This window comes from Bradyrhizobium betae, from assembly GCF_050632175.1.
In the GTDB taxonomy this organism is placed as follows: Bacteria; Pseudomonadota; Alphaproteobacteria; order Rhizobiales; family Xanthobacteraceae; genus Bradyrhizobium; species Bradyrhizobium betae_B.
The window spans coordinates 6,197,819-6,255,489 of the sequence record NZ_CP192576.1 but is presented as its reverse complement, the minus strand read 5'-3'; the positions used below and the strand labels follow the sequence as shown (position 1 = coordinate 6,255,489).

The following is a 57,671-nucleotide window of genomic DNA, read 5'->3' as shown; positions in this document are numbered from 1 at the left end:
AGGCCGCCACCGCCGCGCACCTCGTCGTCTCGACGATGGGCTCTGCCGAAGACAACGCAGAAACCGAAGCGCTCGGGTTCGCTGAGAATTCGCGCCTCACGACGGCCTTTGTCGGCGCCGTGCTTGAAGTACTGCCCGGCTGTCTCGGCGTCGTCTGGGGCGGACAGGTCGCACGCTCGCCCGAAGAGTGGTTGAAGCAATCGCCACGCGCGTTCGATCCCTTTCCAGATCATCCATACGGTTTATGGATGGAAATCGTGCATTACGTGAGCGGCAAGACGATTGGGGCGTACACGTCCGGACTATCCGCATTCGTCGGACGAGAGATCGAATTCGAGGTGGACGGGCTTGACCAACGCGGCGTCACCGTTCGCGTCGCCAACGCTTCGTCCTATTTGATTGCAAATGGCCTCGACCAAAACTTCAAGAGCTGGAAGGCTTACAAGGACGACAATGAGAACGTCGGTGCCTTTCTAATACTCCACCGCAACTCGCGATTTGGAATAGGGCCAGTGGTTTCGTTCTCCTCTCTTCACGATCGAGCTGGAAGGCTCAAGACCTACCCGATCATTCCGGCCTCTATCGCGCGACATCACCCGCTTCTGATCATGTTGAGCCAGGTCGGGCTCTTCGATCCGACCAAGGCTGAAAATCAAATCGAACTACGACCAGATCACTACGTTTCTGAAGTTCGTCTCGATAGCCTGGATGATGGGCTCTCCGGCGAGCTGTCGAAAATTCTTGCAACCGACGGCTATGCCGAGGCAGACACGAACGCGCGACGCGCCCTCGCCCGCGGAGACATCGCATCCGCGAGGTCTTTTCTTCTGCCCTGGGCCGCGGACGTTGGACGGCTCCAACAGGCGGTCCAGCTCGCACTATTCCTGTGCGATGCCTTCATGTTCATGCCGGCGCCGCCTCGCAGCCCCTAGCAACGTGGGATGATGGGATCACCACTCAGGGGCCATCCGCGCGGACGTCCGGCTGCGTCAGCCGCACGACCGCATGCGGAAAGATAGAAGCGTCAGTCCAGATGAAACTTCGCGAGCTCGCGGTGCTCGGCCTTGATGTAGCGCACGGTGCCGGTGACGGAGCGCATCACCACCGTCTCGGTCTCGATCACGCCGTCCTTGCGGAACTTGACGCCCGACAGCAGCGAGCCCGTGGTGACGCCGGTGGCGGCGAACAGACAATCGCCGCGCGCCATGTCCTCGATGCCGTAGATCATCTTGGGATCGTTGACGCCCATCTTGGCGGCGCGCTCGATCTTCTCGCCGGAATCGAGGATCAGGCGGCACTGCATCTGGCCGCCGATGCAGCGCAGCGCCACCGCCGCAAGCACGCCTTCCGGCGCACCGCCGGTGCCGAGATACATGTCGACGCCGGTGTTGTCGGGGTCGGCGCAGTGGATCACGCCGGCGACGTCGCCGTCGGTGATGAGGCGCACGGCCGCGCCGGTCGAGCGCACGCTCTCGATGATGCTGGCATGGCGCGGACGGTCGAGCACGAGCACGGTGATGCCGTCAGGCTGGACACCCTTGGCCTTGGCGAGGCGGCGGACGTTTTCGGCCGGCGTCGCGTCGAGCTCGACGACGCCCTTGGCGTAGCCGGGGCCGATGGCGAGCTTCTGCATGTAGACGTCGGGCGCGTGCAACAGCGTGCCGCCGTCGGCCATCGCCATCGTGGCGATCGAGCCCGGCATGTTCTTGGCGCACAGCGTGGTGCCTTCGAGCGGGTCGACCGCGATGTCGACCTGCGGGCCGGCGTTCATGCCGACCTTCTCGCCGATGAAGAGCATCGGCGCCTCGTCGCGCTCGCCCTCGCCGATCACGATGGTGCCCTCGATCGGCAGCTTGTTGAGCTCGCGCCGCATCGCGTCCACCGCGGCCTGGTCGGCCGCCTTCTCATTGCCATGCCCGCGCAAGCGCGCCGATGACACCGCCGCCCGCTCCGTCACGCGCACGATCTCCAGCGTGAGGATGCGCTCGAGCAACGCTTGCGGCGGGACTGAAATATGGGTCGACATCGGCTAACTCCTTCGAAACGGTTTTGGACGGAAATCTCCGTCCGCATCAACTCGCGACACCTGCGGTTCGTTCGAACCGCAGCCTGCGCTTCACGCTCAGTTCTTCTCGATCCGGATCACCTGCGGCCGCCCGCTGATCACCTTGTCCTTCTGCACGGCAGCGAGCGCACGGCGCACGGCGTCCTCATGCGTGGCATAGGTGATCAGGATGACCGGCACCGGCACCGCCTTGCCGTCGGCGGGCGCAGCGCCGCCATTGGGATGACGCTGCACGATCGACTCGATCGAAATCTTCTGTTCTGCAAGCCGGGTGGCGATCGCGGCCGCCGTGCCCGGGAAATCGCGCGCCAAGAGGCGGATGTAGTAGCCGCCCTCGTGGCGCTCCATCGGCGCCTTTTTCGTGTCGCGAAGTTGCGCGATCGGCCGGCCGAACGGATTGGCACGGATGCCGCGCGCGACGTCGGCGATGTCGGCGACGACGGCCGATGCGGTCGCAGCGCCGCCGGCACCGGGGCCGACCAGCGTGATCGGCGGAATGCCTTCGCCATCGATCGTGACAGCATTGGTGACACCCATCACCTGCGCGATCGAGGAGGATTTGGGAACCATGGTCGGATGCACGCGCTGCTCGATGCCCTTGGCGGTGCGAACGGCAACGCCGAGCAGCTTGAGCCGGTAACCGAGTTCGTCGGCCGCGCGCAGGTCCTCCGGCGCGATGGATGAGATACCTTCGACATACACCGCGCTTTGAGCAACTTTCGTGCCGAAAGCGAGGCTGGCGAGGATCGCGAGCTTCTGCGCGGTATCGTGGCCGTCGACGTCGAAAGACGGGTTGGCCTCGGCATAGCCGAGCCGCTGCGCATCCTTGAGACATTCGGCGAAGGACAGGCCCTCCTGCTCCATCCGGGTCAGGATGTAATTGCAGGTGCCGTTGAGGATGCCATAGACGCGGTTGATGCCGGTTCCCGCGAGACCCTCGCGCAACGTCTTGATGACGGGGATCGCCGCGCCGACGGCTGCCTCGTAATTCAGCGCACCGCCGTGCTTTTCGGCGGCTTTCGCCAGCTTCAGGCCGTGCTTGGCGAGCAGCGCCTTGTTGGCGGTGACGACGGACTTGCCGGCGTTGAGCGCAGCTTCCACCGCGGACAGCGCGGGATCGCCGGCGCCGCCCATCAGCTCGACGAAGCAGTCGATGCCGGGATGCGTGGCCAGCGCCATCGGGTCTTTCGCCCATTCGACACCGCGCAGGTCGATGCTGCGCTTCTTCGCCTTGGAGCGCGCGGTGACGGCGACGACGCGAATGCCGCGGCCGCTGCGGCCCGCGAGCACGCGCGCCTGCGTTTCAATCAAACGGACAACTTCGGCGCCCACGGTGCCGAGCCCCGCTATGCCCACTTTCAGGGGTGCAACCATGATGCCTTGGAAAACCTGTCGAAGAGAACTCAACGCCGATTGGCGAGCGGAACCACGTTGTGCAACGTTTCGATGCCGCTTTCAAGGAAGCGGCGCACGCCGCGGGCGGCCTGCCTGATCCGTTGCTCGTTTTCCACCATGGCGATGCGGACATATCCTTCACCATGCTCGCCGAAGCCGACGCCGGGCGAGACCGCGACCCCGGATTTCTCCACCAGCAGGGTAGCGAACTGCATGCCGCCGACGCTGCGGAAGGCCTCCGGCAACGGCACCCAGGCAAACATCGAAGCCTCCGGCGGCGGAATCTCCCAGCCGGCGCGGCCGAACGATTCGACCAGCGCGTCTCGGCGCTTGCGATAGGTGTCGCGCATCTCCCTGATGCAATCGTCGGGGCCGTTCAGCGCGGCGGTCGCGGCAACCTGCACCGGCGTGAAGGCGCCGTAGTCGAGATAGGATTTGACGCGGGCAAGAGCTGCGATCACGCGCTCATTGCCGACCGCAAAGCCCATGCGCCAGCCGGCCATCGAATAGGTCTTCGACATCGAGGTGAACTCGACGGCGACGTCGATCGCGCCGGGCACCTGGAGCACCGAGGGCGGCGGGTTGCTCTCGTCGAAATAGACCTCGGCGTAAGCGAGGTCGGACAGGATCAGGATCTCGTGCTTCTTCGCGAAGGCGACGAGATCCTTGTAGAAGTCGAGGCTCGCGACATAGGCGGTCGGGTTCGAGGGATAGCAGACGACCAGCGCCAGCGGCTTCGGAATTGAATGGATGATGGCCCGCTCGGCCGCCTCGAAGAACTGCGGCGTCGGCTCCGACGGCACCGAGCGGATCACGCCGCCCGCCATCAGGAAGCCGAACGCATGGATCGGGTAGCTCGGGTTCGGGCAGAGGATCACGTCGCCGGGCGCGGTAATCGCCTGCGCCACGTTGGCAAACCCCTCCTTCGAGCCGAGGGTCGCCACCACCTGGGTGTCGGGATTGAGCTTCACGCCAAAACGACGGTCGTAGTATCCGGCTTGCGCCTTGCGCAGGCCGTTGATGCCGCGGGAGGCCGAGTAGCGGTCGGTGCGCGGCTTGCCGAGCGTCTCCTTGAGCTTCTCCAGCACATGTGGCGGAGCCGGCAGATCCGGATTGCCCATGCCGAGGTCGATGATATCGGCGCCTGCATTCCGCGCGGCCGCCTTGGCCCGGTTGACCTGCTCGAACACATAAGGCGGAAGGCGGCGAATGCGGTAAAATTCTTCCATGGCTCTCTGGGCTCCGGGCAACCGGTCAGGACAGAATCGACAGGCAATGATTTCGATCGGAAAGGCGACTTCCCCCTGCGCAAAAACCACTCAAGATCAAATACTTGGAGCGACTTTCGGCGACAAGGGCTGAACACCTTCGCCCTGACTCTCGGCTGAGTTGACGTCTTTTTAGCACGGAGTGGCGGGGGCGCCAGCGATTACCTTGCGCCGCCTCATTTGGCGTCTTTGGCAGCAACCGCCTGGCGGTCGCGTGCCGCTGCAAGCTCGGCCTCGATTTTGGCGCGCTGATCCGGCGGGATGACCGCCTGATCACGATCCGGCGGCAGATCGTGCACCGGCAGGTAGCTGCCGGGCTCCCGGGCATGGCCTTGCGCATCGGCGGGTGTCATGTCCGCGAGCTGGCTCGAGCAGCCGCCCAGGGCGAACGCCATCATCAGCAACGCGCCGCCAAACGGCAGCTTCCTTTGCAGGTCCCTCAACGCCAACACCTGGGAAATCCCCACTTCGTCCAATGCATGGCTGTCCGGAGCTTAACCCGACAACCTGCCCAAGCTCAAACCATTGCTGCCCACAAATGGTACGAGCGAGAAACTACCCAAGGCCCACTGGTCCAAGACGTGCATCCTGATTGTGACGAAACCAAGAAGCTTTGTCGCAGTGCAGCACATCTTGGAGCGTGTTTAACGCCAAAGATGCCAGCTTCGCGGTGACGAATACGGAATGAATCGTTACTGTTCTGCTCATGAGTACCGCCACGACCGACACACCCAAATCCGAGACGAAGTTCGATGCGGAAGCCTTCGCGATGAATGTCGCGCGGGCGATGGAAAGCGGCGGCAAGGCGCTTGCCGCATACCTGAAGCCGCGCGAGAGCGGCGAGGTGCAGGATCGTCCGCCGGCTGAGCTCACCGAGGTCGTGAAGACCTTCACGTCCGTCGCCGAATACTGGCTGTCGGATACCTCACGCTCGTCCGATCTGCAGACCAAGCTCGCCAAGGACTATCTCGACCTCTGGGGCTCGGCGGCGCGCCGCATGGCCGGTCAGGACGCGCCACCCGCGATCACCCCTCGCCGCGCGACAAGCGCTTTGCCGATCCGGAATGGAAATCGAACCAGTTCTTCGATTTCGTGATGCAGCTCTATCTGCTCACGACCAAATGGGCGCAGGAGCTGGTGCACAACGCCGACGGGCTCGATCCGCAAACCCGCCGCAAGGCGGAGTTCTACATGCAGCAGCTCACCAACGCGCTGTCGCCCTCCAACTTCGTGCTGACCAATCCGGAGGTGCTGCGCGAGACGATGGCGAGCAGCGGCGAGAATCTGGCGCGCGGCCTGACGATGCTGGCCGAGGATATCGCCGCCGGCCACGGCATGCTGAAGATCCGCCAGTCCGATCCGGACAATCTCGTCGTCGGCGTCAACATGGCGACGACGCCGGGCAAGGTGATCTACCAGAACGAGATGATGCAGCTGATCCAGTATGCTCCGACCACGGAGACCGTGCTGCGCACCCCGCTGCTGATCATCCCGCCCTGGATCAACAAGTTCTACATCCTCGATCTCAAGCCGGAGAAATCCTACATCAAGTGGTGCGTCGACCAGGGCATCACCGTGTTCGTGATCTCATGGGTCAATCCCGACAAGCGGCTCGGCAACAAGAGCTGGGAAGACTACATGAAGGAGGGCCCGCTCACGGCGATGGACGTGATCGAAAAGGTCACGGGCGAGATGAAGGTGCACACCGCCGGTTATTGCGTCGGCGGCACCATGCTCGCGACCACGCTGGCCTGGCTCGCCGAGAAGCGCCGCCAGCGCGTGGCGTCCGCGACGTTCTTTGCAGCCCAGGTCGACTTCACCCATGCCGGCGACCTCCTCGTGTTCGTCGACGAGGAGCAGATCTCGTCCCTCGAGCAGGACATGAAGGCATCAGGCGTGCTCGAAGGCTCCAAGATGGCGATGGCCTTCAACATGCTGCGCTCCAACGATCTGATCTGGTCCTACGTCGTCAGCAACTATCTGAAGGGCAAGCAGCCGAGCGCATTCGACCTGCTGCACTGGAATTCCGATGCGACGCGCATGACCGCGTCGAACCATTCCTACTACCTGCGCAACTGCTATCTGGAGAACCGGCTGTCGACCGGGACGATGGTGCTCGACAACACCTTGCTCGACCTCTCCAAGGTCAAGGTCCCCGTCTACAACCTCGCCACCCGCGAGGACCACATCGCGCCGGCGGAGTCGGTGCTGTACGGCTCGCAGTTCTTCGGCGGTCCCGTGAAATACGTGCTGTCCGGCTCGGGCCACATCGCCGGCGTGGTCAACCCGCCGGCGTCGAACAAGTACCAGTACTGGACCAACGACAACATCAGGGACGTCACCGTCGCCGACTGGCTGAAGGGCGCGGTCGAGCACAAGGGCTCGTGGTGGCCGGACTGGCGCGAATGGCTGGGCACGCTCGATCCGGAAGAAGTCCCGGCACGCAGCGTCGGCAGCGATGCCCTGCCCCCGATCGAGGACGCGCCCGGCAGCTATGTCAGGGTTCGCGCATAGCGCAATGGCGCGCGCTTTCGTATAAGCTCACGGCATCGATTTGGAGGACACCGGGTTATGACGCGTGAATTGTTCTGGCTGACACTGACGGTGATCCTGACCGGCATTCTCTGGATTCCCTACACCATCAACCGCTGCCAGATTCTGGGGCTCGGTGGCGCGATGGCCAATCCCTCGCGCGGCGACAAGCCGCAGTCGGAGTGGGCCAACCGCCTGATGTTCGCGCATGACAACGCGGTCGAGAACCTCGTGCTGTTCGCGCCGCTCGTGCTGATCCTGAACGCAATCGACTATTCCACGAAATGGACCGTGCTCGCCTGCGCCGTCTATTTCTGGTCGCGCGTGGCGCACCTGATCGTCTATGCGCTCGGGATCCCGGTGTTCCGCACCTTGGCCTTCACCGTCGGCTTCCTGGCACAGGCCGTGCTGGCGCTGGCGATCTTCAAGATCTTCTAGAGATCAGGCCTTGCGAACGACGAGATTGAGCATATTGGCCGGCGTCTCGTCGAAGCTCTGGATCACGCTGGTTTCGGATGACAGCGTGATCCACGGACCCGCGCTGGCGTAGGTCGCATCGAGCCACTCGGGGGATACATAGCTGTAATAGCGCCCAAGGCTGTCGCGGCCGTCGCTCTCGCCCATCTTGTAGCTCGCATAGAACACGCCTGACGGTTTCAGCGCGCGATGAATTCGCGCGAGGATGCCGGCGAGTTCGTCGCGCGGCACGTGCAGCAGACAGGCGCTTGCCCAGACGCCGTCATAGGCATCGTGCGCCTCGAGCTCGTCAAACCGCATCGCCTCGACGGGATGACCGAGCCGCTGCGACGCGATCTCGGCCATTTCGGGCGAACCGTCGGTGGCCCGCACCGAAAACCCTTCGGCCAGCATCACCGCCGAATGATTGCCGGCGCCGCAGCCGAGTTCGAGGATCGCACCGCCTGGCGGCAGCAGGGCCAGAAAGCCACGCAGCCGCGTCGAGGGCGCTTTCGCCCAGTCCGCGTAGGACTGGGCGTTGCTCCGATAGAATTGCAGGGTCGCATCGTCCACCGCAGCACCTCGTGTCATGGAAACAGCGCGATCTGCTCCAGCCCCGTCGTCTCGGGCAGCCCGAACATCAGGTTCATGTTCTGGATCGCCTGCCCGGCCGAACCCTTCACCAGGTTGTCAAGCGTGGAAATCACGATCGCCCGGTTCTTGATGCGGTCGGCGACGACGCCGATCTGCACGTAGTTGGAGCCGCGGACATTCTGCGTCTGCGGCAGCACGCCCTTCGGCGTGACATGCACGAAGGGCTCGTTGGCATAGGCCTGCTCCAGCGCGGTTCGCAGATCGTCCGGCGTCGCGCCGTTGAGCTTGACGTAGGACGTGCACAGTTCGCCGCGCGCCATCGGAATGAGATGCGGCGTGAAGTTGACCGTCACCGCGGACCCGGCGGCGACGCCGATCTCCTGCTCGATCTCGGGCGCGTGCCGGTGGGTGCCGACCGAATAGGGCGACAGCCCCTCGCCCGCCTCGCTGAACAACGTGTTCTGCTTCAGCCCGCGGCCGGCGCCGGTGAGTCCCGACTTCGCGTCGATGATGATGTCGTCGACGTCGATCAGTTTGGCTTTCGCAAGCGGCACCAGCGCGAGCAGCGCCGCCGTGGGATAACAGCCGGGACAGGCGACCAGCCGTGCCGAAATGATCTTCTCGCGATAGAACTCGGTCAGGCCATAGACCGCTTCGCCCTGCAATTCGAGCGCCCGGTGCTCATGGCCGTACCATTGCGCATAGGTGTTCTTGTCCCGCAGCCTGAAATCGGCGGACATGTCCAGGACCTTGATCTCAGGGTTTGCCTTGAGGACGGCGGCGATGATCTCCTGCGTTGTACCGTGCGGGAGTCCGCAGAACACCGCATCGAGCTTGCTCCAGTCGACCTTTTCCCATTCCACGAGTTTCGGCAGGTCCAGCATGAAGAAATGCGGAAACACTGCGCTCATCGACTTGCCGGCATGGGTGTTGGCTGTCAGCGCGACGATCTCGGCGTGCGGATGCCGCGCCAACAGGCGCACCGCATCGGCCCCGGTGTAACCGGAGGCGCCGAGAATGCCGATCTTCTTCGAGCTCATCACGCGTACCTTTCAGGCGTCATTTGATGGTCTTGCCGGGTCGAAAGTCGCAGCATCGCCTCGTCCAAAGGGGTTGACCTCGCGAGCATCAGCTATTCCTCAGCCAGCCCAAGCATCAGCCGCATGTTCTGCACGGCCGCACCCGAGGCGCCCTTGCCGAGATTGTCCAGCCGGGCGACCAGCACGGCCTGGTGATATTTGTCGCTGGCGAAGACGTAGAGCTCGAGCATGTTGGTCTCATTGAGTGCCTCCGGCTCGATCCGCCCGCCCTTCGACGCTTCGTTCTGCAGCGGCATCACCGAGACGTATTTCGAGCCGGCGTAGCGCTTTGCCAGCGCGGCCTGGAGATCCGCACCGCTGGGTTTGCCCGGCAGCGTGTCGAGTTGCAGCGGGATCGAGACCAGCATGCCCTGCCGGTAGTTGCCGACGGAGGGGACGAAGATCGGCCGCCGCGTCAGGTTCGAATAGAGCTGCATCTCCGGCAGATGCTTGTGCTCGAAGCCGAGGCCGTAGAGTTCGAAGGACGGCGCGCTGCCGTCTTCAAAGCTTGCGATCATGGACTTGCCACCACCTGAATAGCCGCTCACCGCGTTGACGGTGACGGGATAGTCGGGGGGCAGCAGGCCGGCATCGACGATCGGCCGCAGCAATGCGATCGCGCCGGTCGGATAGCAGCCGGGATTGGAAACCTTTTTCGCGGCCTTGATTTTGCTGGCCTGGTCCGGCGTCAGCTCGGGAAAGCCGTAGGCCCAGTCGGGCGCGACCCGGTAGGCGGTCGAGGCGTCTAGCACCTTCGGGCTCGATGAGCCCATGCTGTCGATCAGCGCGACCGTTTCCCTGGCGGCGTCGTCCGGCAGGCAGAGGATGACGAGATCCACCTCCTCCATCAGCGCCTTCTTGGCTGCGGGGTCCTTGCGCTTGTCGTCGGGAAGCGCCTTCACCACGACGTCACCCTGCAGCTTCAGCCGCTCGTTGATGCCGAGGCCGGTGGTGCCGGAGCCGCCATCGACGAAGACGGAGGCGGGCTTTTTCGCCGCGCCGGAGGTCGGGGCTTTCGTGGTCTCGGCAACGCTCATGGCACGCTCCTTTCGAGCTTGTTGGTTTCGTTCGCGAAGGCTTCGGGCCTCACATCCTGCATCAATTGTGCGATGTCCCTGGCGTCGGCATGGGCTTGCGCGCCGAGCGCATTGGCGATCGCCGTGTAGTCGGCGTCGGATTTGTGCTGGTTGAGCTTGAAGCTGCCTTCGACCTCTTCGACCGTCATGACCAGACCCACGATCCCCTTCTTCAGCGCCTCTAGCCGGCCCGCCGTCATCTTGCCCGACGTCCAGGGCTTCTTCGGCAACAGCCAGTTCTCGAACTTGTCGCTGAGTGTGTCGATCTGAAGCACCAGTTCCTCGTCAGACAACAAGCGCACCGGCCCGGTCAGATGCACCGACTGGTACAGCCAGGTCGGCACCTGATCCGGCGAGACGTACCAGTCGGGCGACACATAGGCATCGGGGCCATTGACCGCGAGCAGCCAGGACGTCGTCCCGTCCGCCAGCTTTAGCAGCGGATTGTGACGGGCGACATGAAAGGCGGCCTGCGGCGTGCCGTCATCGGCATAGGTCAGGTAGAACGGCAGCGGCGAGGCGATGGGCTTGTGGCCGTCAAAGGCGCACATGGTGCCGAAGCCGCGCTCCTCGGCGAATTTCAGGCTCGCGGCGCGGTCGGGCTTGAAAAAGGGTGGCGTGTACATCGTGGTCTCCTGCTGGGCCTTCTTGGGGGCCGCCGGATCAGATCGCGCTGACAGGAGAGAGAATGCCGCGGATCGGATCCAGCGGCAAAGACGATGATCTCAAACGCGATCGACCGCCCAAACCGCAAAAGAGCGGCGGCGGCGACGGGCGAACAGAATGGTCGCGGCGTTGATCATGGCGCGCGGCTATAAGGCCAGTCGCTGTTCCCGTCAAGGTTCAAGGCGTCAGACCACCCGCCAGATCCACTCCATGACCTTTGCGATCACGTCGCCGAACAGCAGCAACGCCGCAGACCACACCAGGGCCGAGATGAAATTGGCGGCCTGGAAACGCCAATAGGGCATCTCGAAAATGCCCGCAGCCAGCGGCACCGAGGCGCGCAACGGGCCGAAGAAGCGGCCGATGAAAATACTTGGCACGCCCCAGCTGCGCACGAAGGCCTCGCCCCTCGGCAGGATTTCCGGATAGCGCGAGAGCGGCCACATCTGCGCGACCTTCTCCTTGTAGCGATAGCCGAACCAGTAGGAGACCCAGTCGCCGAGCGCAGCGCCAAGCCCGCCGGCAATCCAGACGGGATAGAAGCTGATGCCGCTGACGCCGATCAGCGCGCCGATGGCGACCAGAGCCCCCACGCCGGAATCAGCAGCGAGATGAACGCCAGTGACTCCCCGAACGCCAGCAGGAACACGACCGGAGCCGCCCAAGCCTGGTGAGCACGCACGAAGTCGGCCAGTGCGTGCGCATACTGCTCCATTCCAGATCGCCTTCCCGCCCCGTCACAGGTTCCCACTCGATGGAAAAGACTGGTAAGCCAAGGGCTTGTGTGACATCAAGTCACAAAGTCCGGCCCAGACCGGACAAGGTGTCAAATTGCCGGGAATTGCTGAGCCTCCGGCGTAAAATCGCCGGCATTGCTCCCCAACCACACCCCCGGCCGACCTGCGGTGACCTTTCCAAGCCAGCCGTGCCATAGTCGGCCCAACCGATTCGCCGCCTACGCGGCCTTCAAAGCACATCAGAATACATGTCCAAACAATTGAAGCCTAAAGCAAAAGACGATTTCTTCGGCGCAGACGAGCCGAAGGCCAAGGCGCCCGCCAAGGGCGCTTCACGCCCGAGCGGGGCGGAAGCCGACTACACCGCGGCCGACATCGAGGTGCTCGAAGGCCTGGAACCCGTCCGGCGCCGGCCCGGCATGTATATCGGCGGCACCGACGAGAAGGCGCTGCATCATCTCTTCGCCGAAGTGATCGACAACTCGATGGACGAGGCGCTCGCGGGGCATGCGACCTTCATCGGGGTCGAGCTCAGCGCCGACGGGTTCCTGACTGTCACCGACAACGGCCGCGGTATCCCGATCGATCCGCATCCCAAATTCCCCAAGAAGTCGGCGCTCGAAGTCATCATGTGCACGCTGCATTCGGGCGGCAAGTTCGACAGCAAGGTCTACGAGACCTCGGGCGGCCTGCACGGCGTCGGCATCTCCGTGGTGAACGCCCTCTCCTCGTTGCTCGAGGTCGAGGTCGCGCGCAGCCAGCAACTGTACCGCATGACGTTCGAGCGCGGCCATCCGAAGGGCAAGCTCGAGAATCTCGGCAAGATCAACAATCGCCGCGGCACGCGCGTGCGCTTCAAGCCTGATACCGACATCTTCGGCGCCAAGGCCGCCTTCAAGCCGCAGCGCCTGTTCAAGATGACGCGCTCGAAGGCCTATCTGTTCGGCGGCGTCGAGATTCGCTGGAATTGCGCGCCCGAGCTGCTCAAGGGCGTCGACGACGTGCCGGCGGAAGCGACCTTCCACTTCCCGGGCGGGCTGAAGGATTATCTCGCCGCGGCGATCCATGCCGACACGCTGGTGCATCCCGACATCTTCTCCGGCAAATCGGGGCGCAACGGCGCACATGGCGCCTGCGAATGGGCCGTGGCCTGGACTGCGGATGCCGACGGGTTCCTGTCCTCCTACACCAACACGGTGCCGACGCCCGATGGCGGCACGCATGAATCGGGCCTGCGTAGCGCGCTGTTGCGCGGCCTGAAGGATCACGCCGAGCGCGTCGGCCAGGGCAAGCGCGCCTCGTCCATCACGTCCGAAGACGTCATGGTCGGTGCCGCCGTGATGCTCTCGGTGTTCGTGCGCGAGCCTGAATTCCAGGGCCAGACCAAGGATCGTCTCGCCACCGCCGAAGCGCAGCGCATCGTCGAACAGGCGATGAAGGATCCGTTCGACCATTGGCTGTCGGGCAATCCGAACATGGCCAACCGGCTGCTCGACTTCGTGATCGACCGCGCCGAGGACCGGCTGCGCCGCCGCCAGGAAAAGGAGACCGCGCGCAAGACCGCCGGCAAGAAGCTGCGGTTGCCCGGCAAGCTTGCCGACTGCACCGATGCCGGCACCGAGGGCTCCGAGCTCTTCATCGTCGAGGGTGACTCGGCCGGCGGCAGCGCCAAGCAGGCGCGCGACCGCAAGACGCAAGCCGTGCTGCCGCTGCGCGGCAAGATCCTCAACGTCGCCTCCGCCGGCAAGGACAAGCTGACGGCGAACGCCCAGCTGTCCGACCTCGTGCAGGCCATCGGCTGCGGCCAGCTCGCGCAGTATCGCGAAGAGGATCTGCGCTACCAGCGCATCATCATCATGACCGACGCCGACGTCGACGGCGCCCACATCGCCTCGCTGCTGATCACGTTCTTCTACCGGCAGATGCCGCGGCTGATCGACGAGGGCCACCTCTTCCTCGCGGTGCCGCCGCTCTACAAGCTCACGCACGGCACCAAGTCGGTCTACGCCCGCGACGACAAGCACAAGGAAGAGCTGATCAAGAGCGCGTTCAACGCCAACGCCAAGGTCGAGGTGAACCGGTTCAAAGGCCTCGGCGAGATGATGCCGGCGCAACTGAAGGAAACCACCATGGATCCGGCCAAGCGGACCATGCTGAAGGTGGTCCTGCTCGCCGACGACCGCGACACGACGGCGGATTCAGTGGAGCGGCTGATGGGCACCAAGGCCGAGGCCCGCTTCGCCTTCATCACGGACAAGGCCGAATTCGCCAATGACGACCTGCTTGACGTCTGATGCGGCAATGTACTGACGCGGACAAGGCCCCGGTGTTCGCCGGGGCCTTTTCATTTTCCGATCGATTCGCGACTCGGCCAACGACTCCGGCCGTCGAGGCAGAGGCAAAATTACCTCCGCTTTGGACAAAGGCGACTTTCCTAACGAAATCTTACCGAAGCCGACACATCAGATATCGTTGTAACCTATTATAATATCTCACCTTTATTGAAATTTGGCGATGAGCCCCGAAGACCGTGCCGGCTGGCGTTTTCGGCCAGGTGTGCCTGCCCTGCAACAGCATTTCGGCGAGAACCGTCTATATTCGGGGCATCAGTTGAAACGAACTCCAGTGCGCTCGCGCTGCTACAGACCAAGGTTGGGGATTTATCATGAAGAAGATTTTGCTGGCTCTGACCGCGGTTGCGGCAATGACTGGTTCGGCCTCGGCTGCTGACTTGGCCGCCCGCCCCTACGTGAAGGCCCCGATGGCAGCTCCGGTTGCCAACTGGACCGGCTTCTACATCTTCGGTGGCGCTGGCGGTGGCCTCTCGAATGCCGACCAGCACGTCCGCGACACCCTCACCGGCACCCCGCTGACGATCGATCAGCGTCAGGGCGGTTCGGGCTGGTTCGGCACCGTCGGTCTCGGTTACGACTGGCAGTTCAACAGCACCTGGGTTGCCGGCGTGTTCGCCGACGGTCAGTTCGGTAGCATCCGCGCCACGATCCAGGATCCGATCTTCGGCATCACTGGCTCGCAGAAGCTGGAAGACTCCTGGGCCGCCGGTGTCCGCCTCGGCTGGCTGGTTGCCCCGAACGTTCTCTCCTACGTCAACGGCGGTTACTCCGGCGCTCACTTCGGCCAGACCAACTTCCAGACGCTGGCCGGCACTCCTGCTGGTGCCCACCTCAACAGCTACAATCGCAACGGCTGGTTCATCGGCGGCGGCGTCGAGAACAACCTGAACATCTTCGGCATCCAGTCGCCCGGCTGGTTCATGAAGACCGAATATCGTTCGGCCTTCTACAACGCCAAGACGCAGGATGAGCTGATCGACGGCACCAACCTGCCGACCGGCAACAGCATCCGTGCCAACAGCTGGAACCAGACCATCTCGACCTCGCTGGTCTACCGCTTCAACTGGACCGGTCCGGTCGTCGCCAAGTACTGATTTTCAAGTACTGAGCTGACCAAGACTGATCAGAACGCAAGTTCAGACGTCAAAGCCCCGGCATCGTCCGGGGCTTTTTCGTTGTGAGCTGTCATTTGCTGACGGACGCCCTCACCCTGCTGCACGTGCCCCCACGCCGAGCGCCACCGCGCGACTGCTCCTCGCGAGAGCAGACGCATTGTGCCGGCGGCGCCATTGTATCCCAACCGAAGCTGCGGCTACTGTGCCCGCCAAGTGATCGCAGGCCCATGGCGATCGTTCATGCCGCGGGCCGCGACAGAACCAGACCAACGGGGAGGATCGCATGCGCAGATTTCTGCTTGTCGCAGGCTTGTTTGCCCTCGCCGTCGGGCTGCTCTGGATCGGACAGGGCACGGGCACCATCGCCTGGCCGCGATCGAGCTTCATGGTCAACGAACTGCAATGGGCCGGCTATGGCGCGGCCATGGCGGGCTTCGGGCTGGTCCTGATCTGGCAAAGCAACCAATAGAAGAAACCAGGAAGTGAAAGCATGACATCCAACCGGTTCGATCTCCGCGGCAAAGTCGCAATCGTCACAGGGGAAATGGCGGCATCGGGCTTGGCCTGGCGCACGGACTCGCCGACGCCGGCGCCGATATCGCCGTGGTCGGACGCAATGAAGCCAAATCGGCCGCCGCGGTTGCCGACCTCAAGGCGCGCGGCGTGAAGGCGATTGCCGTCACCACCGACGTCACCGACAAGGCGGCCATCGCCGCGATGGTCGAGCGTGTCGTCGAGGATCTCGGCCGCATCGACATCCTCATCAACAATGCCGGCATGAGCATCCGCAAGCCGCCGCACGAGCTCGAGCTCGACGAATGGAACACGGTGATCAAGACCAACCTCACCAGCGCATTCCTGTGCTCGAAGCTGGCCTATCCGGCGCTGAAGGCGTCGGGCAACGGCAAGGTCATCAACATCGGCTCGATGATGTCGATCTTCGGTGCGAGCTTCGCCACCGCCTATGCGGCCAGCAAGGGCGGCATCGTGCAGTACACGCGCGCCTGCGCCAATGCCTGGGCGCCCGACAACATCCAGGTCAACGCCATCCTGCCGGGCTGGATCGACACCGACCTCACCCGCGGCGCGCGCAAGCAGGTCTCGGGCCTGCACGAGCGCGTGCTGGCACGCACGCCCGCCGGGCGCTGGGGTGACATCGACGACTTCGCGGGCATCGCCGTCTTCCTCGCCTCGCCCGCCTCGAACTTCGTCACGGGCACCGCGATTCCCGTCGACGGCGGGTTCTCGGTGATGGCGTAGAGCCATCCAGCACGCGCTGAACCTGCGCGCAAAAAGAAGCCCCGGGCGAAGCCGGGGCTTTTGAATTTGGGTCGTGATCGTTTCTTGTCGCTTGCTTGGTCGTTTCTTGACGCGCTCAGTAACGGCCGATGACCGGTCCATCGAACTTGTAGCTCGCACGGACGACGGCCCACTGGATGTCGCGCGGCTTGGCATCGAAGGTGTAGCTGCCGGAGGTGCCGCCGAGCTGATAGGTCTGGCTGCCGAAGGCCGCGTAGTTGTATTCGAGGCCGACGATCCAGTTGCGGGTGATGCCGTATTCCCAACCGGCGCCGACGGTCCAGCCGTTGGCCCAGTGGGTCTGACCGCCCGAGCCCGTCGCCACACCGACAGTGTCGGTGACAGACAGGCGGTTGTTCACGCCGGCATAGCCGCCCTTGATGTAGAACAGGTTGTTCTGCACGGCAAAGCCGGCACGACCGACGACGGTCGCGAGCACATTTGCGCGCCAGCTGAACTGGTCGTCGAGGCCAGCGCCAAACACGGTGTTCGTGAACGAGCCCTTGTTGTCGAGGCCGGAGATCGTGCCCTCCATGCCGAACACGTAGTTGTTGGCCTGCCAGTTGTAGCCGATCTGGGCGCCGCCCATGATGCCCGATTTGCGTTGACGGAAGCCCTCGCCCGGACCGAGATCGCCGAAGGGCGTCGTGTTTCCGCTGTTGATGAACTGCTCGTTGGTCCAGGCGCCGCCGATATGGCCGCCGACATAGAAACCGGTCCAGTTGAACAGTGGCTCGACATAAGCCGGCGCCTTCGTGTAGCGCGCACCGAGATCGGCGGCGGAGGCAGCACCGGCCGAAACCAGAGCGGTCGTGCAGGCGAAGGCGGCAATCAACTTGTTACGCATGGTACACCCCGTGTCCTTTGATGGGCGCACGGTCACATGCAGGTCTTACTCAAATTTGAATCAAGAAAGTTAAGACGCCGGATTGGCCTCGGGCCGGCTTTGAATCCATCCGCGCTGTTGCACGCGCGCAACGCATTGCGCGCAACTTAACGCGACATTATCCCTACCGAATTGCTGCGCTATGGTGACGACATTGCCTTCGACTGCACATGCTCGGGCCGCACGCCGAGCGCAAGCAGACGCGCGGGAATGCCCTGCAGCCATGGCAGCGCCGTGATGAGGCGCACGACCAGCGGCACCTTCAGCGGCCGGTCGCCGCCCTGCAGGGCTCCGCTGATGATGTTGTTCTGCACGGCCACCTGCATGGCTTGCGTCATCTTCACCGGGAATTCCCGCCGGCGGCGCACGGCATCGAGCTCGTTCTCGGACGGGCAGCCATGCGCAAGCTTGTCCGCGAGCAAATTGGCGGTCGCCACCGCATCCTGCACGGCGAGATTGACGCCGACGCCGCCGACCGGCGACATCGCATGCGCGGCATCGCCGATGCACAGCAGGCCCGGCCGCGTCCAGCGCGGCAGGCGGTTGATCGCGACGGTGAGCAGCTTGACGTCGTCGAAACTCTTCACCTCGGAAATCCCGCTTCCGAGCACCGGTGCCATCCGCACGATGTCGTCCAGCAGTGCTTGCAATCCCCTCGCCTTCACCGCGTCGTATTGTCCCTTGGCAATGACATAGGCGCATTGCCAGTAGTCGCCGCGGTCGAAGGTGATCATCATCTTGCCGGGCTCGACGCGCGCGAACAGGTTCTCGGTCTCGTCAGGCTTGCGGCCGGCGCGAAACCACAGCACGTCCATCGGCGCGCCGATCTCCTCCACACTGAGCCCCGCGCGTTCGCGCACGATCGAATGCCGGCCGTCGCAAGCAATGGTGAGATCGGCTTCGATGTCGATCGGCCCCTCCAGGGTCTTTGCACGCACCCCGGTGACGGTATCGCCGCGGCGGATCAGGTCGACGGCTTCCGTGTTCATCATCACCTCGAGCGAAGCAAAGCGCTTGCCGGCCTCGCGCATAAAATTCAGAAAATCCCATTGCGGCATGAAGGCGATGAACGGGTACTTCGTGTGCAACCGGCCGAGATCGGCGATGCGCACATGCGTGCCGCCGAACAGGCCGTCCATCTTCTGCAGGCGCTGGTGCGGCAGCTTCAGGAAGGCGTCGATCAGGCCGAGCTCGTCCATGACCTGAAGCGTCGAGGGATGCACGGTGTCGCCGCGGAAGTCGCGGAAGAAATCCGCATGCTTCTCCAGCACCACGACCTCGATGCCGGCGCGCCCCAGGAGATAGCCGAGCATCATGCCGGCAGGCCCGCCGCCGACGATGCAGCACCGGACCTTCACGGAACGCGCCTGGGTTGGCTGTGACGCGGCTGGTTCCACGATCGGATCCTCGGTTACGACTTTAGTCCTCTTCGCACTGCAACAGCATTGAATTGGTTTGCCGCAGCGGTGAATGGCCGTTAGCGTTGCAATGACGTCGATCGATTTCGGGAAGTTGCGGTGCAAACGATTCTCATAGTGCTCGGCATCTGGCTGCTGATCAACGTACTTTTCGTCGTGATCATGCTGCCGCCGCGCAAGCCGCAGACGCCGGATCGGCACGGCACCGGCACGCTCGCGCCGGTGCGAATCGACCAGAACGGCTATCCGTTCGAGGAGCAGGAGAAGTTCCTGCTTCGCCATGTCGTCATCTCGATCGCCTTGGGGGCATTCTTCTCGCTGGCACCGCCCTTGATGGAAGCAATTGACTCCATCAAGCGCGCCATCAGGAAGCGCCGCGGCTGACAGCGTTTCGCGAAGGAACAACTTCTCCGCGCCGAGGCGTCATCAGATCCTCAGGCCATCTCCGAAGCGCTTAGTTGTTGCTGCGGTTGGCGGCGCGGAAACTCTTGATCTCCGACACGCTGCCATCGCGATAGGTCAACTCCACCGAGACGGACTGCGTCGCCGGGGCGAGCTTCATGTAGAGCGGCATGCCGGCGCTGATCGCGCTGGGATCGCGCATGTCGCAATTCGGCATCTTCAGCACCTGGTTCGGCACGGCGGTGTCGATGCCGATGCGCACCTCGCGGATGGCGCAGCGATACGAAACCAGATGCGTGTAGTAGAGGAGCAGCCCGTTGAACTCGCGAAACGACAGCCAGCTCGTCGCGGTCATGTCGAGGATCTTGCGCTGGTCGCGGATCAGCGCGGCCTCCGGATCGAACTTGATCGGAAACGGCCCCTGCATGTCGCCGGACTGGTCGACATAGCGAACCTCGATGGTGCCGGCCGCAGCGTCCGGCGGCAATTCGATCGACGGGTTCGGCATCCGCTTGCGCGTGCGCGGATCGAGCGTGTCGATGAATCCGGTTTCGCGGAAATCGGCATTGCCGGCCATGCGCCAGGAAATACCGAGCGTGGGGTCGGCGAAAGAGAACACCACGCTCCAGCCACCATTGTGCCGCGAGAAGCTCGCGATCGGCGCATTGGTGGTTTCCTCCTTCGGCAGGCGCGGCACCGACACCGGCGGCAGCGCTGCGACCTTCTGCGGCGGAGGAACGGCCGGGCGCGCGGTGGCATCCTTGGCGATACCGCTGAGGAAGACGTCGTCGACCATCTGGTCGAAATAAACCGGCACCTGCCTGTGTTTGACTGTGCCGGCCATCTCACTGACGAGACGACGGGTACGCTGCGCCACCTGCACGAGGTTCTCGCCGGGCTCGAGCAGCTCCCTGGCAAAGGTGCGCGTGAATACCGAATTCGGATTGGAATCGTCGTTGGAGAGACGATCAAGAGCGGTCTGGCGGGGACCTGCCGAGAACACCGAGAACACGCCCTCTGGCAGTTGCGTCATTGGCGCCAGCCCGCCGGAACCTGCGACTGCACGCGTCCCGCCGCGTTCGAACGGATTGTTGCGGCAGGCGTCGAACACCAGGATCGAGGTCCGCGCCTTCTTGTTCTGCAAGCGCTCGATGATGCGGTCGGCGAGGATCGAAGCGTCGCGCACCAGTTCTTCCTGCCCTTCCGTCGCCGCCGGCACGTCGGTCGGCAGCAGGTAGTTCTGGCCCGCAATCTCGAAACCGTGGCCGGCGTAGAAGAAGAACGCGGTGTCGCCGGGCTCGACCGTCCGGTCGAAGGCGAGCAACGTCTCGGAGAATTGCTGCCGGCTCTGGTTCTCGGCGACCATCACCTGGAAGCCGAGCTGCTTGAGCGTATCGCCCATGGTGCGGGCGTCGTTGACGGCCTTGAGCAGTTTCGGGACGTTCCTGTAGTCGTTGTTGCCGACGACGAGCGCGACGCGCTTCTCGGCCTGGGCCGGAAGAGCGATCGCGCTCAGGCACGCCGCAAGGCCGAGTGCTGCCAGAATTCTGAAAGGCCGACGCGTCATCGCAAGATTCCCGTTGCAGGACGGCGCTCCGCCGGTTCCTTCGAACAGAGGTTCATTGGAACCGCCCACCGCTAATGTGATAGTCGGTCCAGCCATATCGACGGTTCAACAGGCGATCGCCTCCGGTTCCATCACACCTCTATGGCAGATTCCTCCGGAATCTGCTTTTTCTTGGACCATCATCTTGGGCAATCGCACTGGAAGCGGGGCTGCCGTGTATCGCTGGTGCACCGACGAAGTCGAATCGCATGACCGCTTCGACTATTGGCGCGAGGTGCGTTCCAAAGGCCTGTTCGGCGTCACCGCCGAACTCGAACGCGAACGGCGCGGCGACTTCTACGGCGAATTCTCGCTGCGTCAGATCGGCGGCGCCGGCCTCGTCGAGTTGAAGGCCTCGCACTATACGGTCGAACGCAGCGCCTCCGACATCGCCTACGCGCCCGGCGACAGCATCTGCGTCTACCAGCAGCTTGGCAGCGGCGGCTGGTTCGGCGGCATGCGCGCAGGCGATTTCGCGATCGCCAATGGCAGCTTCGCCACCAGCCACACCGACCAGCCCTATCGCACTGCGCCGCTCGGTGCGGCCGGCTTCCACCTGCGGATCCTGAAAATCCCCGTGAGCGGCCTGTCGACGCAGGACAAGCGCATGCGCGAGCTTGTGCCCCGGCGGTTCGACGATCCCGGCCTGGCGCCCCTGCTCGAGGCCTGCTTCGCCGACCTCGGCGAGGCCGCAGCGGGCGACGACGGCGTCAGCGTGGCGCCTCCTCTCGTCGAGGACTCCCTGGTTCAAGCGCTCGGCCATCTGGCGCTGATCGAGCGCGGCATCGTGCGGCCCGGCAGCCGGCTTGGCCAGGCGGCGCTGCGAACCGCGCGCCACTCGCAAGCACGGCGCCTGATCGCGCGTCACCTGCAAGACCCCAATCTGGCACCGGCGATGGTGGCCGCCCTGCTCGGCGTGTCCGTGCGTCACCTGCATATGCTGTTCGAATCCGCGACAAGGAGCTTCTCGCAGACGGTAACCGATGAGCGCCTGAAGCAGAGCCGCCGCCTGATGCGCGAGGCGCCAAACCGGCTGATCGCCGACATCGCGACCTCCTGCGGCTTCGAGAGCCTGGCGACCTACTATCGAGTCTTCAACGCCGCCTACGGGATGGCCCCGGGCGATTTCCGCGCCCAGGCGGAGCGTTAGCGTTCCGGCCCCGGCTGCAGGCCGGTCGACGGTCGGGGCGGAAAACCCAGTCGCGCCCGCTATTTGGGCGAAAAGCTCAGGTTTTTTAGGGTCTTCCCGCGCCCGCTCCATTGACTTTGCCCGATTCCCGCCTATGTTCCGAAGCGACGCGGCTCAGATCGAAGACCGATTCCTGAGCCTTGCGCTTGGTTCGCGTGAGTCAGCACCCCCAGCTTCTTTGAGAGCGCGCCGTTTCGGGGTGGAACGCGACAGCCTTATTACCCTCGATTCCGAACGGCGGTTTCGAGCAGAGGCTCAATGTCCTTTTCAAATCTCGGACTATCCGAAAAGTCCTCGCCGCAGTGGCGGCCACAGGTTACACCACCCCCACCCCCATCCAGGAACAGGCGATCCCCCACGTCCTCGCCCGCAAGGATGTGCTCGGCATCGCCCAGACCGGCACCGGCAAGACCGCGGCCTTCGTGCTGCCGATGCTCACCATCCTCGAAAAGGGCAGAGCCCGGGCGCGCATGCCGCGCACGCTGATCTTGGAGCCGACCCGCGAGCTTGCGGCGCAGGTGAAGGAAAACTTCGACCGCTACGGGGCCGGACAGAAGCTCAACGTCGCCCTCCTGATCGGCGGTGTCTCGTTCGGCGACCAGGATGCCAAGCTGACGCGCGGCGTCGACGTCCTGATCGCAACGCCCGGCCGCCTGCTTGACCATACCGAGCGCGGCGGTCTGCTGCTCACCGGCGTCGAGCTTCTCGTCATCGACGAAGCCGACCGCATGCTGGACATGGGCTTCATTCCCGACATCGAACGCGTTTGCAAGCTCGTCCCGTTCACGCGGCAGACCCTGTTCTTCACCGCGACCATGCCGCCGGAGATCCGGCGCATCACCGAGACCTTCCTGCACAATCCGCAGAAGGTCGAAGTGTCCAAGCCCGCCACCACCGCCGTGACCGTCACGCAGTGTCAGGTCCCTGCCGGGCGCGAGGCGCACGAGAAGCGCGAATTGTTGCGACGCCTGCTGCGGGAGGCCAAGGATCTCCAGAACGCGATCATCTTCTGCAATCGCAAGCGTGAGGTCGCCGTCGTACACAAATCGCTGCAGAAGCACGGTTTCAGCGTCGGCGCCCTGCACGGCGACATGGACCAGTCGGCCCGCACGGCGGCGCTCGAACAGTTCCGCAAGGGCGAGCTGCCGCTGCTTGTGGCCTCTGACGTCGCCGCCCGCGGCCTCGATATCCCCGAGGTCAGCCACGTCTTCAATTTCGACGTTCCCCACCATCCCGACGATTACGTCCATCGCGTCGGCCGTACCGGCCGCGCCGGCCGCACCGGCACCGCGATCTCGCTCGTGACACCGCTCGACCAGAAGTCGATGGTCGCCATCGAGAAGCTGATCGGCCAGACCATTCCGCGCGCCGAGGGCGATTACGAAGTGAGCGCCGACAGCGCCGAGCAGAGCGAGCGTCCGCGCGACCAGCGTGGCCGCGAACGTTCGCGCGGCGGACGCGGCAAGCCGCAACGCGGCCGCGGCGACCGGGAACGCAGCCAAGAGCCGCGCGAAGCGCGCGGCGAGGCGAGACACGCTTCTGAGCCGAGACACGCTCCTGAGCCTAGGCCTGCGGCAGAAGCGCGGCCCGCGCCCGAGTCGAGGCCTGCGCGCGAAGCAAGGCCTCCCCGTGAGGCCCGGGCTTCCTCCGAGCCGCGTCACAGCTCGCGCCCGCAAGCCAATACGGCGCATGTGCCCTCGATCGGGCGTCCCGAGCCGCGCCGCCAGCGCGACGCTGACAGCGAGCCGGGCGATCATTCGCATCTTCCGGCGTTTCTGCTCCGGCCGGTGCGCTCCCCCGCCGGCGCCTGAACCACGATGCACCAGGAGTCGCGGTTGAGCAGGATCGCCGCGACACTTTTTCTGATGCATGGAAGCCCGTATATTTACTGACCGTTCACAATCCCCCGCTAGCCTACGAACATAATTTAAGCATTGCAGCGACCGGCCGCGCACCGATCGCCGTGGGGAATGTTCCGTGGTCAAGGTGCTCGACGAACACGAACGCACGATGGCGTTTGCCGAAGTGGCGCTCGGTCAGATCCGGTCGCTTCGGCAAACCGCGATCCCTCGCAATTACGAGATATGGTACGTCTACGCCACCGGCTATAACGCTCCGCTCAACAAGATCATCAACGAGACGCTGGCGCGCCACGGCAAGCTGACCGAAGGCGATCTCGAGCAGATCTACGAGACCTATCTCTCCCACATCAAGACCACCGACCGCATCGACAAGGTGGGTGCGCGCGTCATCGGTGAGATCGACGACGTGATGAAGGTCTTGAGCGAAGCGCTCGGGATGACCGGCTCCTACGATGCCAGCCTGTCGGGCGCGACCGAAAGACTTTCGTCCGCCAAGAACCGCGACCAGATCAAGTCGATCGTCGAGGCACTGCTGCGTTCGACCAGCGAAATGCGCGAGACCAACAAGGCGCTCGAGGACCGGCTCACGCTGTCCAAGAGCGAGATCAGCAATCTCCAGCAGAGCCTCGAGGCGATCCGCGCAGAGAGCCTGACCGATCCGCTCACGGGGCTCGGCAACCGCAAATATTTCGATCGCATGATCGACATGGCCGTGCAGAACGCGCTTGCGTCGGGCGAGCCGCTCTCACTGCTGCTGTTCGACATCGACCACTTCAAGTCGTTCAACGATTCCTACGGCCATCTCACCGGTGACCAGGTGCTGCGGCTCGTCGGCCTTTCGCTGAAGCAGACTATCAAGGGCCAGGACATCACCGCGCGCTATGGCGGCGAGGAATTCGCGGTGGTGCTGCCCAGCACCGCGCTGCGCCAGGCCCTGACGGTGGCCGACCACATCCGCCGCGCGGTGATGGCGAAGGAATTGAAGAAGAAGTCGACCGGCGAGATCCTCGGCCGCGTCACCATCTCCGTCGGCGTCGCCATGCTCAAGCCGGGCGACGACACCGACGCGTTGATCGAGCGCGCGGATGCCTGCCTCTACGCCGCCAAGCGCAACGGCCGCAACCGCGTGATCTGCGAAGCCGATCCGGAATTCGCCGTCGAGACCCACGGCCGGGTGGCGTGACGCCGAAGCGGCGCGCGCTTGACATTCAAACCTGCCGAACGACATCTTCCTCGCCGTGAGCATCCAGAGGACCAGTCGTCGTGGCCAACCCTCATGACTTTCACACCCCGCAACCGTCCTACACCAGGGAAGAGCTGCTGAGATCTGGCGAAGGCGGCTATTTCGGCCCGGGCAATGCGCAACTGCCCGCACCGCCCATGCTCATGATGGACCGCATCACCGAGATCAGCGTGGACGGCGGCGAATTCGGCAAGGGCCACATCACGGGCGAGCTCGACATCGCACCCAGCCATTGGTTCTTCGATTGCCACTTTCGCGGTGATCCGATCATGCCGGGAAGCCTTGGCCTCGATGCGATGTGGCAGATGATCGGCTACTGGCTCGGCTGGTCGGGATCGCCGGGCAAGGGCCGCGCCATCGGCGTCGGCGAGGTGGACGCCACGGCATTCATCACGCCGGATACAGTATGCGTGCGCTACGAGGTCGCCATGCGCATGGTCCGGCGCGGCAAGCTGGTGCTCGGAATTGCCGACGGCCGCGTGCTTGCGGACGGCCTCTGTGTTTTCACGGCCAAGGATATGAGGGTTGGCCTGACCAAGGCCGTGGAGTGAGGTCTCGCAGGGTAAGCACGCCCCCTACCGTACCGCTCTCCTGGTCGCTTTCTTGGCCTGACGCTTTTTGCCCGCGAGCATCTTCGCGATGGCCTTTTTCGCAGGCTTGCTCGCCGCTTTCTTCTTCGGCCGCTTCACCTTGGCGCGCTGGGCGGCGGCAAGCGCAGCCCTCGCCCATCTGACGAGATCCTCGGAATCGTCGAACAGGCGCGCCGGCAACTCCCAGTAGGAGTTGACCGTCACGGTCTTGGCGCGGGTCGAATACTGGAACGGCTTTGAGCCTTCGGCTTCATAGTCCGGGATGGTCGTCGCGTCGGCGCGGAAGAACAGGCCGGCGCTCAAGGCGAGCGCGAAATTGATGCCGTCGGCGGAGATGCCGTAGCCTGAGAACATCTTGCGGATGGTGACGGGGCCAAAATCGGCGAACAGGTCGATCAGGAATTCGCGGTCCATGGGAGGCTTCCCTGCGCATGCAAGCGAACCCTCATAGCATCCCCGTCATTGCGAGCGAAGCGAAGCAATCCAGACTACCGCCTCGGAGACGCTCTGGATTGCTTCGCTTCGCTCGCAATGACGACCGGGCTTACCCGTCGATCTTGGCCGGGCGCAGCTCGACCGACTCGCCGCAGCCGCAGGCGGAGACCTGGTTGGGATTGTTGAAGACGAACTGGGCCTGCATCTTGTCAGCCTTGTAGTCCATCTCGGTGCCGAGCAGGAACAGCACGGCCTTGGGGTCGACCAGGATCTTGACGCCCTTGTCCTCGACGACCTCGTCGGTCGGGCGAACATCATGGGCGTATTCGACCGTGTAGGACTGGCCGGCACAGCCGCCGTTCTTCACGCCGACGCGCAAGCCGACGATCTCCGAGTCTGCGCGGCTCGTCAATTCGCTGATGCGCTGGGCGGCAGCGTCGGTCAGCCGCATCACCTGCGGGCGTGGCCGCCGCGGCTTGGGAGTGGATGCTGGTGTTGAGCCTGACGATATCTGGGTCATGTCAATGATGTGGTCCGTTGCGGCGCGAATTCAATGCCGAGGATTTAGAGCAAGCGTTACGCGTCACCACATGTTGAGCACGAGGCGGGCCTCGTCGCTCATGCGTTCCGGCGTCCAGGCCGGCTCCCAGACGACCTTGACGTCGACCACGCCGACGCCGGGAACGCTGGCGACCGCGTTTTCGACCATGGTCGGCAGTTCGCCGGCGGCTGGGCAGTTCGGCGTCGTCAGCGTCATCTGGACGTCGACCGAGCGGTCGTCCTTGATCTCGACCTTGTAGATCAGGCCGAGCTCGTAGATGTCGGCCGGAATCTCCGGATCGAACACGGTCTTGAGACCGGCGATAATCTCGGTGGTGAGACGTTCGGTTTCCTCAGGCGGCAGCGCCGAATGAGTTTCCATCGGATTGGCTTTGATTTCGGCCGTGTCACTCATGCGAACAAATCCCGCGCCTTCAAAAGCGCCTGTGCCAGATGATCGACTTCTTCCCGCGTATTATACATGCCGAACGACGCCCGGCAGGTGGCGGTCACGTTGAACCGCTCTAAAAGCGGCATCACGCAATGGGTGCCGGCGCGCACCGCAATGCCCTGGCGGTCGATCACGGTGGCGACGTCGTGGGCGTGGGCGCCCTTCAGCTCGAAGGAGATCACCGGGCCCTTGCCCCGCGCGGTGCCGATCAGCCGCAGCGAGTTGATCTCGCGCAGCTTCTCCTGGGCGTAGGTGACCAGATCGTGCTCGTGGGCCGCGATGCGCTCCTTGCCGATCGAATTGACATAGTCGATGGCGGCGCCAAGGCCGATCGCCTCGACGATGGCGGGCGTGCCGGCCTCGAACTTGTGCGGGGGATCGCCATAGGTGACGACGTCACGCGAGACCTCGCGGATCATCTCGCCGCCGCCGTTGAAGGGACGCATCGCGACGAGGTGGTCGTACTTGGCCCAGAGCACGCCGATGCCGGTCGGGCCATAGACCTTATGGCCGGTGAAGACATAGAAGTCGCAGCCGATGTCCTGGACGTCCACGGGCAGATGCACAGCACCCTGGCTGCCGTCGACCAGCACGGGAATGCCACGGGCGTGGGCGATCTTCACGACGTCCTTGACCGGCACGATGGTGCCGAGCGCGTTCGACATCTGCGTGATCGCGACCAGCCTGGTCTTCGCCGTCAGCAGCTTCTCGAACTCGTCGATCAGGAAATTGCCCTCGTCGTCGACCGGCGCCCATTTGATCACCGCGCCCTGGCGTTCCCTGAGGAAATGCCACGGCACGATATTGGAATGGTGCTCCATGATCGAGATGACGATCTCGTCGCCCTCTTTGATGTTCGGCCCGCCCCAGGACGAGGCGACCAGGTTGATCGCCTCCGTCGCGTTGCGGGTGAAGATCACTTCCTCGGTGCGGGGCGCATTGATGAACTGCGCGACCTTGGTCCGTCCGCCCTCATAGGCTTCCGTCGCGGCATTGGCGAGGTAATGGAGGCCGCGATGCACGTTGGCGTATTCGCTGGTATAGGCCTGCGTCATGCGGTCGAGCACGGCACTGGGCTTCTGCGCCGATGCGGCATTGTCCAGATAGACAAGCGGCTTGCCATAAACTTGCATGGCGAGCGCCGGGAAATCCTGGCGCACGCGCGCGACGTCGTAAGTGCCGTTCTTGACCGCGGGATGCGTGCTCATTGGCGACGCTCCAGCCAGCGCTCGGCAATGCCGATCACGTGCTCGCGCAAGCCGTCGTCGGCGATCTGCTCGATGGCCTCGCCGACGAAGGCCTGGATCAGCAGCGCCTGGGCCTGCTTCTCGGGCAGACCGCGGGCCTTCAGATAGAACAAGAGACTGTCGTCGAGCGCGCCGGCGGTGGCACCGTGGCCGCAGGAGACGTCGTCAGCAAAGATTTCCAGCTCGGGCTTGTTGTCAGCCTCGGCTTCGTCCGAGAGCAGCAGCGCGCGGATCATCATCTTGCCGTCGGTCTTCTGCGCGTCGGGACGAACGATGATGCGGCCCTGGAACACGGAATGGGCCCGATCGTCGAGCACGGCGCGGAAGATTTCGCGGCTGACGCAGTTCGGCACGGCGTGGTCGACGACCAGCGTCGTGTCGCCATGTTCGGTCTTCTGCAACAGGTTCGCGCCGTTGACGAGGAGCTCACTGCCCTCGCCCGCCAGCGTGATGAAACCCTGGAGGCGGCTCACGGCTGCACCAGTGGTCATGTTGAAGAAGTTCAGCTTGGAATTCGCACCGACCGTGACGAATTGCGAGGTGATGTTCACGGCGTCAGGCGCATCGTCCATCAGCCGGATATGCGCGACGTCGGCGTCGTCGCCAATGGTGACGATGACGGCGTCGTTGACCTGGTAGGCTTTCGCACCAGCCGCGACGAAGCTCTCGATGATGGTGGCGCGGGCGCCGTTCCCGACCTTCACCTGCGAACGGGTGAAGGTCGACACGGAAGCGGCGGTCGCGATGTGGATGATCTGGATCGGTGCGGACAGCTGTGCGCCGTCCGCGATCGACAGAACGACGCCGTCGGTCGCCAACGCGGCATTCAGCGCGATCACGGCATCGGTGGTCGCGGTCTTCAGCAGAGCGGAATCCTGCTCCAGCGTTTCCCGCAACGTCCCAACGCCCGCCTCGGCAGCCAGCGCCTTGGCGTCGGAGAGATCGGCCGCGAACACGCCGTCGACCAGAACCAGCTTGCGGGCGCCATCGATCGCGTGCGCCTTCACGGCGTCAGCGGCAAGTTTCAGCGCGGCCGCATCGGGCGCGACCGCAAGCGGCAGCACCTCGCCGACCAGCGCGCGCAGATCGGTATATTTCCATTCCTCGATCCGGCGATGCGGAAGGCCGAGACGCTCATAGGTCTCGAACGCCTCGCGGCGCGCCGCGATCACGGAAGGCGACCCCGGCAGCCGGCCTTCGGCACTGGCGAAGAGATCGCTCACCGCGCGGCCGTTTCCGGTCTTTGCCACAGCAACGTTCATCGCAAAATTCCTTACGCGGCATCCTCGAACTGGGCGTAGCCGGTCGCTTCCAGCTCCAGCGCCAGTTCCTTGCCGCCGCTCTTCACGACACGACCCTTCGACATCACGTGCACGATGTCGGGCACGATGTAATTCAGGAGCCGCTGATAGTGGGTGATGACGACCATCGCGCGCTTCGGCGAGTGCAGCGCATTGACGCCGTCGGCCGCGATGCGCAGCGCGTCGATGTCGAGGCCGGAATCCATCTCGTCGAGGATGCACAGGCTCGGCTCGAACAGCGCCATCTGCAGCACCTCGTTGCGCTTCTTCTCGCCGCCGGAGAAGCCGACATTGACGCCGCGCTTGAGCATGTCCTGCGGGATGTTCAGCGACTTCGAGACCTCGCGGACTTTCTTCAGGAAGTCCGGCGTCGAATATTCGCTCTCGCCGCGCGCCTTGCGCTGCGCGTTCAGCGCGGTGCGCAGGAACGTCATGGTGGCAACGCCGGGAATCTCGACCGGATACTGGAACGCCAGGAACACGCCCTTGGCGGCGCGCTCTTCCGGTTTCATCTCCAGCAGGTCTTCGCCCTTGAACAGGATCTGGCCGCCGGTGACCTCATAGCCTGGCTTACCGGCGATGACATGCGAGAGCGTCGATTTGCCGGAGCCGTTCGGCCCCATGATGGCGTGGATCTCGCCCTCGTTCACGGTCAACGTCAGGCCGTGGAGGATCTCACGCTCCTCGACACGAACCTGCAGGTCTTTCACTTCAAGCAAAGCCATCTTGGTATCCAGTTTATTCAATTGATGCATGGAGCGCCGCAGCGCACCGCGAGGGTCGGAGCTAACCGACCGACCCTTCGAGCGAGATCGAGATCAGCTTCTGCGCTTCCACCGCGAACTCCATCGGCAGTTGCTGCAGCACGTCCTTGACGAAGCCGTTGACGACGAGGCCGACAGCCTCTTCCTGGCTGAGCCCGCGCTGGATGCAGTAGAACAGCACGTCCTCGGAGATCTTCGAGGTCGTGGCTTCGTGCTCGAACGTCGCGGACGAGTTCTTGGCCTCGATGTACGGCACGGTGTGCGCGCCGCATTTGTCGCCGATCAACAGAGAATCGCACGCTGTGAAGTTGCGCGCACCGGTCGCTTTCCGATGCGCCGTGACGAGGCCGCGATAGGTGTTCTGCGACTTGCCGGCGGCGATGCCCTTGGAGATGATCCGGCTCGACGTGTTCTTGCCGAGATGGATCATCTTGGTGCCGCTATCGACCTGCTGATAGCCGTTCGAGATCGCGATCGAATAGAATTCGCCGCGCGAATTGTCGCCGCGGAGAATGCAGCTCGGGTACTTCCAGGTGATCGCCGACCCGGTCTCGACCTGGGTCCAGGAGATCTTGGAATTGTTGCCCCGGCAGTCGCCACGCTTGGTGACGAAATTGTAGATGCCGCCCTTGCCTTCCGAATTGCCGGGATACCAGTTCTGCACCGTCGAATATTTGATCTCGGCATCGTCATGGGCGACGAGCTCGACCACGGCCGCGTGGAGCTGGTTCTCGTCGCGCTGCGGCGCGGTGCAGCCTTCGAGATAGCTGACGTAGGAGCCCTTGTCGGCGATGATCAGCGTGCGCTCGAACTGGCCGGTGTTGCGCTCGTTGATGCGGAAGTACGTGGACAGCTCCATCGGGCAGCGCACGCCGGGCGGCACGTAGACGAACGAGCCGTCGGAGAACACCGCCGAGTTCAGCGTCGCGTAGAAATTGTCCGAGGTCGGAACCACCGAGCCCAGATATTTCTGCACCAGTTCGGGGTGCTCGCGGATCGCTTCCGAGATCGGCATGAAGATCACGCCGGCCTTCTTCAGCTCGGCCTTGAAGGTGGTCGCAACCGAGACCGAGTCGAACACCGCGTCGACCGCGATCTTGCGCCTGTTGGGGTCCTGCTCGCCGGGCTTGGGCTCGACGCCTTCGAGCATGGCGACCTCCCGCAAGGGGATGCCGAGCTTCTCATAGGTCTTCAGGATCTCGGGATCGATCTCGTCGAGCGAGGTGATCGTCTTCTTCGGCTTCGGCGCCGAATAGTAATAGAGGTCCTGGAAGTCGATCTTGGGATAGTCGACGCGGGCCCAGGTCGGCTCGGTCATGGTCAGCCAGCGCCGATAGGCCTCGAGCCGCCACTGGAGCATCCAGGCGGGTTCGTTCTTCTTCTCGGAGATGAACCTGACGGTATCTTCGGACAGCCCCTTGGGGGCCTTGTCGGATTCGATCTGGGTCTCAAACCCATAACGATACTGGTCGACGTCGATGCGCTTCACGCGATCGACCGTCTCTTGCACGGCTGGCATTCTATCCTCCGCTCGCGGTTTCAAGGACCGCGGTGGATCAAAGTCGGACGAGTATTACGATGTTTTTGGCAGAAAGCACGTGCTTAGAACCGTTCAAGCCGTGTTTCATCGCTTAGGCTCTAAGTAGGGTATTACCGAGCTTTCGCCAAGCCTCTAACGCCCTGTTGATGTCATCGGGTTCCGTGGACCAGCCCAGACTGAGGCGCACCGCTCCCTGAGCCACGGCGGCATCATACCCCATCGCCGACAGCACGTGCGAGGGCTGCACCTTGCCCGACGAACAGGCCGAGCCCGAGGACACCGCCACGCCTTCGAGGTCGAAGCCGATCACGGCGGTCTCCGCCTTCAGGCCAGGCGCGGTAAACAGGACGGTATTTGGCAACCGCTGAACGTCCTCGGCGAAGACCATCCCACCGGCAATCGCGCGAATACCGTTTTCCAAGCGATCCCTGAGGGTTGCTATCCGCTGCGCATCCTCCGGCAGAGCCTGAAGCGCGACTTTTACCGCCGCCCCGAAGCCGGCGATGCCCGCGACATTCTCGGTTCCCGCACGGCGGTTCTGCTCCTGCCCGCCGCCCCGCAACACCGGTTCAAGCCCGGCAACTCCCTCCGCCACGACCAGCGCGCCCACCCCTTGGGGCCGCCGATCTTGTGCGCAGAAAAAGTCGCAAGGTCGGCCCCCACTACATTGATATCGAACGGAATTTTCCCCAGCGCCTGGATCGCGTCGACATGCAGCAGGCCGCCGGCCTCGTGAACGATCCGGGCGGCCTCCGTGACCGGCTGGATTGCCCCCGTCTCGTTGTTCGCCGCCATGATCGAAACCAGTGCCGGCGGCCCGTCTCCGAGCAGCGCCTCGAGATGGCCGAGGTCGATCACGCCGGAGCCTGTGGCCCTGACCTGGCCGATCCTGTCCGCCGGGAACCGGCTGCCTGCCAGCACCGAGGCATGCTCGATCGCCGAGACCAGCAACCGCTCGACAGGGCCGCCGGACCGCCCCCGCAAGCCGGGCGACAGCGACAGCGCGTTGGCCTCGGTTCCGGCGGAGGTGAACACGACGTTGCGCGGCAACGCCCCCACCGCCGCGGCAAGCGTGGCGCGGGCGTCCTCGACCAGCCGCCGCGCCTCCCGCCCCTCGGCGTGGACTGAGGACGGATTGCCGATCAGATCGTACGCGGCGAGCATCGCAGCCCGTGCCTCGACGCGCAGCGGGGTGGTCGCATTCCAGTCGAGATAAACGCGCTTGCGCATGAAAGTAATATATTACCTCAGGGGCGACAGCTGCTCACCCGTTTCGATGCCCGACATGGGCTGCTGCTAGCCGCTTGGCAACCATGATTCCGGTCCGCGCCGCGCCATGACATGCCGGTGACACGCTAACACCTTGACCCCATTGCGGGATGTTCAAGATGCTTGCTTTTTGACCCACGCCTCATGCTAGAACGCGCGCGTCAGTTCACCGCGCGCCGCTCGCGCATCATCCGAGGGCGCCGCTCCACCCTTCCATTCGCGGCTTGGTCGGCACAGCAGCCGATGAAGTTCGTGCCATCGGTTGGTTGTTGAGGACCGCCTTCAAGGGATCAAGAGATCATCCATGCCTGAAGTTATTTTCACTGGCCCAGCCGGCCGTCTCGAAGGCCGCTATCACCCGGCCAAGCAGAAGAACGCGCCGATCGCGATGGTCCTGCATCCGCATCCGCAGTTTCATGGCACGATGAACCATCAGATCATCTACCAGTGCTATTACGCGTTCGCGCATCGCGGTTTCTCGGTGCTGCGCTTCAACTTCCGCGGCGTCGGCCGCAGCCAGGACTCGTTCGACCACGGTACCGGCGAATTGTCGGATGCGGCGGCCGCGCTCGACTGGGCGCAGACCATCAATCCCGAAGCGCGCGCCTGCTGGGTCGCCGGCTTCTCCTTCGGCGCCTGGATCGGCATGCAACTCCTGATGCGCCGCCCCGAGGTCGAAGGTTTTATTTCGATCGCGCCACCGGCCAACCTCTACGACTTCTCGTTCCTCGCGCCCTGCCCGTCCTCGGGCCTGATCGTGCATGGCGAGAAGGATGCGGTGGTGCCGCCCAAGGACGTCAACACGCTGGTCGAGAAGCTGAAGACGCAGAAGGGCATCGTGATCGACCAGCAGATCATCCCCGGCGCCAACCACTTCTTCGACGCCAAGCTCGAGCCGCTGATGGAAACCATCACGGCGTATCTCGACATGCGTCTGGCGAACGTGCGGTAAAGTCCTGTAGCCCGGATGGAGCGAAGCGAAATCCGGGACCCTCTCGCTTGTGGCAACACCCCGGATTGCGCTTCGCTCCATCCGGGCTACGAGACCAAGGCGCGGCTCAAGCCGCGAGCTTGAGCAGATGCGCGTCGTGGCGCATGAGAAACGCGCGCAGCAATTGCTGATAGTCTGCGCCGACCGCAGTACGGACGCTCGGGCGCTTCGCAAGCTCGGCACGCCACGCCCGCACCTTCGGCACATCCCTGAAGATACCGTGCTCGGTCAGCTCGTCGAACAGATCGAAATAACGGAAGATTGGCGCGAACACCGCGTCGACCAGGCTGAACGCTTCGCCTGCGAAATAAGGCCCCGCGCCGAGCGCAGCTTCGACACGCGCGAACTTCGCCGCCAGCGCCTGACGCTTGCTCTCGAACGTCGCGGGATCGGTCGTGGTCTCCAAGCCCCAGAGATCGCCGAGGGTCGCCGAGCCGAACTCCATCCAGGCGCGGTGCTCGGCACGCTTCAACGCATCGGCCGGATGCAGCTTCGCGCCTGCTTGCGTCTCCTCGATGTATTCGCAGATCACGTTGCTCTCGAACAGCGCGACCTCGCCCTTGTCCGTCGTCACCACCAGCACCGGCACCTTGCCGAGCGGTGAGAGCTTCAGGAACCAATCGGGCTTGCTGGCGAGATCGATGTCGATCCGCTCGAACGGAACGCCCTTCTCCTTCAGCGCGATCACACCGCGCTGCACATAGGGGCAGAGTTTGTGGCTGATAAGCTTGAGAGAAGCGGTCATGGCAATGATCCCGGCGGTTCGATGCAACTGCACTCAAGATAGATGCAATTGCATGAACACGTCAAGATCAATGCACTTGCATTAATCAGCCGTGATGGCTCATGGCCGTGCGATCACCCCGCCCGTCATCGGCATCGGCACGCCGGTGGTAGCCGGATAGGACAGCGGCAGGCCTTTCAGGCCGCGGGCCGCGAGGAAGCCGAAGGCCTGGGCCTCGATCGCGTCGGAGGCCCAGCCGAGCGTCTCGGCGGCCTCGACCGTGGCTGAACCGACCCGCTCCCGCAGCATCCGCAGCATCGTGAGGTTGCGGGCGCCGCCGCCGCAGACGATCCAGCTTCGCGGCCGCCGCGGCAGCAGCGGAATGACGCGCGCGATCGCGGCTGCAGTGAAGGCGGTCAGCGTCGCGGCACCGTCGGCCGGCGGCACATCGCCGAGCTTCAAGGCGGCAAAGTCGTTGCGGTCGAGCGATTTCGGCGGCGGGCTCGCGAAAAACGGCAGCTCCAGCGCACGCGCGATCCAGGCCTCGTCGGCCTTGCCCTGAGCTGCGAACTTGCCCTCCGCGTCGAATGCCTGGTTCATGGTGCGGTACATGAAATCGTCGAGCAGCGCATTGCCGGGCCCGGTGTCGCAGGCGATCAGCGTGTCGTTGCCGTCGATATAGGTGATGTTGGAGACGCCACCGATATTGACCACCACGATCGGTCCCTCGCGCGCCAGCGAGTTGGCGAGTGCACGGTGGTAGACCGGCACGAACGGCGCGCCCTGCCCGCCGGCCTCGACGTCGGCGGCGCGGAAATCGTGCATCACGGGGATATGGATCGCTCTCGCCAGTGTGGCGGCGTCACCGATCTGCACCGTCAGCCGCCGCTCGGGACGGTGCAGCACGGTCTGGCCGTGGAAGCCCACGATGTCGATGTCCTCCGGCCTCATCCGGTTCTGGGCGACGAACGCCGAGACCGCCTCGGCATGTGCCTGCGTCACCGCGCGCTCCGCCTCGGCCAGAATGCCCGGCCGGGCATCGCGTTGCGGCAGGTGCACGGCCTCGGACAATGCCTGGCGCAGCAGGTTGCGCTCCGCCGGACTATACGGCCGGTAGCCGGATGGTCCGAACGCTTTCACCTGCTTTCCGTCGGTTTCGATCAGCGCGACGTCGACCCCGTCCAGCGAGGTGCCGCTCATCAGACCGAGTGCCGTCAACATCATGGATCAGCGTCCTCAAGAGGCCCCTGCCAGCAGGCCGATCTTGTGCCAGAGGGACGCATCTTATAATGCCTCAGCGCCAAGTGGCGGGCGGTAAGCGAGTTCCCACGGAAAGACGCTTAAATTGCGCCCGAAACAGTAAACCAAGAATTGTCAGGCACGCCGACAGATGACCGCATTTAAATCGGATTTCCTCAATATCCTGCAAGAGCGTGGATTCATCCACCAATGCTCCGATTTCGAAGGGCTGGACGCCCTCGCCGCCAAGGGCGAGGCGATCGCCTATGTCGGCTACGATTGCACCGCCCGCTCGCTGCACATCGGCAACTACCTGACCATGATGATGCTGCACTGGCTGCAGCAATCCGGCAACAAGCCGATCACGCTGATGGGCGGCGGCACCGCCATGGTCGGCGATCCCTCCGGCAAGGACGAGACGCGCGCGATGCGCACCGTTGCCGAGATCGAGGCCAACAAGGAATCGATCCGCGGCGTGTTCGCCAAAGTGCTGAATTACGGCGACGGCAAGAGCGACGCCATCATGCTCGACAATGCCGAATGGCTGACCAAGCTGAACTGGATCGAGATGCTGCGCGACGTCGGCCGGCACTTCTCGGTCAACCGCATGCTGACCATGGACTCCGTGCGGCTGCGCCTCGAGCGCGAGCAGGAGATGAGCTTCATCGAGTTCAACTACATGGTCTGCCAGGCCTACGATTTCGTCGAACTCGCCAAGCGCACCGGCTGCCATTTGCAGATGGGCGGCTCGGACCAGTGGGGCAACATCATCATGGGCGTCGATCTCGGCCGCCGCATGGGCACCCACCAATTGTTCGCACTCACGACGCCGCTGCTGACCACGGCATCCGGCGCCAAGATGGGCAAGACCGCACAGGGCGCGGTGTGGCTCAACGCCGACCAGTTCTCGCCGTATGACTTCTGGCAGTATTGGCGCAACACCGAGGATGCCGATGTCGGCAGGTTCCTGAAGCTGTTCACGACGCTGCCGATGAGCGAGATCAAGAAGCTCGAGGCGCTCGGCGGCTCGGAGATCAACGAGGCCAAGAAGGTGCTCGCGACCGAAGCGACCGCGCTGCTGCACGGCCGCGATGCCGCCAACGAGTCAGCCGAAACCGCGCGACGCACCTTCGAGGAAGGTGCGCTCGCCGAGAGCCTGCCGACGGTGGAAATTCCGCGGGGCGAACTCGACGCCGGCCTCGGCGTGCTCAACGCCTTCGTCAAGGCCGGCCTCGTCGCCTCCAACGGCGAGGCGCGGCGCCAGATCAAGGGCGGCGGCCTGCGCGTCAACGACGAGCCCGTCACCGACGAAAAAATGGCGCTTTCGATGGCCAGCCTGACGCCGGAAGGCGTGATCAAGCTGTCCTTCGGCAAGAAGAAGCATGTCCTCATCAAGCCTGCATAGGCGCATGAGCTTTTGATGCTTGTCAGGGCGCGCCGAAGCGCGCTCCCTGATGGGCAATGGACCAGAAAACGCGCAGGGGAACGACCAGGGACAACGGAGCTGCGATGCAGCAGGGCGCGGTGCGCACTGCGCTCATCGTGCTCGCGCTGTGCTTCACACTGGCTGTGCTCGGCCGGGGCCTCAGTGAAAGCTTCACCGTCTTCCTGAAGCCGATCTCGGAAAGCTTCGGCTGGGACCGTGCGCAGGTCGTCTCGATCTACTCGCTGACCTGGCTCATCAGCGGACTGACCGCGCCGCTGGTCGGACGCCTGTTCGATCATTCCGGACCACGCATCGTCTACGCGCTCGGCCTGTTCCTGCTCGGTTCGGCCTTTCTGATCGCGGCACACGCGCAATCGCTCTGGCAGTTCCAGCTCTCGATCGGATTGTGCCTCGGCGTCGGCGTTGCCTTCATCGGCAATGTGCCGAACTCGATCCTGCTCGGCCGCTGGTTCGGCCGAAAGCTGCCGACCGCGATGGCGGTGGTGTACTCGGCGATGGGCGGCGGCGTGCTCGCGCTGCTGCCGGCCTCGCAGCTCCTGATCGATCATCTCGGCTGGCGCGAGACCTACCAGTTGTTCGGCTTCGCCGCGCTCGGCCTGCTGGTGCCGCTGCTGCTGTTGCCGTGGCGGCTGTTTGCATCCGGCTCGCCGCATGTCGCCAAGAAGACCGATCCCGATTTCGTCGACCACGGCTGGACGCTGGTGAGCGCCATGCGTCACCACGCCTTCTGGGCGCTGTTCTCGACCTTCTTCTTCACCGCCGTCGGCATGTATGCGATCGCCGCGCAAATCGTCGCCTATCTGATCGATGCCGGCTTCCCGCCGCTCCAGGCCGCAACCGCCTGGGGCTTTTCCGGTGTCGTCTTGGTGTTCGGCATGCTCGGGGTCTCCGCGCTCGACGGGCTGATCGGGCGCCGGCCGTCCGTCCTGCTCAGCTACGCGATCTCGATCATCGGCATCGTCCTGCTCTGGCTGTTGCAGTATTATCCTGATGTCATCCTGCTCACCGGATTCGTCGTCTGCTTCGGCAGCATGATGGGCTCGCGCGGGCCGCTGATCACGGCAACCGCGATGAATATCTTTCGAGGCAAGCGCGTCGGCACCATCTTCGGCACCATCTCGATCGGCAGTGGCCTCGGCTCGGCATTCGGCTCATGGAGCGGCGGACTGATCCATGACGCGACGCATGGCTACAACGCGCTGCTCGCCTTCGCACTTGCGAGCGTGGTGCTCGGAATGATCCCGTTCCTCATAGTGCCGGCCTTGCGGCGCTAGGTCTCCCGGAAGTAACCTGCGCGCATTCGCGTCACCGGACAATTACGGACAGACGCGCTCCAAACAGGCGCAAAAAATGCGGACCACGCCCGGCTGAAAACGCAGCCTGCGGTGTTTTGTCCGACATGACAAAAATGTCAGCGCGAATTGAGCTTGGGCGACTTGCGGGGTGGAACTGAATGCGGTCCAAGTCGCAACCATTGGATGGAGGGCACAAACCAATGAACTTTCCCTATCTCGTTCGCTTTCAACCGGTTCTCTTGAGCCTGTTTCGCTTCATCACCGGCCTGCTGCTGTTTCAGTACGGCGTCGCCAAGCTGTTCAAGTTTCCGGTGCTCCCCTACTTCGCGAACATCCCCCCGCTGATCTACGCGGCCGGCACGCTCGAGCTCGTGCTTGGCGCGCTCCTGATGATCGGCCTGTTCACTCGCCTTGCAGCCTTCATCCTCTCGGGTGAAATGGCTTTCGCCTACTTCATGGGCCACATGCTCAAGGGCGAAACGCCGGTGTTCCTGCCGCTGCTCAATGGCGGCACCGCGGCGATCCTGTTCTGCTTCGCCTGCCTCTACCTCTCGGCAGCCGGCGGCGGTTCAGTCAGCGCCGATGCGGCGATGGGCAAGGACTAGCGGGTCGACCAGCAACGCATTGCGCGATGCTCACGCGAGCGCAATTAACGCACAAGTAACGGATGGCATCGGCAGCCTTGCCGGTGTCATCTAGCGCGAGCCCAGCACGTTCCAGATCAGGACGAGGGCCGCTGCGAGCAGCACGGACATGACGAGGCGGTGGGCGAATCGGCTCATTGCCGCTCCTGCCAGTCCCGCTGACCACCAAAGTCTGAGATCGGTCGTCGCCAGCATCCGTGCCGGCGTGTGCCGATGGATGTCGATTCGTCTGCACAATTGCGCACACGGCTGCGAACGGTCACGCGCGCGGCAGGCCGCCGCATGGCTACGTTCATGATTGGTAAGAAGTTCATGCTACCGATGCGAGCAATAACAACCATTTCGTAGAGGCTGCGATGAAGTTGCTGAGCCACCTGAAGATCCGCACCAAGCTTGCCAGCATGGTCTGCCTTGCGGCTCTTACCGTAACGGCCATCATCGCGGTCTCGGGCTTCCTCAGCAAGAGCCGCATGATGGAGGACCGGGTCCAGCAGATGAAGACCGCGGTCGATATGCTCTACAGCCTGGCCCAGTCGGTTCAGGACGACGTCACCGCCGGCAAGATGACGCAGGCCGAGGCCAAGGCCCTGTTCCATATTCGCGGTCGCCAGATGAGCTTCAACGCCGGCCAAGGTTACCCGGTCGTCTACAACACCGACACATCCATCCTCGTGAACGGCGCCAACCAGAAGCTCGAAGGCAAGATCACCGGCGCGACCGACTCCAACGGCGTCCTCATCGCCGACGCGATCATCAAGGCCGGCGAGCTGTCCGCGCAGGGCGGCGTGACGTCCTACCTTTATCCCCGCCCAGGTCAGACCGAGGCCGTCCGCAAGACCGTGTTCGCGCGCAAGTTCGCGCCCTGGAACGCGACGATCAGCTACGGCCTCTATGTCGACGACATCGACGCCGACGTGCGCGCGCTCACGCTCGAACTCGCCGCTGTCGGCCTCGGCTTGATGTTGCTGATGGCCACTCTGTCCTGGCTCATCGCCCGCGATGTGCTGAGCGCGCTCGATCGCCAGAAGACCCGCATGCAGGAGATCGCCGAAGGCGCCATCGACAAGCCGGTCGAGGAGACCGATCGCGGTGACGAGATCGGCCGCATGGCCGAGACGCTCGAAGTGCTGCGCCAGACCGCCCTGACAGCCCGTATGCTCGAAGCCGAGCAGGTCGCCACCAAGACCCGCACCGAGCAGGAGAAGCGCGACGCGCTGATCTCGCTTGCCGACCGCTTCGACGCTTCCGTCGGCCAGCTCGTCGGCCTGATGGCCTCCGGCTCCGGGGAGCTGGAGACCACCGCCAAGTCGATGTCGTCCACGGCTGAAGGCACCAATCGCCGCGCCGCCGTGGTCGGTTCGGCCGCCACTGAAGCCAGCCAGCGCGTCCAGACTGTCGCCGCGGCCGCTGAAGAACTGTCCTCCTCCATCACCGAGATCAGCCGCCAGGTCGCGCAATCCGCCGAAGTCACCGGCCGCGCCGTGGACAGTGCGCGCCGCACTGACACCATCGTGCGTGCGCTGTCGGACGGCGCCCAGCAGATCGAGCACGTCGCCGAGCTGATCTCCAGCATCGCGGCTCAGACCAATCTGCTCGCGCTCAATGCCACCATCGAGGCTGCCCGCGCTGGTGAAGCCGGACGCGGCTTTGCCGTCGTCGCCTCCGAAGTGAAGTCGCTCGCGAGCCAGACCGCGGAAGCCACCCGTGAGATCGGCGACAAGATCGCCCAGATCCAGGGCGCGACCAAGGAAGCCGTGGACGCGATCGGCGGCATCACCGCCACCATCGAGGAGGTCAGTCGCATCGCCACCTCGATCGGCGCGGCCATCGAGGAGCAAGGTGCCGCCACCGCCGAAATCGCCCGCAGCGTCTCGCAGACCGCGGATGCGACCAAGGAGGTCACCACCAATATCGGCGGCGTCAGCACGGCGGCGAACGAGACCGGCAACGCAGCCGGCATGGTGCTTGCCGCCGCCTCGAACCTCTCCAAGCAGGCCGAGCAGCTCTCCGGCGAAGTCGGCACCTTCCTCGCGGGCGTACGCGCGGCGTAACGGCGAGCACCGAACTTTCCACGTCGTCATGGCCGGGCTTGTCCCGGCCATTTACGTTCTCGCGCTCGTGGATGCCCGGGACAAGCCCGGGCAGACCGCCTCTTCAGCCCCGCCTCTATCGCCTCGCCAGGCTGCAGCCGCTCGATAGCTTGCTGGTCGATCCGGTCGAGCCGCCGCTCGACTGCGACGGAAATTCCTCGAACGGCGAGTTCTGCTTGCCGGTGTTGAACTCGAAGATCTTGCGGAACAGGCCGGGCGCCATCGCCGAGATCGGGTTGACGCGCATGACGGGCGCAGACGGCGTACCAACGACCTCGTAGGTCACGCCGATCAGTCCCTCATTGTTGCCGCCGCCGAGGAAGATACCGAACAACGGAATCTGGCCGAAGATGTTGTTGACGCCATACATTGGCACGAAGGTGCCGCTCATGCAGACCTGGTTGCCGGGATAGTCGATCGAGCCCTCGATGGTGGCGCCGATCATCGGCCCCTTGACCACGCCGTCGCGAACGGTCAGCGCTCCGTTCTGCCGGGTGAACTCGGCGCGCAGCGCGCTGAAGGAGACGCCGCTGCCGGTCCCGTTGGGCGCACCGGCGGCGACGCGCTCGAGCTGCGCCTCGCCCTTCACCGTGAAGTCGCGCACGTTGATGAGGCCCTCGCGGGACGTGTTCGGCTCGGATGTCGGCGGCTCCATCGCCACCACCATCTGGCCGCCGACCGCCTTGGTGTAGGTGTCGGTGAAGCGCAGCAGCGCGCCGGCATCGTTGGTCTGGAGGTAGATCACCTCGCGGTTGCCCTGGGCGCGGCCGCCGCGCAGATCGGCTGCCACCGGCGTGTCGCGGCCGATCTTGCCGCTCAGCGTGAAAGCCTTGATGGCGCCGCTGCGTCTCGACATCTTGGCGTCGACACTGCGCATCGCCTCGCCGTTGAATCCCGCGACGGCACCGAGCTTCACGTCGATGTCGAAATCGACGTTCTTCATCTTGCTCTTGGCATCGTCCTTGGAATTGCCCGAGATCGCCGACTTCAGGAAGCCGCGGCCGTCGAACACGTCGCCGCGCATCGTGCCGCGCACCACCCCGTCCTGGCCGCGCTCAACCTTCAGCGACGTCTTGTCGCCATCGGACGGCGAGTAAATCGGGAAATTCGCATTCATGAGATCGCCGTTCGGATCGACCTCGAGCGAGCCCTTGATCGAGGCGCCGCCGCCTTCGATGACGATGTCCTCCAGACGCGTCGATTGCGCGGTCGGCACCACCTTGAACGTGGCCTTGCCCGATTTGCCCGGCAGCTTGACCCAGCCTGGCAGGATGTTGTCGAGCTTGACCGAAGTCAGGTCGGCCTCGATGCCGAGCTTCGTCGTCTGGTCCGGGCCGCCGGCGATCTTGCCCGACAGCTTGATCGGTACCGATCCGCTGACGGCAGGACTGAGATCGAAACCCAGGCGCGCGCGGCTGGCGTCGTCCAGCGTGGTCTGCAATTTGACGTCCGCATCGCCCTCGGTCGGCTTGCGGTAATCGAGCGAGGCCGCCTGGCCGTTGATCTTGACGTCGCCCTTGACCTGATAGCCCTGGTTGTTCGCGGCGATCTTGAGATTGTTGGCTTCCAGCTTCTGGTTCATCACCAGCTTGTCGGCCGAGAAGCCGTTGAGATCGGCGGTGACGGAATAGGTCGTGTCGGCCTTGGTCAGCTCGCCTTTGACCGGCATGGCGAGCTGGATGTTCGCCGTGAACGTGCCCTTGCTGGTGTTGGGGTCGACGACGGTCGACGACAGGTCGCTCAGCCGGTCATTGGCAAGCATTTCGGCCGCCGCGGGTACAGGGCCGTCGACCCGGAACCTGGTCCGCGATGGCGACGGTTTCGGCGCCATGTCCGGCACCTCGAACACGAAGTCCGAGATCGTGACCTTGCGGCCCGCCGGCGTATCGGCGATGCCCTGGGCGATATTCACGGTCGCGGTGCGCCCGGTCACGCGCGCCTTCAAATCGGCATCGTGCACGACAGGCATGCCGTCGACGGGACGGACCGCGACGCCGCTCGCGACGATGTTGACCGACAAACCATCGTCGGGAATCGGCGGGCCCTTGCGCGGCAGGTTCTTGGTCGGTGAATTGACGCCGATCTCGATGCGCTGAAGCGTGCCGCGCTCGATCCGCTCGATCACCCACTCACGCAATTCGGGAACGACGAGCGTCGGCCACATCCGCTTGAGCGCGGAGGCCGACATCGGCGTTCCCGCGAAGCCCAGCGTCAGCCGCGGTTCACCCGAATAGTCGATCGCCCCCGTGCCGGCGACGCCGATCTCGCCGTTGCTGATATCGGCCTGCGTCAGCAGCATGCGCTTGTGGTCGGTGTCGAAGCGGAATCCGATCGCAATGCGGTTGAAGACCAGCGGCGGTTCGTTGTCGATGCCGCCAAGCAGGATCGAGCCACCGCTGAAACCGAGCTGCCAATCGTTGACGGTGCCGTTGGGCGGTTCGAGGTGGGCCAGAAGGGTCAGACGGTTCGCACCCGACAGGATCTTGAACGGCGCAACCAGCACCCGCCGATTGGCGTCCCACTCGACGTTGATCTCGGCGGAGTCGATCGCCATCGGATAGTCGGGTGTATCGGTGTCGATGATGTTACCCGCGCCGATCGCGACCTTGCCGCGAAAGAAGGTCGGCACGCCGTCGCGGCCGAGCTCGCCCTTGAGCTCTCCCGTCATCGGCAGGTCCGCCGTATAGGTGAGGTCCTTCACCCGCAGCGCCAGCAGGATGTTGGCGGTGGAGACCTTGTCGGCGCGGATGTCGACCGAGCGCACCCCGTTCTCGGCGGGACCGATCGTGGCGCGCAGCGACCAGGGACGTGCGCCCTCCTCGCCGAAGCTGAGCGTGACACCGCCACGGGTCGGCCGGCGCAGGCTGAGCGTGATGTTCTCAAACGACCATTTGCTGCCGCGCTGCTGATCGTCGACGATCAGATTGCCGTTCTTCAGACCGATCTCGTTGAGGTTCTGTCCGTCGAGGCCGGTCATGCTCAGACTGTCGAGCCAGTCGAGGCCCTGGAGAATTCCGCTCTGGGCCGTGGCCTGAGGAGCGGCCTGAGATGGGTCCTGGCCCGCAGGTGCCGTCGCGAAAGGCGGCGGCGGGACACCGTTGCGCGGGAATGTCGGCGGCAGGCCCGCATCCTTCTTGGACGCCACGCCGGTTGCGAGCGGTTTTGCGGTGTCGCCGGCCGACACGGTGACGGTGCCGTCAGGCGCGATCCGGATCGCGAGCTCGGCGTCGACGAGATTGAGGCTTTCGGCGCGCAGGTGCCCCATCAGCAGACCCACGCCCGACAGCTTCACCTCCGCCTTCGGCGCACTGGCAACGATGGCGTGGTCGCGGTCGCGCACGATGATGTCGCGGATGCGCACCGCGATGCGAACCCGGCCGACTCGCTCGATCTGGGTGCCGCCGACCTCGACCGTGTTGCCGTGGCCAATATTGTCCTCGATGGCGGCAGCGAGCCATGGCGTCGCGATGTCGAGATTGATCGGCCCCGCGCCAAGCCGCCACCACAGCGCGCCGAAACAGCCGACGAAGATGACGGCCAGGGCCCCGACCACGACGGCCATCCGCTTCAGCCAGCGACCTCCGCCGAGCCAGCGACGCAACGAGCCGAATCCGTCACCAACACGATGAAAGCCTGAATTGGAACGCGACAACAGCCGCCGCGCCCGCCTGCGCGCCGCCGCTTCCTGATCCGGATCCCAGTCGGCGTCGTCCCATTCCTGCGGCTCCGGCTGCCCGCCATGCCGATCGAGATCCCGATTGTAATCCTGGGGCGACGTATTCCTTGCCATTGCCTCTCGATACAGGCGCCCATCGTGGGATTGAGCGCCGCCGGGACCGCAGCCGTCGACAGGGATCGAAGCTCCCCGCCCCGGCGATGCCGCCATACCTCGAATATTCCTGCTGTTCGTCATTTCGCCCCGGGAGCGCGTTCAACGAGCAGTGGGGTGGTGCGTGGAATTCCTTGTAACCATACTCCGGCGCCATCAGACTCGCCCAGCCGAGGGCGCGATTCCGGAATACCGGACGAGAGCTGCAATACCGCTTTGGTTGACCCGCCGAAAGCGACGAAAGGAAGGCGTATGTCCAAGAAATCCCGAAAGAAATCGTCCAAAACGCCCTCCGGCAGTCCGACAGCTAAAAAGAAGGCCCCGACAGCGCGGGGAACGACTCAAACAAAGTCAGCGAAAACACAGCGGACACCGGCGAGCAAATCAACTGGGAGCATAGCAAAATCAGGGTCACATGGGGCCGCATCGAAACAGTTAAATTCCTCCAAATCGGCGGCCGCGCCCGTGACGGCGAAAGATACGGCTAAGTCCGCCTTGGCAAAGTCCTCCCTGACCGAGGGCCAGAAGGCCCCCGGCTTTCGCCTGCCCCGCGACGGCGGCGACATGGTCACCCTGGCCGACTATGCCGGCCGCAAGCTCGTCCTGTTCTTCTATCCCCGCGCCGACACGCCCGGCTGCACCAGGGAGGCAATCGACTTTACCCGGCTGGCCGACGCCTTCGCCGCGGCCGGTACCGCCGTGCTCGGCATCTCGGCCGATCCGTTAAAGGCCCAGGAGAAGTTCCGCGACAAGCACAAGCTCGCGATTCCTCTCATTTCGGATGAGAAGCACGAGATGCTGGAGGCGTATGGCGCCTGGGGCGAAAAATCCATGTACGGCAAGAGCTTCCTCGGGATTCTTCGGACCACGCTGCTGATCGGGGCCGACGGCAAGGTGGCCAAGGTCTGGCGCAATGTCCGGGTCGACGGCCATGCCGATCAGGTGCTGGAGGCGGCAAGAAGTCTTTAACCAGTCCGTTAGATTCGAGCGCTTCCGTTTCCGGAAAATTAACCATGACCGGCCCAGATTGCTGCGGCAATTGAGCCGCAAGGAACCGTTCCGACCGGCGCCGGAGAGCCGATGTCGAAAAGTTCTGCCCAACTCTCGCAGTACCCCCAACATCACCCTCACGACCATGGCCGCGCTTTTCACCGCCGCCCGACGGCTGCCGTGGCGGCCGCGATTCCCCTTGCCCCGACCGACGACGCCTACACCATCGTGCATCACGGCAAGCAGGTCCGGCTCGGACCCGTCGTGTTCTGGATCGTGGTCGGCACGGTCGTACTGCTCGGACTCTGGTCGGCGGCGACTGCCACCTATTTCGCTTTCCGCGACGACGTCCTGACCCGGCTGATCGCCCGCCAGGCAGAGATGCAATACGCCTATGAGGATCGCATCACCGAGCTGCGCGCCAAGGTCGACCGCACCACCAGCCGCCAATTGCTCGACCAGGAACAGTTCGACCAGAAGCTCGACCAGATCATGAAGCGCCAGACGGCGCTGGAGTCCCGGGCGACGGCGCTTGGCGCCATGCCCGACGTGACCGGGTCGATCCCCCGCGCGACTCCGCAGCGCGGCGACTCAAACCAGGGCACGAATCAAGGCTTGATGCAGGGCACGCCTAAGCCGTCGCCGATCAGCAACACCGTGATCTTCGTCGCGCCGCCGGATCGCGAGGCACGACTCGAATCGCGTTCCCCGGCCGTCATCGCGCCGCCGACCAACCAGTTCGCCAAAAACCAGGGTTTCGACAACGTCCTGGTCCGGCTGACGACCTCGCTTGACCAGGTCGAGCGCCGCCAGATCGCGGCGCTCGGCGCCGTCGAGGAACGCATGGATTCACGGATGCGCCGGATGCGCGGCGTCGTCAGCGATCTTGGCCTCAATCTCGCCAGCCTTGAAGCCGCCGTGCCGCGCTCCGCGATGGGCGGGCCGTTCATCCCGGTCAAGCTGACGGCCAATGCCGGCCCGTTCGAGAAGCAGCTCTATCGTATCAACACCACGCGCGCCGAGATGGATCGTCTCAATCGCACGCTGGCGCTGGTGCCCTATCGCAAGCCCGTCATCGGCGAAGTCGAATTCACCTCCGGCTTCGGCGTGCGCAGCGACCCCTTCCTCGGCCGGCCTGCGATGCATACCGGTCTCGACTTCCGCGCCGCGACCGGTGATCCCGCGCGCGTCACCGCCAACGGCAAGGTCGTCTCGGCCGGCTGGTCCGGCGGCTACGGCCGCATGGTTGAGGTCGATCACGGCAATGGACTCTCGACCCGCTACGGCCATCTCTCCGAGATCAACGTCAAGGTCGGCGAGATCGTGAAGCTCGGCCAGGTCATCGGCCTGGTCGGATCGACCGGCCGCTCCACCGGTCCGCACCTGCACTACGAAACCCGCATCGATGGCGAAGCGGTCGATCCGCAGAAGTTCCTGCGAGCCGGCGTGCGCCTCAGCGCGGGCTAGGTGTGATGCCATGAGAGGCCGCCTCCAACGGGGAACGGAACCTCCGCAGGCGGCTTGAAGGACTCCATGGGCGCCCCGGGAGATCCTCACGATGGCAAAGACGACGAAATCGACTCGCGTATCCGCGAGGACGGTAACCATACACGACCAAAAGCTTGAACGCGGCGAAGGTGGCGAACTTCACCAGACCGCGGTGGGCAAGGCGAGCATCCTCACCACGGCCCAGGGCGGCCCGGTGTCCGACGACCAGAACTCACTGAAGGTTGGGCCCCGCGGGCCAACCTTGCTCGAGGATTTTCATTTCCGAGAGAAGATCTTCCACTTCGACCACGAACGCATCCCCGAGCGGGTCGTGCATGCGCGCGGCTACGCGGCGCATGGGTTCTTCGAGACCTACAAATCGCTCGCGAAATACACCAAGGCCGACCTGTTTCAGCGCGCGGGGAAAAGACACCCGCCTTCGTTCGGTTTTCAACCGTTGCCGGAAGCAAGGGCTCGGTCGACCTCGCCCGGGACGTGCGGGGCTTTGCGGTCAAGCTCTATACGCAGGAAGGCAATTGGGACATCGTCGGCAACAACATCCCGGTCTTCTTCATTCAGGACGCGATCAAGTTTCCCGACCTGATCCACGCCGTGAAGGAAGAGCCGGACTGCGCATTTCCCCAGGCGCAATCGGCGCATGACAATTTCTGGGACTTCATAAGCCTCACCCCCGAGAGCATGCACATGGTCATGTGGGTGATGTCCGACCGCGCCATCCCACGCTCGTTTCGCTTCATGGAAGGGTTCGGCGTTCATACGTTCCGGCTCGTCAATGCCAAGAACGAATCCACCTTCGTCAAATTCCACTGGAAACCGAAGCTCGGCCTGCAATCGGTCGTGTGGAACGAAGCGGTCAAGATCAACGGCGCCGATCCGGACTTCCACCGTCGCGATCTCTGGACTGCGATCAAGACCGGCAATTTTCCCGAATGGGAGCTGCAGCTTCAGCTGTTCGATCAGGATTTTGCCGACGCCTTCGAGTTCGACGTGCTCGATCCGACCAAGATCATTCCCGAGGAAATTCTGCCGCCCGTTCCGGTCGGACGGCTGGTGCTCGACCGGATGCCGGATAATTTCTTTGCGGAGACCGAACAGGTCGCTTTCATGACCCAGAATGTTCCGCCTGGAATCGACTTCTCCAACGATCCCCTGCTCCAGGGGCGCAATTTCTCGTACCTCGACACGCAGCTGAAACGGCTGGGTAGCCCCAATTTCACTCACATCCCGATCAATGCGCCGAAATGCCCGTTCGCTCATTTTCAGCAGGATGGACACATGGCGATGCGCAATCCAATCGGTCGCGTCAATTACCAGCCGAACTCCTTCGGCGAAGGACCAAGAGAGTCGCCACTGCGCGGCTTCACGCCGTTCCCCGAGGTAGTGGAAGGCGAAAAGCGCCGTCTGCGTGCTGAAAGCTTCGCGGACCACTACAGCCAGGCCCGTCAGTTCTTCATCAGTCAGACTGCAGGCGAGCAGTCGCACATTGCCGCAGCGCTGACGTTCGAGCTCAGCAAGGTGAAACTTCCGGCGATCCGGGAACGCATGGTCTCGCATCTCCTCAACATCGACGAGACACTGGCGAGCAAGGTCGCAGACAAGCTCGGCCTGCAGAAGATGCCGAAACCTGCCGATGCAGCCCTGCCCACGCGTCAGGATCTCGATCCTTCGCCCGCCCTGAGCATCGTGGAAAACGGTCCGGAGCGCTTCGAGGGACGCAAGCTTGGTATCCTCGTCACCGACGGTTCGGACGCAGGCCTCCTTAAGGCTCTCAAGGCCGCCCTGGACAAGGCCGGGGCGACCTTCGAGATCATCGCGCCGAAGGTGACAGGCGCCAAAGCCAGCGACGGCAGCTGGATCGACGCCGATCAGATGATCGACGGCGGACCGTCCGTTCTCTACGACGCGGTCGCGCTGCTGCCGGCTGCGGATGCGATGGGCGATCTGCTGCTGGAATCCTCGGCACGCGATTTCCTCGCCGACGCGTTCGCGCACTGCAAGTTCATCGGCTACGTCAATGCGGCGCTGCCGCTGTTCGAAAAAGCGGGCATTACCTCCGACGATTTCGATGAAGGCTGCATCTCGATCGCAAGCGCGAAAGAGACCAAATCGTTCGTCGACAGCCTCGCCAAATTGCGGGTCTGGGAGCGCGAGCCCCACGTCAAGATGCCCTGAGCAAGGAAGGCCGAGGCGCGCTCATCGTGCGCCTAGGCTCTGCTCAACGCCGGCCGCCGCCCCCCATCCCGCCGCCGGGAGCTCCGAAGCCGCCACCACCACCCATGCCCCCGCCGGGCCCCATCGGTCCGCCGGGCGAGCCGATGCCGCCGGGACCTGACGGGCCGCTCGGGCCCGCCGGCGCCGGACCGGGGTTTGCACCAGGGCTGGATCCGGGCGCGGGCGCGCCCGGTGCACCGGGCTGGCCACCGCTCGGGTTTGGTGCGGTACGATCTCGGATGCAGGATGGAACCGCCGGGCGACCGGTTGGGAGCGCCACCGCCGGACGGGGGATTGCCCGGCCCGTGGCCGATGGCCTCTGCCGAATCCACCTGGAAGCCGCGCGAGCGGTCGAACACACCGTTGACCACCATGCGCGCCTCGCCGGCCGCCGGCCCGAAGCGCGACCCGTCACGGGCGATGAAGCCGGAGCCGAGCTGGAGGTTCGACCCCGCCCGCTGCACATAAGCCTCGATCGACAGGCGGCTTGCGCCGACCAGATCGGAGAAATCATCGATCCGCGTGCGCGCGGCCTGCATCGCGCCCTGGCTCACGCTGCCTTCGATCTGGACGCGCTGGCCAACCAGCAAGGGATCGACGCCGTTCAGCCTCAGCCCGCCGATGCGCAGCCCGTCGGGCCCGCGCTCGACCACCCCGGTGACACGCTCGGTTGCCTTGCGTCGCGGCTCGACCAGGCTTGCGACGATCACGCCGTCGGTGCGACGCAGACCGTAGACCGCAACCTGCGTGCCGATGCGGAGCTTGCTCACCTTGTCGCTCGCGACGATCTTCTGGCCGAGCACGGCCAGCTCGTTGCCCTTCACGGATTCGACGGGACCTGCGACTTCGCTCGCAATCGCGATGTTGCGCGTGACGAGTACGCCGTCAGCACGACGGGTCGCGACCACGCGTGCGAGCTGGCCGATACGCAGGGCCTTGGGGCTCGCCGCTTCGCCATCGATCCGCACCGGAACATCGCTGGCATAGGTGATGCGCTCGCCGTTGACATAGATGCTGCCGAAGCGCTGGATCACGCCGACAATGCCGGTGCCGCCGATGCCGTGGTCGTCACCGCGCGTGAGCCCGGTGCCGCCGATTCCCTGGTCGGTGCCGCGCCCGATCTGCGCCCGCGCCATGGCCGTGCCGGCGAGCCAGAATCCCGTCAGCAGCAGACGGCGGGAAATGAGCGGCGGCCGGCTCATGAGGAACCACCTTCCTTGCCGCCCGACTTGGCCTCGCCCTCTTCGTCGGCATCTTCGCTGTAGATGTAGATGCCGAAATTCCATCGGGCGTCACCGCCCTTGTCCTTGGCAAGCGCGCGGTTGGCCTCGCGGTTTGCCGTCTTCAGAGCGTCCATCGCAAGCTCGCGCGAGCGCGCTTCGAGGCGGCGTGCAAGCTTCGGCGAGATGTTGTTGTAGTGCACCGCGCGCTCGAGAAAGCGCGGCGCTGTGCCCGAGACGTTGCGTTCGGCCGCCGCGATATGGTCGTGCAGATTGCGGCCGAGATAGTGCCACTTGCTGTCGTCCTCGCCTGATGGGACGAAGGCCGCCTCGACCAGCTCGATCTCGTCGGCCGCGTTGATGGTGACCAGCTTGCGATCGACCCATTCGTCAAGCACCGCGCGCGGTCGCACGTCCTTGGTGACGGAGGCGACGAGTTGCTCGAACGACGGCGCATCGGCCTCGGCCGTGCGCGGCAGGGCCAGCGGCTCGCCCTTCGCATCGGTGAACTCGGGCGCGGCGAGCCAGCGCGCGATCACGGCGCTCGTCAGCGACACCGCCGCCGGCGTCTCGTTCACGGGCGCACCGGCGCCGCGAAGCCGCGCCACCTCCTTGCGATGGATGCCGGTGAGAAGGCTGACGCGGCTGTCGGTCTGCTCCTTGCCCTCCAGCGCGAAATCATGCTCGGCGACGTTGACGAACAGTTCGCGAAGCAGTTGCGCCAGCGCCGGAAAGGTCATGCCGCTGCGGATGCACAGCCGCACGAGCGGGCGCAGCAGCCGCGCCAGCGGCGCGTGCAGCTTCGCGGCGGCATTCGGCTGCGGAGCCGCTGCTTTGGACCCGGACTTGGCATTCATGTCTGAATTGTACCTGCGCCACACGTGGGACACAATCCCACATTTTCCCACTTTGCATTTGACGTGGTAAATTTTCCCACATATACGAGACGCCACTGAGGGGCGCGACGTAAAGGGACACACACCCATGGCTGACCGCTTGGTCCGCAATTCCAGCTCACTGCGTGCCGTGCCGGCTCCCGACCGGGGACACGGCACAATAGAGCCGATCCTGCCGGCGCTGCTGCGCGGCGTGATCTTCATGTCGGTGCTGGCGGCACCGTTCGTCGCAGCGCTTCTCGCAGGCTGACGCCGCCATGCATCACAGCCAGGAAACCTTGCAAGAAACCTTGCACGAAATCCCGCGCCGCCCGTCGGTGCTCCACATCTTCAAGATCTATTATCCCGACCTGTTCGGCGGCACGCTGACAGTGATCCGCGACATCTGCGCAGGTCTGAAGGATGCTTTTGCCTCCGCCGTGCTGGTCTGCTCGCAATCGGCCGAGCCGCGTGAACTCGTCGTCGACGACGTGCCGGTCGAGCGCGTCCGCTCGTTCGGCAATCTGCTGTCGCTTCCCGCCGCCCCGACCTATCCATGGCGGCTGTGGCGGAGAATCGCCGAGCACGATCTGCTCGCGCTCCACGCTCCCTTCCCGCTCGCCGATCTCGTCTTCGCACTGGGATTCGGCGCCAAACGGCCGCTGGTGGTGCACTGGCACGCCGACATCGTCACCCATGCCGGCCTGCGCTGGTTCATCGAGCCGTTGATGCGGCGAACTCTGCGCCGCGCCAAGGCGATCATCGTGTCGGACCACGTCCTGGTCGAGACCACGCCCCTGCTGCGCGAATTCGACGACAAATGCCGCGTCGTTCCATTCGGCATCGACACCTCCGGCTACGACTGGCCGAAGATCGAGCCGAACCATGTCAACGATCGCGGCCGGCTCGTGCTCGCCTGTGGCCGCCTGGTGCCCTACAAGGGGTTCGACGTGCTGATCCGCGCCGCCGTCAACCGCAAGTTCGAAGTCTGGATCATCGGCGAAGGCACCGAACGGCCCCGGCTCGAACAGATGATCCGCGAACTCGGCCTGACCGACCGCGTCCGCCTGCTCGGCTCGGTCAACGACAGCGAGCGCATCAAGCTGATGTGCCTGTCCGACGTCTTCGTGATGCCGTCGGTGACCAACGCCGAGACCTTCGGTCTGGTCCAGCTCGAAGCCATGGCCGCCGGTCGCCCCGTCGTGAACACGGCGCTCGATACCGCCGTGCCGCGCGTCGCACGCCACGGCATGGAGGCCATCACCGTGCCGCCCGGCAATCCGGAAATGCTCGGGGACGCCATCGACACCCTGATCCACGACCCCGAGCGCCGCCGGCGCATGGGATTGTCGGGCCGCACCCGCGCCCTCACCCGCTATTCCGCCACGGCTTTCCGGGAAGGCATGGAAACCGTCTACCGCAACGCCGTCACCGCGCCCTGCAGGGAATCGGCAACCGCAGCCGAACCACCGCAGGCGACGAGCTGGCCGGACAGCGTCCGGATCGCGGCCGCCCTGGCCTGGTCCGACATGCGGCACCGTTACGTGCGCTCGCTGCTCGGACCTTTCTGGATGTCGCTGCAGATGGCGATCGTGGTCGTGGTGCTGGGCTCGGTGATCGGCCAGATGTCGAACGCCGACATCCTGTCGCGGCTCCCCATGCTGGCGCTGTCGATGACGGCCTGGACCTTCCTCAACAGCGTGGTGCTCGATGCGACCACGGCGCTGCAGAACTCCGCGAGCCTGATCCGCGACCGGGCATTGCCGCCGGTGATCTTCCTGCTGCAATGCACGTTCCGCCAGGGACTGTTCGCGCTGCATAATGCCTGCGTGCCGCTGCTGCTGTGGCTGGTCCTGTCGCCCCACGACCTCTCTCACGCGCTGGCGGCGCTGCCCGGCCTGCTCCTGTTCGTGGCCTGCACCTTCGCCCTGAGCCTCGTCCTTGGCGCGATGGCAACGCGCTATCGCGACCTCAAGCCGATCATCGAATCCACGTTGATGCTCGCCTTCCTCGCCTCGCCCGTGATCTGGTCGGCCGAAATGATCAACCACCGCGCAACGGTGATGCGGCTCAATCCGCTGACGCACCTGTTCGCGGTGTGGCGCGAGCCGCTTGCGGGCGGCCATGTCGACCCGACCAGCCTCGTCTACGTCCTCGTCACCCTGGCGTTGCTGATCTTTGCGAGCGCGCTGACGCTGGTTCACCTGCGCAAAGCCGCATTCTGGATCTGACCATGGTCTCGATCAGCCTGCGCAACGTCTGTCTCGATTATCCGCTCTACGGCGCCTACGACTTCTCGCTGAAGCGGCGGCTGCTCGGTCACCTCATCCGCGAGCCCGGCGAGATGCGGACCATCCGCGCCGTCGACAATGTCACGATCGAGGCCGAACCCGGCGCCCGTATCGGGCTTGCCGGCCCCAACGGCTCCGGCAAGTCGACGCTGCTGCGCCTCATCGCTGGCGTGTACCCGCCGAGCACCGGCCGCCTTGCGGTCAGGGGCAACATCGTGCCCCTGCTCGGCCTGAACGCCGGCGTCAACCTGGATTTCGTGGCGGAGGACAACATCGCACTGCTGCTGCGGATCGGCGGCCGCAAGCCGACCCGCAGCGTGATCGACGAGATCTGGGCCTTCACCGAGCTCGAGACGCGGATGCAGCGGCTGCCCTTGCGGATGTTCTCCTCGGGAATGCTGATGCGCGTGCTGTTCGCCACCGCCACCGCCTTCCCGGCCGACATCCTCCTGCTCGACGAATGGCTCAGCGTCGTCGACGAGCATTTCGCGGAGAAAGCCGAGCGGCGGCTGCAAAACCTCGTCTCGCAGGCGGCGATCGTGATCATCGCCTCGCACGACCAGCCGCTGCTCCGGCGCACCTGCTCCAGCATCATCAACCTCGACCACGGCCGCATCGCCTCGACCGTGACGGTCGAGCCGCCGGCCACGCACGCCTTCGAGCTCCGCGAGAAACGCGCATGAAACAGACCATCCTTGTCGTCTCCGAGGCGCTGGGGGAGCCCAACCACAAGCGCGGCATCTTCCACTTCACGCGCGAGCTGATGCGCTCGCTCGCGGCCGAGGGCCACGAGCTGACACTGCTGGTCGAGACCTCGCGGCGCTATCGCAAGCTGCGCGGACGCGGGCGGCGCACGAAGCTGTTTCCGTCGGAGGCGCGCAACATCGAGCTGCTCGCGCTCTACCGCTTCCTCGACGAGATCAACATGGCCGAACCGCTGGCGCGCAACGGCCTGCGGCGCACGCTCGACTGGCTCCGCCACAAGGTCGCCATGTCGGTATCGCCGGACTACGCCCTCTGCTTCCTGCGCGCCATCGGCCTGCGCGGACTGAATGCCCGGCGCATCGAGAACAAGACCGCCGCGATCGAATACGTCCCGCCCGACCTGCGCCACCTCGAGCTGTTCCGTGAATTTCAGCTCGAGCCCGGCTTCTACAGCTACCAGGATTCCTCCGCCTTCTTCCTGCTGCCGCCGCCGCGGGTCGACGCGCGCGACTACGACATCATCGTGGTGGACACGCCGACGCGGGTCGCGATCCGGCGCAAGCCGGGCGCCAAGGTGATCTGCGTGGTCCATGACCTGCTGCCGCTCACCGACCTCAAGCTCAGCGACGTCGCGACACGGCTGTTCCTGTCGCGACTGCTGACCAGCCTGCGGCAGGCCGACGAGCTCGCCTTCGTTTCAAACTACAGCATGACGCGGTTCAGGGATCTGTTGCCGCAATTTGCGCACCTGCCGGCGCGGGTCGTGTATCCCCGCACCCGGTTCGACGCCCCGGATGTCCTGCACCTCCCAGCCCCGTCGGGCCGTCCGGGGCGGCCGAGCTTCGTCGTCATCGTCTCGAACGAGCCGCGCAAGAACGTCGCCACCGTCATCCGCGCCTTCCGTGGCGTACCGCAGGCCGATCTCGTCGTAATCGGCTATGCCGGCGAGATCAACCGGATGCGCAATCTGCCGCCAAATGTTCGCTTCGCCGGCTATGTCGACGAGCAAGAGAAGGCCGCCCTCATTGCCGAGGCCCACGGGCTGATCATGCCGAGCTTCGCCGAAGGCTTTGGCGTGCCGATCATCGAGGCGCTTGCCGCGAACACGCCGGTGCTGTGCTCCGATATCGCGGTGTTCCGCGAAGTCGCGGGCGAGCTTGCGGACTATTTCGACCCGTTCTCGACCGACTCGGTCGCGGCCTCCGTTACCCGTGTGATGACGCGGCAGGAGGAATGGCGTGGCAGGATCAAGGCGCGGCGCAGCGAGCTCGCCGAGCGCTTCGGCTATGAGACCCAGGCCCGCGATTTCCTCGGACATGAGGCGCCCGGCGCAAGCCTCGCCGCCGGACAGCTGGCATCGTACGGATGAACGCCGAATGCGGACATGGCCGCAGGCCCGCCCTCGGCCATTCGGCCGCGCTGACAGGGACCACCGATGGGCTCGCCGTCCTGATCGCGGCCTCGCTGCCCTGGTCGACCACGGCGCCGTCGATCCTCGTCGGCCTCTGGCTGCTGGCGGTGACGCCGACGATCGATTGGCGCGACTATGGGCGGCAGCTCGCCCGGCCTGCGTTCGCGCTGCCCTTTGCCTTCCTGCTGCTCGCGCTCGTCGGGACGCTCTGGTCCGACGGTGCCTGGACGGACCGGCTGCACGCGATCAAGCCGGTGGCCAAGCTCGTGTTGATTCCGCCGCTGCTCTACCATTTCAGCCGGTCGGAGCGCGGCTTGTGGGTCTGCGTCGTCTTTCTCGGCTCCTGCGCGCTGCTTGCGGTCTATTCCTGGATCGTGTTGCTTGATCCCGCCTGGAAGATCACCACAACGGCGTCGGCGGGCGTGCCCGTCAAGAACTACATCGACCAGAGCCAGGAATTCACTCTCTGCGCCTTTGCACTTGCGCTGCCCGCGCTGATTTTCTGGCGCGACAGGCGCGTGGTCGCCGCGGGCGCGTGCCTGGCGCTGATCCTGCTGTTCGTGACCAACATGGTGTTCGTCGCATCGGCCCGCACGGCGCTGCTCTGCATTGCGGTGCTGCTCGCCCTGTTTGCCTGGAGGCATCTCGGCCGGCAGGCGGCACTGCTCCTGCTCGCGGGCGCTGTCGCCGCGAGCACACTGGCCTGGACGACATCGCCCTATCTGCGCCAGCGCATCACCGACATCGCCGTCGAATACCGCCATGGCCATGAGGACATCAGCCGCGCCTCGACCGCACAGCGGCTGACCTATTGGCGCAAG

At 64.5% G+C, this 57,671-nt stretch carries 44 protein-coding genes and 7 pseudogenes (1 of these 51 cut by a window edge); 26 read left to right on the top strand and 25 right to left on the bottom strand.

Annotated elements, in window-relative coordinates; all coding sequences use genetic code 11:
* Positions 1-35: 35 nt before the first annotated feature.
* Positions 36-932, top strand: coding sequence for a hypothetical protein (locus tag ACQ86E_RS30055; RefSeq protein ID WP_431203047.1), 897 nt, complete (start codon positions 36-38; stop codon positions 930-932).
* Between the two features lie 92 nt (positions 933-1,024).
* On the opposite strand, the gene glpX is transcribed toward ACQ86E_RS30055, so the two are convergent.
* The 4 genes from glpX to ACQ86E_RS30035 form a co-directional block, all read right to left on the bottom strand.
* Positions 1,025-2,026 (bottom strand): class II fructose-bisphosphatase, encoded by a 1,002-nt coding sequence (gene glpX, locus ACQ86E_RS30050; RefSeq protein WP_015686400.1) that lies wholly within the window; start codon positions 2,024-2,026, stop codon positions 1,025-1,027.
* Between the two features lie 96 nt (positions 2,027-2,122).
* Complete coding sequence (locus ACQ86E_RS30045; RefSeq protein WP_431203046.1) at positions 2,123-3,439, bottom strand: homoserine dehydrogenase; 1,317 nt, start codon at positions 3,437-3,439, stop codon at positions 2,123-2,125.
* A gap of 29 nt (positions 3,440-3,468) precedes the next feature.
* On the bottom strand, positions 3,469-4,689 hold the full coding sequence (locus ACQ86E_RS30040; RefSeq protein ID WP_431203045.1) for an LL-diaminopimelate aminotransferase: 1,221 nt from the start codon (positions 4,687-4,689) through the stop codon (positions 3,469-3,471).
* A gap of 215 nt (positions 4,690-4,904) precedes the next feature.
* On the bottom strand, positions 4,905-5,180 hold the full coding sequence (locus tag ACQ86E_RS30035) for a hypothetical protein (protein ID WP_431206598.1): 276 nt from the start codon (positions 5,178-5,180) through the stop codon (positions 4,905-4,907).
* A gap of 254 nt (positions 5,181-5,434) precedes the next feature.
* On the opposite strand from ACQ86E_RS30035, the pseudogene ACQ86E_RS30030 reads away from it, so the two are divergent.
* Together ACQ86E_RS30030 and ACQ86E_RS30025 are read left to right on the top strand one after the other, a co-directional pair.
* Positions 5,435-7,242, top strand: a pseudogene (locus tag ACQ86E_RS30030) (PHA/PHB synthase family protein).
* A 57-nt stretch (positions 7,243-7,299) separates the two neighbouring features.
* Complete coding sequence (locus ACQ86E_RS30025) at positions 7,300-7,698, top strand: MAPEG family protein (RefSeq protein ID WP_431203044.1); 399 nt, start codon at positions 7,300-7,302, stop codon at positions 7,696-7,698.
* A 3-nt stretch (positions 7,699-7,701) separates the two neighbouring features.
* Here ACQ86E_RS30025 and ACQ86E_RS30020 read toward each other — a convergent pair whose 3' ends face one another.
* The 5 genes and pseudogenes from ACQ86E_RS30020 to ACQ86E_RS30000 all read right to left on the bottom strand — a co-directional run bounded on the left by ACQ86E_RS30020 (position 7,702) and on the right by ACQ86E_RS30000 (position 11,846).
* Positions 7,702-8,289: a class I SAM-dependent methyltransferase gene (locus ACQ86E_RS30020; protein ID WP_431203043.1), complete on the bottom strand. Its 588-nt coding sequence runs from the start codon at positions 8,287-8,289 to the stop codon at positions 7,702-7,704.
* A 14-nt stretch (positions 8,290-8,303) separates the two neighbouring features.
* Complete coding sequence (gene argC, locus ACQ86E_RS30015) at positions 8,304-9,350, bottom strand: N-acetyl-gamma-glutamyl-phosphate reductase (RefSeq protein WP_431203042.1); 1,047 nt, start codon at positions 9,348-9,350, stop codon at positions 8,304-8,306.
* Positions 9,351-9,442: 92 nt separating this feature from the next.
* The gene (argC, locus tag ACQ86E_RS30010; protein WP_431203041.1) at positions 9,443-10,426 is read right to left on the bottom strand and encodes an N-acetyl-gamma-glutamyl-phosphate reductase; all 984 of its coding nucleotides are present in this window, start codon (positions 10,424-10,426) and stop codon (positions 9,443-9,445) included.
* Positions 10,423-11,091: an FMN-binding negative transcriptional regulator gene (locus ACQ86E_RS30005; protein ID WP_431203040.1), complete on the bottom strand. Its 669-nt coding sequence runs from the start codon at positions 11,089-11,091 to the stop codon at positions 10,423-10,425. Before ACQ86E_RS30005 ends, argC (ACQ86E_RS30010) begins: the two co-directional genes overlap by 4 nt.
* A 225-nt stretch (positions 11,092-11,316) precedes the next feature.
* Positions 11,317-11,846, bottom strand: a pseudogene (locus ACQ86E_RS30000) (DedA family protein).
* A 270-nt stretch (positions 11,847-12,116) separates the two neighbouring features.
* Between ACQ86E_RS30000 and parE the strand changes: the two are divergent.
* From parE to ACQ86E_RS29980, 4 genes and pseudogenes are all read left to right on the top strand, one after another.
* The gene (parE, locus tag ACQ86E_RS29995) at positions 12,117-14,162 is read left to right on the top strand and encodes a DNA topoisomerase IV subunit B (RefSeq protein ID WP_431203039.1); all 2,046 of its coding nucleotides are present in this window, start codon (positions 12,117-12,119) and stop codon (positions 14,160-14,162) included.
* A 371-nt stretch (positions 14,163-14,533) separates the two neighbouring features.
* Complete coding sequence (locus ACQ86E_RS29990; RefSeq protein ID WP_431203038.1) at positions 14,534-15,316, top strand: outer membrane protein; 783 nt, start codon at positions 14,534-14,536, stop codon at positions 15,314-15,316.
* A 304-nt stretch (positions 15,317-15,620) separates the two neighbouring features.
* The gene (locus ACQ86E_RS29985; protein ID WP_015686413.1) at positions 15,621-15,806 is read left to right on the top strand and encodes a hypothetical protein; all 186 of its coding nucleotides are present in this window, start codon (positions 15,621-15,623) and stop codon (positions 15,804-15,806) included.
* 21 nt (positions 15,807-15,827) lie between these two features.
* A pseudogene (locus tag ACQ86E_RS29980) lies at positions 15,828-16,597 on the top strand (SDR family NAD(P)-dependent oxidoreductase).
* Positions 16,598-16,712: 115 nt separating this feature from the next.
* Here the strand turns inward: ACQ86E_RS29980 and ACQ86E_RS29975 are convergent.
* Both ACQ86E_RS29975 and ACQ86E_RS29970 read right to left on the bottom strand, forming a co-directional pair.
* A complete protein-coding gene (locus ACQ86E_RS29975; protein WP_431203037.1) occupies positions 16,713-17,483 on the bottom strand; it encodes an outer membrane protein in 771 nt (256 codons plus the stop codon).
* A gap of 179 nt (positions 17,484-17,662) precedes the next feature.
* Entirely contained in the window at positions 17,663-18,919 is a 1,257-nt protein-coding gene (locus ACQ86E_RS29970) for an FAD-dependent oxidoreductase (protein ID WP_431203036.1), read from the bottom strand.
* Positions 18,920-19,039: 120 nt separating this feature from the next.
* Between ACQ86E_RS29970 and ACQ86E_RS29965 the strand changes: the two genes are divergently transcribed.
* Positions 19,040-19,324: a hypothetical protein gene (locus tag ACQ86E_RS29965; protein WP_431203035.1), complete on the top strand. Its 285-nt coding sequence runs from the start codon at positions 19,040-19,042 to the stop codon at positions 19,322-19,324.
* Between the two features lie 70 nt (positions 19,325-19,394).
* Here ACQ86E_RS29965 and ACQ86E_RS29960 read toward each other — a convergent pair whose 3' ends face one another.
* Complete coding sequence (locus ACQ86E_RS29960; RefSeq protein ID WP_431203034.1) at positions 19,395-20,909, bottom strand: caspase family protein; 1,515 nt, start codon at positions 20,907-20,909, stop codon at positions 19,395-19,397.
* A 214-nt stretch (positions 20,910-21,123) separates the two neighbouring features.
* On the opposite strand from ACQ86E_RS29960, the gene ACQ86E_RS29955 reads away from it, so the two are divergent.
* The 4 genes and pseudogenes from ACQ86E_RS29955 to fabA all read left to right on the top strand — a co-directional run bounded on the left by ACQ86E_RS29955 (position 21,124) and on the right by fabA (position 25,793).
* Positions 21,124-22,098, top strand: a complete 975-nt coding sequence (locus ACQ86E_RS29955; RefSeq protein WP_431206597.1) for an AraC family transcriptional regulator — start codon at positions 21,124-21,126, stop codon at positions 22,096-22,098.
* A gap of 297 nt (positions 22,099-22,395) precedes the next feature.
* A pseudogene (locus ACQ86E_RS29950) lies at positions 22,396-23,948 on the top strand (DEAD/DEAH box helicase).
* 166 nt (positions 23,949-24,114) lie between these two features.
* Positions 24,115-25,182 carry a GGDEF domain-containing protein gene (locus tag ACQ86E_RS29945; RefSeq protein ID WP_431203033.1) on the top strand — a complete coding sequence of 356 codons (1,068 nt, stop codon included), beginning with the start codon at positions 24,115-24,117 and terminating at the stop codon, positions 25,180-25,182.
* Positions 25,183-25,262: 80 nt separating this feature from the next.
* Positions 25,263-25,793, top strand: coding sequence for a bifunctional 3-hydroxydecanoyl-ACP dehydratase/trans-2-decenoyl-ACP isomerase (gene fabA / locus ACQ86E_RS29940; RefSeq protein ID WP_431203032.1), 531 nt, complete (start codon positions 25,263-25,265; stop codon positions 25,791-25,793).
* Between the two features lie 24 nt (positions 25,794-25,817).
* Here fabA and ACQ86E_RS29935 read toward each other — a convergent pair whose 3' ends face one another.
* From ACQ86E_RS29935 to ACQ86E_RS29900, 8 genes and pseudogenes are all read right to left on the bottom strand, one after another.
* On the bottom strand, positions 25,818-26,246 hold the full coding sequence (locus tag ACQ86E_RS29935; protein ID WP_431203031.1) for a TfoX/Sxy family protein: 429 nt from the start codon (positions 26,244-26,246) through the stop codon (positions 25,818-25,820).
* 130 nt (positions 26,247-26,376) lie between these two features.
* Positions 26,377-26,787: a HesB/IscA family protein gene (locus tag ACQ86E_RS29930; RefSeq protein ID WP_143844933.1), complete on the bottom strand. Its 411-nt coding sequence runs from the start codon at positions 26,785-26,787 to the stop codon at positions 26,377-26,379.
* 63 nt (positions 26,788-26,850) lie between these two features.
* Positions 26,851-27,222: an SUF system Fe-S cluster assembly protein gene (locus tag ACQ86E_RS29925; RefSeq protein ID WP_015686425.1), complete on the bottom strand. Its 372-nt coding sequence runs from the start codon at positions 27,220-27,222 to the stop codon at positions 26,851-26,853.
* A complete protein-coding gene (locus ACQ86E_RS29920) occupies positions 27,219-28,466 on the bottom strand; it encodes a cysteine desulfurase (RefSeq protein WP_431203030.1) in 1,248 nt (415 codons plus the stop codon). The genes ACQ86E_RS29925 and ACQ86E_RS29920 overlap by 4 nt, the downstream gene beginning before the upstream one ends.
* On the bottom strand, positions 28,463-29,767 hold the full coding sequence (gene sufD, locus ACQ86E_RS29915) for a Fe-S cluster assembly protein SufD (RefSeq protein WP_431203029.1): 1,305 nt from the start codon (positions 29,765-29,767) through the stop codon (positions 28,463-28,465). The genes ACQ86E_RS29920 and sufD overlap by 4 nt, the downstream gene beginning before the upstream one ends.
* An 11-nt stretch (positions 29,768-29,778) precedes the next feature.
* A complete protein-coding gene (gene sufC, locus ACQ86E_RS29910; RefSeq protein ID WP_162005814.1) occupies positions 29,779-30,531 on the bottom strand; it encodes a Fe-S cluster assembly ATPase SufC in 753 nt (250 codons plus the stop codon).
* Between the two features lie 61 nt (positions 30,532-30,592).
* Positions 30,593-32,089, bottom strand: coding sequence for a Fe-S cluster assembly protein SufB (gene sufB / locus ACQ86E_RS29905; protein WP_431203028.1), 1,497 nt, complete (start codon positions 32,087-32,089; stop codon positions 30,593-30,595).
* Positions 32,090-32,201: 112 nt separating this feature from the next.
* Positions 32,202-33,340 (bottom strand): annotated as a pseudogene (locus tag ACQ86E_RS29900) (cysteine desulfurase family protein).
* 343 nt (positions 33,341-33,683) lie between these two features.
* On the opposite strand from ACQ86E_RS29900, the gene ACQ86E_RS29895 reads away from it, so the two are divergent.
* Positions 33,684-34,331: an alpha/beta hydrolase gene (locus ACQ86E_RS29895; RefSeq protein WP_431203027.1), complete on the top strand. Its 648-nt coding sequence runs from the start codon at positions 33,684-33,686 to the stop codon at positions 34,329-34,331.
* A 106-nt stretch (positions 34,332-34,437) separates the two neighbouring features.
* Here ACQ86E_RS29895 and ACQ86E_RS29890 read toward each other — a convergent pair whose 3' ends face one another.
* Together ACQ86E_RS29890 and ACQ86E_RS29885 are read right to left on the bottom strand one after the other, a co-directional pair.
* Entirely contained in the window at positions 34,438-35,115 is a 678-nt protein-coding gene (locus tag ACQ86E_RS29890) for a glutathione S-transferase family protein (RefSeq protein ID WP_431203026.1), read from the bottom strand.
* Positions 35,116-35,214: 99 nt separating this feature from the next.
* The gene (locus tag ACQ86E_RS29885) at positions 35,215-36,318 is read right to left on the bottom strand and encodes an anhydro-N-acetylmuramic acid kinase (RefSeq protein WP_431203025.1); all 1,104 of its coding nucleotides are present in this window, start codon (positions 36,316-36,318) and stop codon (positions 35,215-35,217) included.
* 166 nt (positions 36,319-36,484) lie between these two features.
* Between ACQ86E_RS29885 and tyrS the strand changes: the two genes are divergently transcribed.
* The 4 genes from tyrS to ACQ86E_RS29865 all read left to right on the top strand — a co-directional run bounded on the left by tyrS (position 36,485) and on the right by ACQ86E_RS29865 (position 41,770).
* Positions 36,485-37,738: a tyrosine--tRNA ligase gene (gene tyrS, locus ACQ86E_RS29880; protein ID WP_431203024.1), complete on the top strand. Its 1,254-nt coding sequence runs from the start codon at positions 36,485-36,487 to the stop codon at positions 37,736-37,738.
* A 56-nt stretch (positions 37,739-37,794) separates the two neighbouring features.
* On the top strand, positions 37,795-39,054 hold the full coding sequence (locus ACQ86E_RS29875; protein WP_431203023.1) for an MFS transporter: 1,260 nt from the start codon (positions 37,795-37,797) through the stop codon (positions 39,052-39,054).
* 221 nt (positions 39,055-39,275) lie between these two features.
* Positions 39,276-39,680, top strand: coding sequence for a DoxX family protein (locus ACQ86E_RS29870; protein WP_431203022.1), 405 nt, complete (start codon positions 39,276-39,278; stop codon positions 39,678-39,680).
* 395 nt (positions 39,681-40,075) lie between these two features.
* The gene (locus tag ACQ86E_RS29865; RefSeq protein ID WP_431203021.1) at positions 40,076-41,770 is read left to right on the top strand and encodes a methyl-accepting chemotaxis protein; all 1,695 of its coding nucleotides are present in this window, start codon (positions 40,076-40,078) and stop codon (positions 41,768-41,770) included.
* Positions 41,771-41,885: 115 nt separating this feature from the next.
* On the opposite strand, the gene ACQ86E_RS29860 is transcribed toward ACQ86E_RS29865, so the two are convergent.
* Positions 41,886-45,695 (bottom strand): DUF3971 domain-containing protein, encoded by a 3,810-nt coding sequence (locus tag ACQ86E_RS29860; RefSeq protein WP_431203020.1) that lies wholly within the window; start codon positions 45,693-45,695, stop codon positions 41,886-41,888.
* A gap of 195 nt (positions 45,696-45,890) precedes the next feature.
* On the opposite strand from ACQ86E_RS29860, the gene ACQ86E_RS29855 reads away from it, so the two are divergent.
* The 4 genes and pseudogenes from ACQ86E_RS29855 to ACQ86E_RS29840 all read left to right on the top strand — a co-directional run bounded on the left by ACQ86E_RS29855 (position 45,891) and on the right by ACQ86E_RS29840 (position 50,309).
* Positions 45,891-46,607: a peroxiredoxin gene (locus tag ACQ86E_RS29855; RefSeq protein ID WP_431203019.1), complete on the top strand. Its 717-nt coding sequence runs from the start codon at positions 45,891-45,893 to the stop codon at positions 46,605-46,607.
* A 111-nt stretch (positions 46,608-46,718) separates the two neighbouring features.
* On the top strand, positions 46,719-48,095 hold the full coding sequence (locus tag ACQ86E_RS29850; RefSeq protein WP_431203018.1) for a peptidoglycan DD-metalloendopeptidase family protein: 1,377 nt from the start codon (positions 46,719-46,721) through the stop codon (positions 48,093-48,095).
* Between the two features lie 91 nt (positions 48,096-48,186).
* Positions 48,187-49,406: pseudogene (catE, locus tag ACQ86E_RS29845) on the top strand (catalase C); the annotation flags it as partial.
* Between the two features lie 6 nt (positions 49,407-49,412).
* Positions 49,413-50,309, top strand: a complete 897-nt coding sequence (locus ACQ86E_RS29840) for a catalase-related domain-containing protein (protein WP_431206596.1) — start codon at positions 49,413-49,415, stop codon at positions 50,307-50,309.
* 43 nt (positions 50,310-50,352) lie between these two features.
* Here the strand turns inward: ACQ86E_RS29840 and ACQ86E_RS29835 are convergent.
* Positions 50,353-51,550 (bottom strand): annotated as a pseudogene (locus ACQ86E_RS29835) (DUF5666 domain-containing protein).
* Positions 51,547-52,425 carry a DUF6502 family protein gene (locus tag ACQ86E_RS29830; protein WP_431203017.1) on the bottom strand — a complete coding sequence of 293 codons (879 nt, stop codon included), beginning with the start codon at positions 52,423-52,425 and terminating at the stop codon, positions 51,547-51,549. Before ACQ86E_RS29830 ends, ACQ86E_RS29835 begins: the two are co-directional and overlap by 4 nt.
* 127 nt (positions 52,426-52,552) lie before the next feature.
* Here ACQ86E_RS29830 and ACQ86E_RS29825 point away from each other — a divergent pair, with 127 nt between their 5' ends.
* The 5 genes in view from ACQ86E_RS29825 to ACQ86E_RS29805 are tightly spaced (at most 7 nt apart) and all read left to right on the top strand, a layout consistent with a single transcriptional unit that may run on beyond the window.
* Positions 52,553-52,714 (top strand): hypothetical protein, encoded by a 162-nt coding sequence (locus ACQ86E_RS29825; protein WP_431203016.1) that lies wholly within the window; start codon positions 52,553-52,555, stop codon positions 52,712-52,714.
* Between the two features lie 7 nt (positions 52,715-52,721).
* Positions 52,722-54,674 carry a glycosyltransferase gene (locus ACQ86E_RS29820; protein WP_431203015.1) on the top strand — a complete coding sequence of 651 codons (1,953 nt, stop codon included), beginning with the start codon at positions 52,722-52,724 and terminating at the stop codon, positions 54,672-54,674.
* 2 nt (positions 54,675-54,676) lie between these two features.
* Positions 54,677-55,417 carry an ABC transporter ATP-binding protein gene (locus ACQ86E_RS29815; RefSeq protein ID WP_375309224.1) on the top strand — a complete coding sequence of 247 codons (741 nt, stop codon included), beginning with the start codon at positions 54,677-54,679 and terminating at the stop codon, positions 55,415-55,417.
* A complete protein-coding gene (locus tag ACQ86E_RS29810; RefSeq protein ID WP_431203014.1) occupies positions 55,414-56,808 on the top strand; it encodes a glycosyltransferase family 4 protein in 1,395 nt (464 codons plus the stop codon). The genes ACQ86E_RS29815 and ACQ86E_RS29810 overlap by 4 nt, the downstream gene beginning before the upstream one ends.
* Positions 56,805-57,671, top strand: the 5' portion of a protein-coding gene (locus ACQ86E_RS29805; RefSeq protein ID WP_431203013.1) for an O-antigen ligase family protein. The gene runs 381 nt beyond the window's last position; 867 of the gene's 1,248 nt are visible here — the first part of the coding sequence; it begins with the start codon at positions 56,805-56,807; its stop codon lies off the right edge, out of view. Before ACQ86E_RS29810 ends, ACQ86E_RS29805 begins: the two co-directional genes overlap by 4 nt.

Excerpts from the sequence above, each read along its gene's own strand:
- ACQ86E_RS30055 (WP_431203047.1), top strand. The coding sequence starts at position 36 with ATGGGCTCTGCCGAAGACAACGCAGAAACCGAAGCGCTCGGGTTCGCT.
- glpX (WP_015686400.1), bottom strand. The coding sequence starts at position 2,026 with ATGTCGACCCATATTTCAGTCCCGCCGCAAGCGTTGCTCGAGCGCATC.
- ACQ86E_RS30045 (WP_431203046.1), bottom strand. The coding sequence starts at position 3,439 with ATGGTTGCACCCCTGAAAGTGGGCATAGCGGGGCTCGGCACCGTGGGC.
- ACQ86E_RS30040 (WP_431203045.1), bottom strand. The coding sequence starts at position 4,689 with ATGGAAGAATTTTACCGCATTCGCCGCCTTCCGCCTTATGTGTTCGAG.
- ACQ86E_RS30025 (WP_431203044.1), top strand. The coding sequence starts at position 7,300 with ATGACGCGTGAATTGTTCTGGCTGACACTGACGGTGATCCTGACCGGC.
- argC (WP_431203042.1), bottom strand. The coding sequence starts at position 9,350 with ATGAGCTCGAAGAAGATCGGCATTCTCGGCGCCTCCGGTTACACCGGG.
- argC (WP_431203041.1), bottom strand. The coding sequence starts at position 10,426 with ATGAGCGTTGCCGAGACCACGAAAGCCCCGACCTCCGGCGCGGCGAAA.
- ACQ86E_RS30005 (WP_431203040.1), bottom strand. The coding sequence starts at position 11,091 with ATGTACACGCCACCCTTTTTCAAGCCCGACCGCGCCGCGAGCCTGAAA.
- parE (WP_431203039.1), top strand. The coding sequence starts at position 12,117 with ATGTCCAAACAATTGAAGCCTAAAGCAAAAGACGATTTCTTCGGCGCA.
- ACQ86E_RS29990 (WP_431203038.1), top strand. The coding sequence starts at position 14,534 with ATGAAGAAGATTTTGCTGGCTCTGACCGCGGTTGCGGCAATGACTGGT.
- ACQ86E_RS29985 (WP_015686413.1), top strand. The coding sequence starts at position 15,621 with ATGCGCAGATTTCTGCTTGTCGCAGGCTTGTTTGCCCTCGCCGTCGGG.
- ACQ86E_RS29975 (WP_431203037.1), bottom strand. The coding sequence starts at position 17,483 with ATGCGTAACAAGTTGATTGCCGCCTTCGCCTGCACGACCGCTCTGGTT.
- ACQ86E_RS29960 (WP_431203034.1), bottom strand. The coding sequence starts at position 20,909 with ATGACGCGTCGGCCTTTCAGAATTCTGGCAGCACTCGGCCTTGCGGCG.
- ACQ86E_RS29935 (WP_431203031.1), bottom strand. The coding sequence starts at position 26,246 with ATGGACCGCGAATTCCTGATCGACCTGTTCGCCGATTTTGGCCCCGTC.
- ACQ86E_RS29930 (WP_143844933.1), bottom strand. The coding sequence starts at position 26,787 with ATGACCCAGATATCGTCAGGCTCAACACCAGCATCCACTCCCAAGCCG.
- ACQ86E_RS29925 (WP_015686425.1), bottom strand. The coding sequence starts at position 27,222 with ATGAGTGACACGGCCGAAATCAAAGCCAATCCGATGGAAACTCATTCG.
- ACQ86E_RS29920 (WP_431203030.1), bottom strand. The coding sequence starts at position 28,466 with ATGAGCACGCATCCCGCGGTCAAGAACGGCACTTACGACGTCGCGCGC.
- sufD (WP_431203029.1), bottom strand. The coding sequence starts at position 29,767 with ATGAACGTTGCTGTGGCAAAGACCGGAAACGGCCGCGCGGTGAGCGAT.
- sufC (WP_162005814.1), bottom strand. The coding sequence starts at position 30,531 with ATGGCTTTGCTTGAAGTGAAAGACCTGCAGGTTCGTGTCGAGGAGCGT.
- sufB (WP_431203028.1), bottom strand. The coding sequence starts at position 32,089 with ATGCCAGCCGTGCAAGAGACGGTCGATCGCGTGAAGCGCATCGACGTC.
- ACQ86E_RS29895 (WP_431203027.1), top strand. The coding sequence starts at position 33,684 with ATGCCTGAAGTTATTTTCACTGGCCCAGCCGGCCGTCTCGAAGGCCGC.
- ACQ86E_RS29890 (WP_431203026.1), bottom strand. The coding sequence starts at position 35,115 with ATGACCGCTTCTCTCAAGCTTATCAGCCACAAACTCTGCCCCTATGTG.
- ACQ86E_RS29885 (WP_431203025.1), bottom strand. The coding sequence starts at position 36,318 with ATGATGTTGACGGCACTCGGTCTGATGAGCGGCACCTCGCTGGACGGG.
- tyrS (WP_431203024.1), top strand. The coding sequence starts at position 36,485 with ATGACCGCATTTAAATCGGATTTCCTCAATATCCTGCAAGAGCGTGGA.
- ACQ86E_RS29875 (WP_431203023.1), top strand. The coding sequence starts at position 37,795 with ATGGACCAGAAAACGCGCAGGGGAACGACCAGGGACAACGGAGCTGCG.
- ACQ86E_RS29870 (WP_431203022.1), top strand. The coding sequence starts at position 39,276 with ATGAACTTTCCCTATCTCGTTCGCTTTCAACCGGTTCTCTTGAGCCTG.
- ACQ86E_RS29865 (WP_431203021.1), top strand. The coding sequence starts at position 40,076 with ATGAAGTTGCTGAGCCACCTGAAGATCCGCACCAAGCTTGCCAGCATG.
- ACQ86E_RS29860 (WP_431203020.1), bottom strand. The coding sequence starts at position 45,695 with ATGGCGGCATCGCCGGGGCGGGGAGCTTCGATCCCTGTCGACGGCTGC.
- ACQ86E_RS29855 (WP_431203019.1), top strand. The coding sequence starts at position 45,891 with ATGTCCAAGAAATCCCGAAAGAAATCGTCCAAAACGCCCTCCGGCAGT.
- ACQ86E_RS29850 (WP_431203018.1), top strand. The coding sequence starts at position 46,719 with ATGTCGAAAAGTTCTGCCCAACTCTCGCAGTACCCCCAACATCACCCT.
- ACQ86E_RS29840 (WP_431206596.1), top strand. The coding sequence starts at position 49,413 with ATGGCGATGCGCAATCCAATCGGTCGCGTCAATTACCAGCCGAACTCC.
- ACQ86E_RS29830 (WP_431203017.1), bottom strand. The coding sequence starts at position 52,425 with ATGAATGCCAAGTCCGGGTCCAAAGCAGCGGCTCCGCAGCCGAATGCC.
- ACQ86E_RS29825 (WP_431203016.1), top strand. The coding sequence starts at position 52,553 with ATGGCTGACCGCTTGGTCCGCAATTCCAGCTCACTGCGTGCCGTGCCG.
- ACQ86E_RS29820 (WP_431203015.1), top strand. The coding sequence starts at position 52,722 with ATGCATCACAGCCAGGAAACCTTGCAAGAAACCTTGCACGAAATCCCG.
- ACQ86E_RS29815 (WP_375309224.1), top strand. The coding sequence starts at position 54,677 with ATGGTCTCGATCAGCCTGCGCAACGTCTGTCTCGATTATCCGCTCTAC.
- ACQ86E_RS29810 (WP_431203014.1), top strand. The coding sequence starts at position 55,414 with ATGAAACAGACCATCCTTGTCGTCTCCGAGGCGCTGGGGGAGCCCAAC.